The 54389-nt window shown below is 62.1% G+C and carries 56 protein-coding genes; 27 read left to right on the top strand and 29 right to left on the bottom strand.

The window, feature by feature from the left end; genetic code table 11:
- Positions 1-293: 293 nt before the first annotated feature.
- The 3 genes from ACSQ89_RS41490 to xseA form a co-directional block, all read right to left on the bottom strand.
- Complete coding sequence (locus ACSQ89_RS41490; RefSeq protein WP_436297974.1) at positions 294-1571, bottom strand: hypothetical protein; 1278 nt, start codon at positions 1569-1571, stop codon at positions 294-296.
- A 515-nt stretch (positions 1572-2086) separates the two neighbouring features.
- Positions 2087-2302 (bottom strand): exodeoxyribonuclease VII small subunit, encoded by a 216-nt coding sequence (gene xseB, locus ACSQ89_RS41485; protein ID WP_436297973.1) that lies wholly within the window; start codon positions 2300-2302, stop codon positions 2087-2089.
- A gap of 11 nt (positions 2303-2313) precedes the next feature.
- On the bottom strand, positions 2314-4098 hold the full coding sequence (gene xseA / locus ACSQ89_RS41480; RefSeq protein WP_436297972.1) for an exodeoxyribonuclease VII large subunit: 1785 nt from the start codon (positions 4096-4098) through the stop codon (positions 2314-2316).
- Positions 4099-4279: 181 nt separating this feature from the next.
- Here xseA and ACSQ89_RS41475 point away from each other — a divergent pair, with 181 nt between their 5' ends.
- A complete protein-coding gene (locus tag ACSQ89_RS41475) occupies positions 4280-4528 on the top strand; it encodes a hypothetical protein (protein ID WP_436297971.1) in 249 nt (82 codons plus the stop codon).
- Positions 4529-4595: 67 nt separating this feature from the next.
- On the opposite strand, the gene ACSQ89_RS41470 is transcribed toward ACSQ89_RS41475, so the two are convergent.
- From ACSQ89_RS41470 to ACSQ89_RS41445, 6 genes are all read right to left on the bottom strand, one after another.
- Positions 4596-6521: a hypothetical protein gene (locus ACSQ89_RS41470; RefSeq protein ID WP_436297970.1), complete on the bottom strand. Its 1926-nt coding sequence runs from the start codon at positions 6519-6521 to the stop codon at positions 4596-4598.
- Positions 6522-6636: 115 nt separating this feature from the next.
- A complete protein-coding gene (locus ACSQ89_RS41465; protein WP_436297969.1) occupies positions 6637-7242 on the bottom strand; it encodes a response regulator transcription factor in 606 nt (201 codons plus the stop codon).
- Between the two features lie 96 nt (positions 7243-7338).
- On the bottom strand, positions 7339-8583 hold the full coding sequence (locus tag ACSQ89_RS41460; RefSeq protein ID WP_436297968.1) for a DNA methyltransferase: 1245 nt from the start codon (positions 8581-8583) through the stop codon (positions 7339-7341).
- Positions 8584-8706: 123 nt separating this feature from the next.
- Positions 8707-11592 (bottom strand): DNA methyltransferase, encoded by a 2886-nt coding sequence (locus ACSQ89_RS41455; protein WP_436297967.1) that lies wholly within the window; start codon positions 11590-11592, stop codon positions 8707-8709.
- Between the two features lie 340 nt (positions 11593-11932).
- Entirely contained in the window at positions 11933-12088 is a 156-nt protein-coding gene (locus ACSQ89_RS41450; RefSeq protein ID WP_436297965.1) for a hypothetical protein, read from the bottom strand.
- A 289-nt stretch (positions 12089-12377) separates the two neighbouring features.
- On the bottom strand, positions 12378-13835 hold the full coding sequence (locus ACSQ89_RS41445) for a DUF4942 domain-containing protein (RefSeq protein WP_436297964.1): 1458 nt from the start codon (positions 13833-13835) through the stop codon (positions 12378-12380).
- Positions 13836-14171: 336 nt separating this feature from the next.
- On the opposite strand from ACSQ89_RS41445, the gene ACSQ89_RS41440 reads away from it, so the two are divergent.
- Together ACSQ89_RS41440 and ACSQ89_RS41435 are read left to right on the top strand one after the other, a co-directional pair.
- Positions 14172-14498 (top strand): XRE family transcriptional regulator, encoded by a 327-nt coding sequence (locus ACSQ89_RS41440; protein ID WP_436297963.1) that lies wholly within the window; start codon positions 14172-14174, stop codon positions 14496-14498.
- Positions 14491-15792 carry a type II toxin-antitoxin system HipA family toxin gene (locus ACSQ89_RS41435; RefSeq protein ID WP_436297962.1) on the top strand — a complete coding sequence of 434 codons (1302 nt, stop codon included), beginning with the start codon at positions 14491-14493 and terminating at the stop codon, positions 15790-15792. Before ACSQ89_RS41440 ends, ACSQ89_RS41435 begins: the two co-directional genes overlap by 8 nt.
- Before the next feature lie 26 nt (positions 15793-15818).
- On the opposite strand, the gene ACSQ89_RS41430 is transcribed toward ACSQ89_RS41435, so the two are convergent.
- The 4 genes from ACSQ89_RS41430 to ACSQ89_RS41415 are packed head-to-tail and all read right to left on the bottom strand — an operon-like array spanning position 15819 to position 18532.
- The gene (locus ACSQ89_RS41430) at positions 15819-16616 is read right to left on the bottom strand and encodes a hypothetical protein (RefSeq protein ID WP_436297961.1); all 798 of its coding nucleotides are present in this window, start codon (positions 16614-16616) and stop codon (positions 15819-15821) included.
- Positions 16617-16673: 57 nt separating this feature from the next.
- Positions 16674-17744: a hypothetical protein gene (locus tag ACSQ89_RS41425; protein WP_436297960.1), complete on the bottom strand. Its 1071-nt coding sequence runs from the start codon at positions 17742-17744 to the stop codon at positions 16674-16676.
- Entirely contained in the window at positions 17731-18120 is a 390-nt protein-coding gene (locus ACSQ89_RS41420) for a hypothetical protein (RefSeq protein ID WP_436297959.1), read from the bottom strand. The genes ACSQ89_RS41425 and ACSQ89_RS41420 overlap by 14 nt, the downstream gene beginning before the upstream one ends.
- Entirely contained in the window at positions 18113-18532 is a 420-nt protein-coding gene (locus tag ACSQ89_RS41415) for a VVA0879 family protein (RefSeq protein WP_436297958.1), read from the bottom strand. The genes ACSQ89_RS41420 and ACSQ89_RS41415 overlap by 8 nt, the downstream gene beginning before the upstream one ends.
- Positions 18533-18605: 73 nt before the next feature.
- Here ACSQ89_RS41415 and ACSQ89_RS41410 point away from each other — a divergent pair, with 73 nt between their 5' ends.
- Together ACSQ89_RS41410 and ACSQ89_RS41405 are read left to right on the top strand one after the other, a co-directional pair.
- Positions 18606-19109: an H-NS family nucleoid-associated regulatory protein gene (locus ACSQ89_RS41410; protein ID WP_436297957.1), complete on the top strand. Its 504-nt coding sequence runs from the start codon at positions 18606-18608 to the stop codon at positions 19107-19109.
- 19 nt (positions 19110-19128) lie between these two features.
- Entirely contained in the window at positions 19129-19710 is a 582-nt protein-coding gene (locus ACSQ89_RS41405) for an HNH endonuclease (protein ID WP_436297956.1), read from the top strand.
- 56 nt (positions 19711-19766) lie between these two features.
- On the opposite strand, the gene ACSQ89_RS41400 is transcribed toward ACSQ89_RS41405, so the two are convergent.
- Both ACSQ89_RS41400 and ACSQ89_RS41395 read right to left on the bottom strand, forming a co-directional pair.
- Positions 19767-20033 (bottom strand): hypothetical protein, encoded by a 267-nt coding sequence (locus tag ACSQ89_RS41400; RefSeq protein ID WP_436297955.1) that lies wholly within the window; start codon positions 20031-20033, stop codon positions 19767-19769.
- Between the two features lie 2 nt (positions 20034-20035).
- On the bottom strand, positions 20036-21076 hold the full coding sequence (locus tag ACSQ89_RS41395) for a phosphoadenosine phosphosulfate reductase domain-containing protein (RefSeq protein WP_436297954.1): 1041 nt from the start codon (positions 21074-21076) through the stop codon (positions 20036-20038).
- Positions 21077-21297: 221 nt separating this feature from the next.
- On the opposite strand from ACSQ89_RS41395, the gene ACSQ89_RS41390 reads away from it, so the two are divergent.
- From ACSQ89_RS41390 to ACSQ89_RS41380, 3 genes are all read left to right on the top strand, one after another.
- A complete protein-coding gene (locus ACSQ89_RS41390) occupies positions 21298-22311 on the top strand; it encodes a hypothetical protein (RefSeq protein WP_436297953.1) in 1014 nt (337 codons plus the stop codon).
- A 285-nt stretch (positions 22312-22596) separates the two neighbouring features.
- Positions 22597-23181, top strand: coding sequence for a DUF4760 domain-containing protein (locus ACSQ89_RS41385; RefSeq protein WP_436297952.1), 585 nt, complete (start codon positions 22597-22599; stop codon positions 23179-23181).
- Between the two features lie 189 nt (positions 23182-23370).
- Entirely contained in the window at positions 23371-24039 is a 669-nt protein-coding gene (locus ACSQ89_RS41380) for a hypothetical protein (RefSeq protein WP_436297951.1), read from the top strand.
- A 187-nt stretch (positions 24040-24226) separates the two neighbouring features.
- Here ACSQ89_RS41380 and ACSQ89_RS41375 read toward each other — a convergent pair whose 3' ends face one another.
- From ACSQ89_RS41375 to ACSQ89_RS41360, 4 genes are all read right to left on the bottom strand, one after another.
- Positions 24227-24541 (bottom strand): hypothetical protein, encoded by a 315-nt coding sequence (locus tag ACSQ89_RS41375; RefSeq protein ID WP_436297950.1) that lies wholly within the window; start codon positions 24539-24541, stop codon positions 24227-24229.
- A gap of 118 nt (positions 24542-24659) precedes the next feature.
- On the bottom strand, positions 24660-24875 hold the full coding sequence (locus ACSQ89_RS41370; protein WP_436297949.1) for a hypothetical protein: 216 nt from the start codon (positions 24873-24875) through the stop codon (positions 24660-24662).
- A 25-nt stretch (positions 24876-24900) separates the two neighbouring features.
- Positions 24901-25221 carry a hypothetical protein gene (locus ACSQ89_RS41365; protein ID WP_436297948.1) on the bottom strand — a complete coding sequence of 107 codons (321 nt, stop codon included), beginning with the start codon at positions 25219-25221 and terminating at the stop codon, positions 24901-24903.
- A 205-nt stretch (positions 25222-25426) separates the two neighbouring features.
- Complete coding sequence (locus tag ACSQ89_RS41360) at positions 25427-25636, bottom strand: hypothetical protein (RefSeq protein ID WP_436297947.1); 210 nt, start codon at positions 25634-25636, stop codon at positions 25427-25429.
- A 418-nt stretch (positions 25637-26054) separates the two neighbouring features.
- Here ACSQ89_RS41360 and ACSQ89_RS41355 point away from each other — a divergent pair, with 418 nt between their 5' ends.
- From ACSQ89_RS41355 to ACSQ89_RS41345, 3 genes are all read left to right on the top strand, one after another.
- Complete coding sequence (locus ACSQ89_RS41355) at positions 26055-26354, top strand: hypothetical protein (protein ID WP_436297946.1); 300 nt, start codon at positions 26055-26057, stop codon at positions 26352-26354.
- 108 nt (positions 26355-26462) lie between these two features.
- Positions 26463-26783, top strand: coding sequence for a type II toxin-antitoxin system RelE/ParE family toxin (locus ACSQ89_RS41350; protein WP_436297945.1), 321 nt, complete (start codon positions 26463-26465; stop codon positions 26781-26783).
- Positions 26776-27303, top strand: coding sequence for a helix-turn-helix domain-containing protein (locus tag ACSQ89_RS41345; RefSeq protein WP_436297944.1), 528 nt, complete (start codon positions 26776-26778; stop codon positions 27301-27303). The genes ACSQ89_RS41350 and ACSQ89_RS41345 overlap by 8 nt, the downstream gene beginning before the upstream one ends.
- Before the next feature lie 53 nt (positions 27304-27356).
- On the opposite strand, the gene ACSQ89_RS41340 is transcribed toward ACSQ89_RS41345, so the two are convergent.
- Both ACSQ89_RS41340 and ACSQ89_RS41335 read right to left on the bottom strand, forming a co-directional pair.
- Positions 27357-27548: a hypothetical protein gene (locus tag ACSQ89_RS41340; protein WP_436297943.1), complete on the bottom strand. Its 192-nt coding sequence runs from the start codon at positions 27546-27548 to the stop codon at positions 27357-27359.
- A gap of 87 nt (positions 27549-27635) precedes the next feature.
- Complete coding sequence (locus ACSQ89_RS41335) at positions 27636-28430, bottom strand: hypothetical protein (RefSeq protein WP_436297942.1); 795 nt, start codon at positions 28428-28430, stop codon at positions 27636-27638.
- Between the two features lie 119 nt (positions 28431-28549).
- Between ACSQ89_RS41335 and ACSQ89_RS41330 the strand changes: the two genes are divergently transcribed.
- From ACSQ89_RS41330 to ACSQ89_RS41315, 4 genes are all read left to right on the top strand, one after another.
- Positions 28550-28939, top strand: coding sequence for a hypothetical protein (locus ACSQ89_RS41330; RefSeq protein WP_436297941.1), 390 nt, complete (start codon positions 28550-28552; stop codon positions 28937-28939).
- Complete coding sequence (locus ACSQ89_RS41325; RefSeq protein ID WP_436297940.1) at positions 28936-29700, top strand: PIN domain-containing protein; 765 nt, start codon at positions 28936-28938, stop codon at positions 29698-29700. The genes ACSQ89_RS41330 and ACSQ89_RS41325 overlap by 4 nt, the downstream gene beginning before the upstream one ends.
- A gap of 373 nt (positions 29701-30073) precedes the next feature.
- Positions 30074-30403 carry a DUF1780 domain-containing protein gene (locus ACSQ89_RS41320; protein WP_436297939.1) on the top strand — a complete coding sequence of 110 codons (330 nt, stop codon included), beginning with the start codon at positions 30074-30076 and terminating at the stop codon, positions 30401-30403.
- Positions 30400-30702 (top strand): DUF1780 domain-containing protein, encoded by a 303-nt coding sequence (locus ACSQ89_RS41315; protein WP_436297938.1) that lies wholly within the window; start codon positions 30400-30402, stop codon positions 30700-30702. The genes ACSQ89_RS41320 and ACSQ89_RS41315 overlap by 4 nt, the downstream gene beginning before the upstream one ends.
- A 192-nt stretch (positions 30703-30894) precedes the next feature.
- Here the strand turns inward: ACSQ89_RS41315 and ACSQ89_RS41310 are convergent, their stop codons facing one another.
- Positions 30895-31203, bottom strand: coding sequence for a hypothetical protein (locus ACSQ89_RS41310; RefSeq protein ID WP_436297937.1), 309 nt, complete (start codon positions 31201-31203; stop codon positions 30895-30897).
- Between the two features lie 104 nt (positions 31204-31307).
- Between ACSQ89_RS41310 and ACSQ89_RS41305 the strand changes: the two genes are divergently transcribed.
- The 3 genes from ACSQ89_RS41305 (at position 31308) to ACSQ89_RS41295 (ending at position 33644) form a co-directional block, all read left to right on the top strand.
- Positions 31308-31508, top strand: a complete 201-nt coding sequence (locus tag ACSQ89_RS41305) for a hypothetical protein (protein WP_436297936.1) — start codon at positions 31308-31310, stop codon at positions 31506-31508.
- Positions 31509-31782: 274 nt separating this feature from the next.
- Positions 31783-32655 (top strand): restriction endonuclease, encoded by an 873-nt coding sequence (locus tag ACSQ89_RS41300; protein ID WP_436297935.1) that lies wholly within the window; start codon positions 31783-31785, stop codon positions 32653-32655.
- 356 nt (positions 32656-33011) lie between these two features.
- Positions 33012-33644 carry a hypothetical protein gene (locus ACSQ89_RS41295; RefSeq protein WP_436297934.1) on the top strand — a complete coding sequence of 211 codons (633 nt, stop codon included), beginning with the start codon at positions 33012-33014 and terminating at the stop codon, positions 33642-33644.
- 302 nt (positions 33645-33946) lie between these two features.
- On the opposite strand, the gene ACSQ89_RS41290 is transcribed toward ACSQ89_RS41295, so the two are convergent.
- The 4 genes from ACSQ89_RS41290 to ACSQ89_RS41275 form a co-directional block, all read right to left on the bottom strand.
- Positions 33947-34309 carry a hypothetical protein gene (locus ACSQ89_RS41290; RefSeq protein ID WP_436297933.1) on the bottom strand — a complete coding sequence of 121 codons (363 nt, stop codon included), beginning with the start codon at positions 34307-34309 and terminating at the stop codon, positions 33947-33949.
- Positions 34310-34430: 121 nt separating this feature from the next.
- Entirely contained in the window at positions 34431-35807 is a 1377-nt protein-coding gene (locus ACSQ89_RS41285; RefSeq protein WP_436297932.1) for an AAA family ATPase, read from the bottom strand.
- A 79-nt stretch (positions 35808-35886) separates the two neighbouring features.
- A complete protein-coding gene (locus ACSQ89_RS41280) occupies positions 35887-37728 on the bottom strand; it encodes a sigma factor-like helix-turn-helix DNA-binding protein (RefSeq protein ID WP_436297931.1) in 1842 nt (613 codons plus the stop codon).
- A gap of 92 nt (positions 37729-37820) precedes the next feature.
- Positions 37821-38912 carry a DNA-binding protein gene (locus ACSQ89_RS41275; protein WP_436297930.1) on the bottom strand — a complete coding sequence of 364 codons (1092 nt, stop codon included), beginning with the start codon at positions 38910-38912 and terminating at the stop codon, positions 37821-37823.
- Between the two features lie 320 nt (positions 38913-39232).
- Here ACSQ89_RS41275 and ACSQ89_RS41270 point away from each other — a divergent pair, with 320 nt between their 5' ends.
- Positions 39233-40291, top strand: a complete 1059-nt coding sequence (locus ACSQ89_RS41270) for a site-specific integrase (RefSeq protein WP_436298232.1) — start codon at positions 39233-39235, stop codon at positions 40289-40291.
- A gap of 105 nt (positions 40292-40396) precedes the next feature.
- Here ACSQ89_RS41270 and ACSQ89_RS41265 read toward each other — a convergent pair whose 3' ends face one another.
- Positions 40397-40723: a hypothetical protein gene (locus ACSQ89_RS41265; protein ID WP_436297929.1), complete on the bottom strand. Its 327-nt coding sequence runs from the start codon at positions 40721-40723 to the stop codon at positions 40397-40399.
- A gap of 76 nt (positions 40724-40799) precedes the next feature.
- Here ACSQ89_RS41265 and ACSQ89_RS41260 point away from each other — a divergent pair, with 76 nt between their 5' ends.
- The 5 genes from ACSQ89_RS41260 to ACSQ89_RS41240 all read left to right on the top strand — a co-directional run bounded on the left by ACSQ89_RS41260 (position 40800) and on the right by ACSQ89_RS41240 (position 46906).
- On the top strand, positions 40800-41405 hold the full coding sequence (locus ACSQ89_RS41260; RefSeq protein WP_436297928.1) for a hypothetical protein: 606 nt from the start codon (positions 40800-40802) through the stop codon (positions 41403-41405).
- A gap of 319 nt (positions 41406-41724) precedes the next feature.
- Entirely contained in the window at positions 41725-42075 is a 351-nt protein-coding gene (locus ACSQ89_RS41255; protein ID WP_436297927.1) for a hypothetical protein, read from the top strand.
- Positions 42076-42735: 660 nt separating this feature from the next.
- Positions 42736-44151, top strand: coding sequence for a hypothetical protein (locus ACSQ89_RS41250; RefSeq protein WP_436297926.1), 1416 nt, complete (start codon positions 42736-42738; stop codon positions 44149-44151).
- A 37-nt stretch (positions 44152-44188) separates the two neighbouring features.
- Positions 44189-45469: a hypothetical protein gene (locus ACSQ89_RS41245; RefSeq protein ID WP_436297925.1), complete on the top strand. Its 1281-nt coding sequence runs from the start codon at positions 44189-44191 to the stop codon at positions 45467-45469.
- 156 nt (positions 45470-45625) lie between these two features.
- Positions 45626-46906 carry a hypothetical protein gene (locus ACSQ89_RS41240; protein WP_436297924.1) on the top strand — a complete coding sequence of 427 codons (1281 nt, stop codon included), beginning with the start codon at positions 45626-45628 and terminating at the stop codon, positions 46904-46906.
- A 253-nt stretch (positions 46907-47159) separates the two neighbouring features.
- Here ACSQ89_RS41240 and ACSQ89_RS41235 read toward each other — a convergent pair whose 3' ends face one another.
- A complete protein-coding gene (locus ACSQ89_RS41235; RefSeq protein ID WP_436297923.1) occupies positions 47160-47594 on the bottom strand; it encodes a hypothetical protein in 435 nt (144 codons plus the stop codon).
- Between the two features lie 303 nt (positions 47595-47897).
- Between ACSQ89_RS41235 and ACSQ89_RS41230 the strand changes: the two genes are divergently transcribed.
- On the top strand, positions 47898-48857 hold the full coding sequence (locus tag ACSQ89_RS41230) for a hypothetical protein (RefSeq protein WP_436297922.1): 960 nt from the start codon (positions 47898-47900) through the stop codon (positions 48855-48857).
- A 39-nt stretch (positions 48858-48896) separates the two neighbouring features.
- Here ACSQ89_RS41230 and ACSQ89_RS41225 read toward each other — a convergent pair whose 3' ends face one another.
- Complete coding sequence (locus ACSQ89_RS41225; RefSeq protein ID WP_436297921.1) at positions 48897-49529, bottom strand: hypothetical protein; 633 nt, start codon at positions 49527-49529, stop codon at positions 48897-48899.
- Between the two features lie 139 nt (positions 49530-49668).
- On the opposite strand from ACSQ89_RS41225, the gene ACSQ89_RS41220 reads away from it, so the two are divergent.
- The gene (locus ACSQ89_RS41220) at positions 49669-52794 is read left to right on the top strand and encodes a hypothetical protein (RefSeq protein ID WP_436297920.1); all 3126 of its coding nucleotides are present in this window, start codon (positions 49669-49671) and stop codon (positions 52792-52794) included.
- Positions 52791-53564, top strand: coding sequence for a hypothetical protein (locus ACSQ89_RS41215; protein ID WP_436297919.1), 774 nt, complete (start codon positions 52791-52793; stop codon positions 53562-53564). The genes ACSQ89_RS41220 and ACSQ89_RS41215 overlap by 4 nt, the downstream gene beginning before the upstream one ends.
- The last annotated feature ends 825 nt before the right edge of the window (positions 53565-54389 follow it).

Below are 54389 nucleotides of genomic sequence, written 5' to 3'. Positions count from 1 at the left end.
GGGGAGAAACGCGCTTTCGAGCTGCTGGGTGACGTGCCCTGTCGATGCGAGCGATGGCGAGATCGAGGGCGCGGTGGCGCGCTTCGCAGAGATGGCGGATGAGTGTGTGGGGACACCTACGCCATGCGATTGACGCCCCCGAGGGGGTGATAGGCCACAGGAGAGCCCGTCTGGTTAGATGCCGCAGTTGGGCGTCTGTTGGGCGGCGAGGGTGTGGCCGTGCTTCATGCCTCGATAGGGGCCCGCTGAACGTCCGAATTCGCGGGCTCCGTCCATGTGCTTCCACCCGCCGGCTACACCAGGTTGTCCAACGCTTCCTCTGCAGCTTCTAGCTCTTCGTCCCTATAGCTAGCGGAAACATACAGCAATTCGACAGCGCGTAGTTGATGGCTTCGTGCTCGCAAGGCCTGTTGCAAGCCCACCCAGGCGTCAGAGGCGGCCCGATGTTCGTCGGTCTCCATATCGAATTGGCCGGGTGATACGCACTTCGCCGCTACCTCTGTCTCAATTTCTTCCCGCGGTCTTTCACCGGCCCTGAGCGAAATGCTCGGACTGCTCAGCCAGCTCACGGAGATATACAGGCCCGGTCGACCGGCTGCTCTCAAATCTTCGGAGCGCCCGTAAACGCAAGCCAGAAGGTGGGCTGGACTTTCGTAGAACAGGACCTCGGGCGTGTCGTGTTCCGTGTCGACCACCTCACTCATGGTCACTTGGACAAACGCATGCGCGTTGAATCGTGCGACGAGGCTGTTCCAGGAGCCTGCGTGCAGCAGCTTGGCCAAGGTCTCTTGGCACCAGGAAAGCTTTGGCGGTTCTGGCATCTTGTGGGCCAGTTCTGATTGCAGCAGCTTTGCCAAGTTTTGAGGGGTGGGCCACATGGGTTGCAGGTTCTGCTCTGTAGGATCCGGGTTTGCTTCCCAGTCGAACTCAAGGTCTGTTTGCTCTTCGCGGCCCTTGCGCTCGGGCCATTTGTCCCGGTTGCCGTGAGTGAACGAAATCGGTTTAAGCCACTCTCCGGCACGGGGGGTGCCGACTGGGATTACATGAATCTTCGACCACGACCAATCGAAGTCGTTGTAGGGCTCGACCGTCCAGGCTGGCAACTCCATCAGCCGGCGCACGAGCGTGCGCTCGTCCGAGATCTTGATCGGGGCCAGCAAGGTCTGCATTCGCTTGAGTAGGTCCGCCCGCGGTTGCACGAACTCGAGGGGCGCGATGCGCGCGTAGAGCTCGCCTTCGCAATAAATCTCCAGGGGTTGCGTGTCCGTCTCCAGGTCGTCCAGCTCATGGCCTTCTTCTTGCGCGTGGGACATCACTCCGGCTACAGCTTCAGCCCGCGACCTGGCCACAGACACAATTTCTCCGGTCTGTGCGGTTTCTCGCTCCCACCAGATGACATGCCAGTCCGCCGGGTCGTCAAAGATCTCCAGGAGGTTGTCAGACCATAGATGGCCGGTCAAATCCAGGGCCTCATCGGCGGTCAACGGAATGCCCTCGCGGGCGACGGCCGCAGCCAAATCTTCCACGAAGGCGATGAGCCTTGCGTTCAGGGGAATGTATGCAAATGACATTTGGATTGCTCCAGGCAGAGGCGTTCGCATGCGTGGAAGGGGTGCGCGTTACCTCACCGGCGAACAGTCTTGCTTGGAACCAATGCCAATGGACTGAGCAGCTCCATTTTCACCATCGCGGAAGTTCCGCGGCGCACGGCTGGCATGGAGTGCCATGCTGACAATGATAGCTGGCGCCTTGCAAATTTCAATTCATGTCGGATGCCAGAGGCATCTCGCTGGCGATGCGCTTCACCCATTGCGCGAAGGCCTCCACCGTCATAGTGTTCTTCGAAATGTTGCAATTGCGGCAGCAGGTGACAAGGTTACCGGCTGCGTAGCCTTAGTCGTTCTGCGGCCGGTCGATGCCGTTCCGTAGGAACGGGCCCAGTGCAGTCTTTTTGAGCGCGGCCAGCTGCTCGCGCGTGAGGTCCCAAGCGTGGCAGGGAGCGTCAGTGGCGTCGCTGAACGTCAGGCTTTGGCGAATTCGGCGATTGGCCGTACTGCCCGCCCCGCTGCCGGGGCGGTCCCACGCTTCAACCTGCCGTGCCCGCGCCGTCGACCCCGGCGCCGTCCAAGGCCTTCTTCAGAGCTTCCTCCACTGCATCGATTCGCTTCTTGCACACCTGGTAGGCCGCTACGGACTCCGTGACGATCTTGAGCAGATCGTCGATGTTGGGCTCTTGCTGTTCGCGAAGGGTCTCAGCGTGCTGCTGGAGCACGCCGTAGGCTTCGCGGAAGGTCTGTTCCATGGCTCTTTCCTTCATCTCGGCTTGCCGGTATGTGCACTCATGGTGCCGTCCCGGAACTGGATCTCGATCACCTGGTCAGGCTCGGCCTGATGCAGGCTGGTGATGGGTTTGCCTTCGGCGTCGCGCACGATCGCGAAGCCGCGGTTGAGTGTCTTGTCCGGGCCCTGGCCTGCGATCTCGCGCATCAGTGCGTCAGAGTTTGCGCGGGCTCGGCCCAGAGACGCCGTGGCTCGCTCGCCCAGAGCGGAGATCTGAGCGTCGGCCTGGTGCCGGGCTGCTCGTGCCCCGGCGCTTGCCCGGTCGAGCACCGTGTTGATCGACACGTCGGCGGTGCCGCGCGCCCGGCCAATGAGGGCGCCAGCTTGAGTTCGGATGTCGGCCATGTGCTGCGGCACCAGCCGGCGCGCCGTCGCCACCTGGCCGGAGGCTTCGCGCTGGATCTCGCTCACGAGCGCAAGCCCGTCGCGTGCTGCCCGGTGAACGTCCTGGAGCGCCGCCACGCCGATGCTGTTCATTGCGTCGCGGCTGCCCTGGCGCGCATGGGCTATCTGGGCGCGCGCGTCCGTCGCGACCTGGCCGTGGGCCTGCTCCACGGAGACGCGCATCTCGCGCGCCGCGCGGCCGGCCATCGCCATGATCGCTTCTGATGCGGTTTTCGCCTCCTGCGCTCGGCGCACTATCAGCTTCTCGATCGCACCGATCACCTTGCTGGGGGTATCGAACTTGGCGAATGCGACCTCGTCCAGGATCGTGCTGTCCCGCTCGTGGCCAATGCCTGTCAGGACCGGCAGGCGTTGGTCGCAGACGACCCGGGCCAAGTCGTAGTCGTTGAGCCATGCCAGGTCATTGACCGCGCCGCCGCCGCGGATGATGACGATGGCATCGGGCATGTCGTCAGCGGCCGCGCGTTCGTCGAGTGCCTCGGTGAGAGCTGTGATGATCTCGCGCGCTGCGCCTTCGCCCTGAAATCGGCTGTGAGCGTAGGTGAAGCGGCACAGCCGGAGAAGCGCAAGGCGATCGGACTCCTTGCGGAAGTCGCCCAGGCCTGCGGCCTCGTGGGGCGCCACGACCAGCACGGAGGTGAAGTCCCAGGGCGGTGGCACGCGCTTGTTCTGCTCGAAGACGCCCTCGCGCTGCAGGCGCGCCCGAATCTCCTTCTTCCTGGCTTCCAGATCGCCCAATGTGAATGCCGGATCGATCGCGTCGATCTCCAGGCTGAATCCGAACTGCGCCTTGAAGCCTGGCTTCGCGCGAACGAGCAGCTTGATGCCGGCGCCAATCGTCGCCCCTGTGGCCCGCTCGAACTCGGGCAGTATCTTGGCGGCGGTGTTCGCCCAGATCATGGCGTGCGCTTTCGCGAGCACCTGGCCGGCGCGGTCGCGTTCCGACAGTTCGAGGTAGACGTGCCCGCTATTCAGCCTCACGTTCATCACCTCAACCGTGGTCCAGACGCCGGCCTTGAAGGCCTGCATGATCGCGGCCGCGACGCCGCCGAGCAGACGGGACAGGGGGATGCCCTTCGCTGGCGCGGTGAGTTCGCCGCCGGCAACGCCGGCTGCAAGATCACGGGAGCCGAACAGGTCTGGCGCAGGGGTGCCTATAGCAGGCGCGGCCCGGGCGGGTACTGGTGCTGAGCTGGATGTGCCAGGCACGAGGTTCCACTTCGCAAACAGCGCCAGGTCCGCGTCGGGGCGGACCCACCAACGCCTGCTGTCCGGGTCATAGCGAGCGCCCAGCGCCTTCGCGGCGTCCTTTTCCTTGAACGGAACTGTGAGGTAGTGGCGGCGCTCTTCCATCATTGGATTCTGGTTCATTCCGCAGCAGGAGTCGGACGCGGGGTCCAATTTGCTGGCATCTTTTCGCAACGCTCGCCTTGCGCGAATCGAAGCAGGGTCGGTAGGATGGTCCGAGTTTGCAGGTCCTTCCTACTTCTTGCGCTGCGCTTCCTTTGTGCCATCCGCGCGACTTCTATCCTCTATGAACCTTTCTGAGTTTCGCCCTGTGCGCTCGACCTCTGCCAGCGCCGCCCTGATCCTGGCCCTTGCCTTTGCTCCGCTGCTCGCCGCCGCTCAGGCGACGAAGCCTTCACCCGAACCCGAGGCGGACCTTCGGCGATTCGTCAGATCGATCGAGAAGACCTTCAGCACGCCGCCGAGGGAAAAAGCCGAACGGCCCGTAAGGGGCAAGTTCCGTATCGTCGTCGAGGGCGCATCCGGGATCGGCTGAGCGCTTCAGCAAGGCGGCGGGTCCTCGGCTGCTCGCTTCAACCCGACCGATGGCATGGCGCCCCGCTCTAGGAAGTATCCTTTGGGATCGCCCACGGCCGGACCGCCGTCGTGTAAGGCGTCGGCGAGTAAAGGTACGGAAGCGCCTTCATCGCTGCACCAAGTGCCCCCGGCTCGACGCCCTTGTCCCCTTGGAAGTGCTTATAGATCTCGCGATTCGCTGCCGAGCCGCCGACTGAATGCAGGAACCCCACGAGCTCGAGCTCAACAGGGCGCCAATCGAAATAGTCCTGCGCTGGCGCTGTCCTGAGCGACAGGAGGTTGTGGCCCGATCGGCAGACGTTTCCAGCGCCATCAAGCGCCTCGATCAGCACCGTGGTCGGGACCAGGCCTTCAGAGCCGAGCCGCGCTTGAGCGGCGTTCGCCTCCGCCATTGCGAGGGGCGCCGAATGGATCGCCTCGACAACGTGGTTGATGTGGAGAGGGCGCGGCCACGTGACGTTGAGCAGCTGCTCAACGAGCGCAGGCAAGGGGCTTGCCCCGTCTACCACGCCCATGCCGCGCTGGTCCAACCAACGGACCGCCGGCCATTCGTTCAGGATCTCGACACACGTCTCCTCAGTGATTTGCCACTGCGGGTGCTTGGCGAACTGGGCCGCAACCTCGCTCACCTCGAACGCGCCGCGCGCGAGGGTCAGCTCTCTGGCGCGAACGCAGACTTCAAGCACATGAACCGGAGTTACCCCGTGCGTTCCTTTCGTCCAGAAGAAGAGGCTGGAGGTCGCCGCCCCTGGCCCAGTGCCTGCTGCCACGGTGACGGTTATCAGGCGACCGCCCTTCCAGCCAAGGACATTGGTCAGGAACTTGCTGACACCAATCACATGTGCGCCTCCTAGGAGTGGGCCCAGACGAGATTGCAGGCGCCTGGCGCCCGTGAACTCGGTCGACGCAAGCTCGTGGGCCAAGATTTCGAGGACCGGCGAGTGGAGGGATCTGGTGATGAACGGGTCGGTCATCGGCAGCAGCTTTCGCCGCAGGCGGAACGACCGAGCCTGTGTTTCCGCGGTGCCTGCCCAGAACGCCGAGTCAAACGACTCGCGAATGGGCGCGACGCCGAACGCCCAGAACAGGCTTTCCTCCGTCCACGGTTCGGAGTTCGCCGTGCCGGCGAGCATGGTGCTCAGCACCTCCCGAACCTCCTCTGGCACCTGCGCCGACTCCAGGGCCTCAAGGCGGCCACGGAGCATCTTCGCCAGCTTTGCAGCGCCATGGACACTGCTGGCCTCGAGCTTGCGAAGGACGTCGTCAGCATGCCCTGGCTCGCGATGGTTCAGCGGCGCCACCTTGTGGATCTCGAAAAGCAGCCAGCCCAGTCGGTAGTCGTTGCCGAGGATCGGCCGTCCCGAGCCGGTCATCAGCTTCAGGTTCGGGATCTGACGTTTGCGTCGCTGGGCGGCGCTCGCCGGGGGGGTCAGGTCTAGGTCGGGAGTCGGCTTTCGCACAGGGGGCTTGCGTGGCTTGGGACCACCGACGGCCGTCGGCGCCGCTCCGTGGTGGCCGATGTCTTCCCAGTCGGATTCTGTGAACTGGGCCCTGAACTCCGGCAGCCGGGTCCCGGGGTCCGGGCGCAGGCCCTTGATCAGGCGGTTGACGCTGTCGCCGATCCAGTCGGAGGCCTCCAGGACAGTGAAGCGCGTGTTGCCCAGGGAAACCTTGAGGCCTGCTGGAGAACGCTCGTCCCAGATCTTCTGGGAGGTCGCCAGGTTCAAATGGGCGCGCGAGAGGGTTCTGGGAATCTTGCGGGTGGCCAACATCCTGGCCAATAGGGTGGAGATCGCCGCCTCACTGTGCTTGAGTTCATCTTGCGTCAAGCCCTCAACGAAGGTCTCGTCCGCGAACTTTTCCAGGGTCGCTGGCGGGCGGTTCGTCCGAAAGGTCATCCTCCACGGCAGACCGTAGGCGATCGCAGGCGGCAATGGGAGGAGGGCGAGCATGCCGCGGAGGATACTAATTTTTTCGCCCACGGCGAAAAAGTCTGCTCCGGCCCCCAGCAGGCGGATGTCCCGCCTGCGTCTTCCCTCAACCCGGCTAGACCGTTCCCCGGCCCGGTCAGGCGAGGAGACCCTGCCCGCGGGCGATGTGCAGTGCGCGCGATCGATTGTTGACGCCCAACTTTCGATACAGCCGCCACAAGTGCACTTTGACGGTCGTCTCTACGAGGCCAAGAGCGGTGGCCATTTCATTGTTCGTCAGACCGCGATCGATCATGGCAATCAGCTGCTTTTGGCGCTTCGAGAGTTTGAAGACGCCCGAAGGAGAGTCCGCGTCGGGAGTCTCGTCCAGTTCGTTCCCGGCCTGCAGCAGCCCCTGAAGTGCAGCCGCGTACTCACCTCGGCCACTCGCCTTCTCGACGTAGATGTCGGCCCCCGAAGCTACGCATACTTCCTCCATCTCACTGGAGGAAAGGGTCGAGAAAACGGCGATCTGCGCGTTCGGGAACAACGTCCGGACCTTCGCGACTCCAGCGTCGGAGTCGTTGTCCGGGAGGTTGATATCCATCGACACGAGCGCCGGCGGGCCGTGGTCGTTCACGGCTTGGTAGACGGCTCCAATGCAGTCGAGTTCGACGATGTTCGAGTCAGGGCGAAGGCGTCTGACAGCCATCACGATAGCGTCACGCATCATGGGGTGGTCGTCGACCACATAGACAGTCATGCTCACCCGGGCGAGTCTGCCCGAGGTTCTGGGTGCGATTCCGCGCCCTGCACGAAATCATGCGCCCCTTCGCCAAAAGTTTCGCGGAAGGCGCGATCAGTTGCGCGAAGTGTCGCCGGGATTCCAGCCCTCCAGGTCAAAGGAGGCGCGGAACCCCGGGCGGCCGCTCAGGCGGATACCGCCGCCGGCCACGTACTCGGCCATCTTCTCCAAGGCGATCCATGGGTACCCCGCCTCCTCGCAGGCGAGTGCTGTCGACAGCCATCCGCCGAACGGGTCGAGCACCAGGCCGCCGGGCGGCGTGAGGAACTCCACCAAGAGGCGTGCCAGCTTCACTGGCATGAGAGCGCCGTGTACAGGAAGCCCGAGGTCCTTGGCCGCCTTGCGTGTCTTCTCCACCTCCTTGCTCACGTGCGAGATGGAGATCAGATTCTTCGGGATTTTCCCGGCAGTCAGGTTGCCAAAGGAGCCTGGTCGAAGCTTGTAGGCTCCGTCGCCGTAGGCCGCGGTCCGGACCTCGCCCCCGGCTGCCAGCAACTGAGCGTGCCGCTTGGAGTGGGGCTGGAGCACGCGCCGGTTGTCTGCGACGCAGCGCACTGGATCGTTGCAGAAGATGAGAACCGGCTCGTACCCGACGTTCAACTGCTGGCGCTTGATCGACGCCCAGTAGGTCGGCCCGGGTGGCTTGGCAGGGTTGTTCCAGATCGCGCGCTCATGCAGATGCAGGCCCAGCCGATCGTGCAGCGCCAGGGTGAGGCGCTCGACATACATCGAGCGAGCGGGAGATTTGGACAGGAAAATGTCGTTGCTCACGTTCAGCGCGATGCAGCCGCCGACAATCAGGTTCTTCAGAAGCGGCTCCAGCGAGTGGCAGATGAAATCGACGTACTCCGCCTCCGACGGATTTCCGTAAGCCCGCGCCTGCCGAAGCGGGTACGGCGGCGAAGTAATGACCGCGGAGATCTGGTCCGTGAGCTTGCCTGCGAGTGTCTCCGTGCGGGTCCAGATGGCCACGCCGAGATCGGTGCTGAATGCGACCAGGGCCACGCCTTCAGGCGCCGGGGTGAGGTCGCATTCTTCTTGCGCCTTGGGTGTCAGGCGCCAGTTGCCGCGCTGGCCCGGCACCCGTTCGAGCAGCCCGAGCTTGCGTAGCGTTTGCTGGTGCCAGCGTACTTTCCGGTGTTCCAGGTTGTGGGGCTGACGCGCACGACCCACCGGCTTGCGCTCACCGCCGACCAAGTCGAGTGCCTCGTAGAGCGCCGCGTTGGAAATGCCTTCGTCGTTGATCTGGACGTTGCGATAGGCCGCTAGGAGCGGCTCGAAAAGGTCGGCCTGTTGCATATGAAATTAAGTTCGCAGCGTGCTTCTGTTGCAGAACAAGATCTCACATGCGAACGAAATCCGTCAAGGTGGCAGGAGTGGTTGTTCGCAGCATCGCGGGGGTGCGATTGCGTGCGCGACAGACTAGATGCCCAGGCAGTCCTTGGTGATTAGCTTCGCGCTGTTCCTGTAGGAGCTCGGAACACCTGGGCCTGTTACCGTCGCGCCTGCTGCGATGCCTGCTGAAACAGCCGAGTTCAGGTCCAGCAGTTGCCGAAGCAGGTCTTTTCGCACAGAAAAACCGTAGGCAGCCAACACGGCGCCATCGAGTGCGGCTTGGGCATCCTTAAGCGGGCTCTTACCGGGCAATTCGATTGTCCGGTAGAGCGCCCTTAGCCCACCGTCGGCGACCTTGATCGACTGTGCTCGGAGCTGTCTAAGAGCGACACCTGCAGCTGCCACGGATTCAATCTGGGCCTTCGTCGGCGCTTGCGGCCACGGATAGGTATGAAATACGGACTCCGGCGTATACCGAAGTCGCTCGGTAAGTTTCGAACTCTTTGCAATGAACCACTGCAAGTGTGGCGTCGCTTGGAGAATGCCAAAGCTGTAATCATCGGCGAGCGCAAATACCTGCAATGCATCACCGGGCCGCACCGTTGAACTGATGAAGGCAAACAGTGGCCTCTTGGTCACACGAGAGCAGGCAAGGTATCTAGGTAACCCCGCAATGGTCGCAAGCAGTTCGGCCCGCCCCCGCCAGTGCAGCCACCACTGCAGGATTGACGTGGAGCGCTCGGACTTTGCTTCTGCCTCTGCTTTCTTCATTGCCGGCAGCACGCGAGCCTTCAAGTGAGTGAAAGGCTTTGCGAACGACTGCGCGCGAAGGACGTCACTTGCCCCGAAGTCGATGATCCAACGGGGCGCTTTTCCAACGCCTGAGAGGATGTCGTCTCCTACCATGTATGGATGCGTCACCGTGGAGCTCCTCGGCTCCGCCTTCACCATTGCGGCCCGCTCATCCGGCGTCAGCAGAAATCCCGCGTGACCTGGCGTGATGCCCTGACAAACGACGATGGACTCATTGACGGACAGCGCTTGAGCGCCAGTCACGTCAACTTTGTCGGACAGGGACGAACTGATGAAGCTGACCTCGCGCATGTCGAGCTCGTACTGCTTCGACGTAGGTCCAGCTCTATCTCGCCGCTTCGGCCCTCCGGTAGTCGCGGCAGCCTTGAACCAGAGCCGCCGTACATCGGGCAACAACTTGTCGTCTTGCGTCTTGACCCAATTGGCGATCGAAACATGCACGTTGGCCTCGCCTGACCATGGCTGGTTGTCCACTGCATCAACGATGGTTCCTGTGGAGGCGATGTGATCCAGCCCACCGATCCGGGACGCGTTGCTGCGCACGTTCTGCGTACCGACCAATCCAGCCCGGCCTGCCGTGGGGTCAGCTGCAGTGCAGGGATTCAGTTCGTCATGCGCACGGCGGAACCAGTAGACGCAGAAGTCGGCCATGCCAGGTACCTCGGGGTAGGCGGCGCGCACCTTGTTCACGTAGTCGGCGCCGTACACAGGCTTGAGCAGCTTGGCACCGAGGAAGGGCGGATTGCCCACGATGACGTCGGCCTTGAGCCAGGTTGCGCGCGTGCCGTCCGCGTTGACAAGCGCGTCTCCAGCGCGGAAGTTGTCGTCCAGGTTATCCAGCGGCAGCGCATTCTCGTTGATGTGCAGTTCGTCGATGCTGAGCTTGTGAGCTAGCATCATGGTCACCTTCGCGATGTCCACGGCGAACGGGTTGATGTCCATGCCGTAGAAGTTGCGTGCACTAACGAATCCGAAGGGACGTTGCATCGGGTCAACGCTCCTGTACTCGGTGGCCATGCGTTCGTAGATCCGCGCTTCCAGCCGCTTGAGCTCCCGGTAGGAGACATACAGGAAGTTGCCGCTGCCGCACGCGGGGTCGAGCACTTTGAAGGTCTCGATGCGTGCGAGCAATTCCTTCAGGCGACCGAGTGTGCCGGCGGATTCGATCTGCTCGGTCCAAGGGGCGACGATCGTCGGTCCCACCACCTTCATGATGTCTACCGGGCTGGTGTAATGTGCTCCGGTTGCGTGCCGCGCCTCTTCCCCGAGGGAGTGTTCAAAGATGGTGCCGAAGATCTCAGGCCGCACTTTGGACCAGTCGAACTGCGAGGCGTCCTTCAGCAGCGTGCGCTGGTCCGCGTCCAATTCGACACGAGCAGGTTCGGCAAATAGGCCGCCGTTGAAGTAGGCCACGCCCTTGAAGCGGCCGCCCTTAACACCGCCCTTGGTGTTCATCGCTTCGAATAAACCGCCGAGCAAGTCGTAGGTATCTTGCTTGCTCTTGCACTCGTCCAGCACGTTGGTGACGAAGTACTTTTCCAGCAGGCCAATGTCCTCAGCGAACAGCGCCATCAGCATCTGCAGGATAAACCTCTGCGCCAGCGGTTGCTCTACGCGGCGCTCGATCATTAAGTTGAAACATTCCGCCAGCTTGTCTGCGGCCTGCCGCGTGACCGTTTCCTGATGGTTCCCGAATACCGGAGCTACGTCGCCCGGGAACAGGAAGTTCAACGGCCCATATTTGCCTGGGAGCTCAGCAAGGCTGATCTTGTCAACAGGGGTGTCCAGCTGCGTATCGAAGTCGTAGACCCAGAACTCGTCGAAGTTGCACAAGATCGCATAGCGCGGGCGGCTCGGTACGAGACGGGTCCAATACGTGAAGGCCTGGCTGTAGTGCTTCGTCAGGTCAGCGCCGCGCTTCTTCATCTCGATGACAACGGTGGGCTTCCAGACGAGGTCGGCGAATGAGGTGCCGCCGTTGTCGTTCTTGACGCGCTTTTCGCAGGTTGCGCCGGCCTCTTTCCAGCCTTCGTGCCCGAAACCCTTGAAGAGTCTGTCCAGGAAGATTTGAGCCTCCCCCTTCTCGTCGCCCGCAATGTGAGTTCCAACCCAGGTCACGAATTCAGCCAGCCTCGCGGCCTTTTCAGCAGTAGTCGCCATGTTTCCTCGTTTGTTGAGCTTCTTGCATGGGGCCCCGCAATTTGGCCCACCGGATGGTACCTGCAATGTGGGCGATGGCGGGATGCCCGCCGCTATCCGGCGCGGCGCGCGACAAAGGACTTCTTCGAATCCGGCTGCGTCGCCCGACAATGTTCCGATGGATATCATGAACGCGCGTTCTTCGCTCTTTGTCGCCTCCAAGCCCGCATCTGCCCGAGCTTTCGCAGTGCATGCGCACGGCACAATCCCGGCAGTCACATGCCGTGATCGACCGCAGCTGGCGCAGCATGTCCTTCACGGTCGGCTCGATCAGGATGTGCACTCAGTCGTCGCCTATGCGTCAGCCTTGGCGCAGCAGGATCTCGTAGGCGAATCCGCTGTCCGTGGCGTAGCCGTCGCCGGAGTCGAACACTTGCACCTGGTGCGCGTGGGCGTCGCACCAGGTGCGCAGCGTGGCCGGTGGCTCCGTGCAGTAGCGGACCTTGCAATCACTCATGAAGCATCCGGAAGGATCTGGAAGTGGCGCCCACCAAGGTGTCGCAGCCGCAGTGGAGGAGGTTCATCCCAGACACAGGTGCCGTCATCGCCAAGGCGAGCACCCTGTTGCGCCCAGAGTGTGACGGCGCGCCACATCGGAGACCGTGGACCAGGTTGCGCGCCGGGATCGCCTTTAAAGTTGAGGACGACGGGCCCACAGGTCGGGTGCATCTCGAAGAACCAGTTTCTACCCGTGGAGTCGGTGATCCTGTGGTCCGGCCCCCCCAGCGTGACATGAGCGGCGCCGATCACGTCCGCGTCGCGGCGTAGATCGCCACGCTCACCCCGGTACCGGCGAACTCGTTCGCGAACACGCCAGACCATTCGCCTTCCCAGCCTTCGAGCAGATCCTTGCCGCGCAGTGTCGCGGGCAGGACAGCCACGAGCCGGCCGCCAGCCTGGATCAGCGTCGAGGCCTCGCGCAGGTGCGCCAGCGCTCGGCCTTCCGAGTACGGAGGGTTCATAAGACCACGCGCGAATCGGGTGGTGCTGGCGCGCTGAGCAGCCGCCCAGGCGATGAAGTCCGCCTGATGCGCCTGGTAGCCGCGTGCGCGCAGAACTTCGCACCGCATACCCGAGATCTCCACGCAGGTGGTGCGCTCTGGCGGCAGCAGGCAGGCGAGCCCGCCCAGGCCCGCGCTCGGCTCGAGGAAGGTGTCGTCCGGGCCGGCGTCGAGCATCTCGAACGCCGCCTCGGCCACCGAGCTCGGCGTCGGATAGAACTGGTGCGAGACCGCATCGGGCAGGCATCCGGAGATGAGCACCGTGTTCAGCACCTCGCGCGGGTTGAAGTCGAACGTGAAAAGGTGCTTCGTCGGCACCCCGCCGATCGCTTCCAGCACGCGCTCAGCTTCCTGGCGCGCGTGCTTGCCCTCGTCCATTCCGTAGGGAAGGTAGATGGTCCAGGTGCCGCCTCCGGGCACCGCGTCGACCTTGCAGCCCTCCAGTAGGCGAAGCACCGCGAATGGCAGGGGGCGCTCCATGAGCTTGAATGTCTTCGACTTCGACTTCGGTCGGGCCCGGAACTTGGCCGGGATCGCCATGGGGTACAGGCTCGCGAGCACGCCGTTCAGACGGTACGACATCTCGGGATTAATCTCGAGGTGGGCGGTGCCCACGCCGCGATAGATGCGGATGCGCAGCGCGCCGCCGTCGATGTCGTGCCACTCGCCCCAGGCGCGGCTCTCGGCGATACGCTTGATGACATAGCCGGTCTCGTAGTGCTTCAGGCCTGGGCGTCCCATGAACGTGGCGATTACAGAGCGCAGGTCGTTGATGAGGCCGGCGCGGCTGTGGCTGGTGTACCCGTGGCTGTCGAGCACGTCGGCAAGGATCATTCGCTTCGAGAAGCCTTGGGGCTGGTTCGTTACGTGATCGCCAGAGAGCCCGCGGAAGATGCCGTCCACCCGCTCGCTGAAAAATTTGCGCCTTGAGGCGAGCAGATTCGCGATGGTGGGCCGAACCGCCTCTTCGGTGAAGGCTACGGTCTTGCGTTCGGCGATCGCCTTGTTCCATTCATCGCGGCGTGCCTGGGGCATGCAGTCGAGCACGTCCGTCAAGGCAAGCGCCTTCGCCCAGTAGGTTGCGTCCAGCACTGCAATCGCCGCTTCCACGTTAGCGAGCGATTCGATCGAAAAGCGACGACCGCGCTCCTCGCTTGCTTCGAGAAAGTAGCTCATTGCCGCTCTGAACTCGTCGCCGCGCAAGGCTTCGCCGAACTGCTCGATGCTGCGGCGACGGGCCTGGTGCTGGCCGAGCAGCCCGTCGAGCAGGTCGCTGCTGACGGGCGCGAAGAAGGTTGCGCTCTCGTCGACCAGCTCGGTTGCAGCGCGTTCGACAGCTTGTAATTCTTGGGCGTTTCGGTTCATTGAGAACCAAGATACGGATCGGAGCGCGATCGCGATAGGTTGAGTTCGCATTGAACGCTGCAGGCGTGCTCCTCGCTGCCGCTCCGATGACGGCTGGCAGTGGTTCCACCGACAATTGAAATCCATGTGAAACTATTACTGAACAGAAGCGCAGTTGTGTGAAATAATACGTTCATGCCAAGACGATCCGACGCCGTCGACAGCCTTCCTTCAGCCGTGGCCAGCGCGCTGACGCGCCTGGGCGGGGATCTCGCGACCGCACGCAAGCGGCGCAAGCAGTCGCTGCGCAGCTGGGCGACGCGGCTGAATGTCTCGGTGCCCACTCTCGTGAAGCTGGAGAAGGGCGATCCAACCGTGTCCGCCGGCGTCTATGCGACGGCGCTCTGGATGATTCAACGTCAGGACGCGCTTGCAGGTTTGGCCGATCCGCGCGAGGACCTGGCGGCGCTGGAAAACGAAGTACGGACGGCCTCACGCCGGGGAGCAAAAATCGATGTCTGAACCATACGTTCCCCAGGACCAACTGTCGCTCTGGATGCTCACGGACCCCGAGCATCCAGTCTTGGTGGGCGAGATTTCGCTGGCGCTGAGCGGGCAGGGCGTGAGTTTGAGGTATGGGGCGCACTGGCTCGCGAACGGCTTCGCTCTCAGCGAAGATCTGCCGCTCGTTGATCAGCTCTATGTACCGAAGGAAAAGAAGGAGGTCGTCGGTGCCGTTGAAGATGCGCGGCCGGACCGGTGGGGCGAGCGCGTCATTCGAAAGTTTGAGCGTTCCCCCCGGCTCTCGCTGCTCGAGTACTTGCTGTTTGCTGGCGGCGATCGCTACGGCGCGCTCAGTGTGAGCCAGGAGGCCAGCCAGTACCAGCCGTGGCTGTCCTCACCCGTACCTTCCCTCGGTGACCTGCCTGCGATGCAGGACGTGATTCGCAAAATCATCGCCAACGAACCCGTCGGAGAAGTCGAGCAGCGACTTCTCCGCCCGGGCGTGTCACTCGGTGGCGCGCGCCCCAAGTCCCTCATTGAAATCGATGGCGAGCCATGGCTCGTCAAGTTTGGGGAAGGCGAGGACGAGAACACGCCGCTCATCGAGCACGCCACGATGACGCTGGCGGCCAGGTGCGGCATCGAAGTGGCGGCGACCAGGGCGCTACCGGTGCGTGGTAAGCATGCGGTAGCGGTGCGCCGCTTCGATCGCGCCCCCGGCTGTCGCATTCACGCGATCTCTGCGCACGTCGCCTTGCGCGCCGTGGGCGAGGAATACGGCTACCCGCAGCTCGCCCAGCAGCTACGCCGCATGGCCCCGCCGAAGGATATCGTGCATATGCAGGGACAGCTGTTCCGACGCATGGTGTTCAACATCCTCATGGACAACACGGACGACCATGAGAAAAACCATGCTCTGCTGCGTCAGGCAGACGGCGGCTGGGCGCTGTCGCCGGCCTTCGACGTCGTCCCCAGCATGAGCGGGCTGGGCTATCAGGCCATCTCGGTGGGCCGCAACGGGGCGGATGCGACGATTGAAAACGCCCTGTCCAGTGTCTCCGCGTTCGGGCTGAAGCTCGCCGACGCCAAGGCCATCGTGAAGGAAATCTCCAACGTGGTCGATGATTGGCATCGGCACTTCCAGGCCTGCGCAGTGAGCGCTGCAGACCTGGAAATATTGGCGCAGTACTTGGACAACGACCGGCTCGGCGCGCAGCGCAGGGAATACGCCTCGGGGGGCCGTGCAGTCCGATCAGCGCTGAAAGATCAGGAACCAGAGAACGATCCGCCCCCTGACGTACCACGCGGGTAGGTTGCCAATCGGTCAGACCGCCATCGTCAGAGATTCCAGGTGAAGGCGTGATTCCCGGGATGGCGGACCGGCTTGAGCCACAGGTCCTCCTTCAAGCGGCGGATGTACGCAGCACCGCCTTCATGTGGCTGACGTCGCGGCGCGCCTAGGGCAGCCAGACGCTCCAGCGCGTAGCGCTCCCCAGTCTCCGAGTTACGCACCTTCGAGAGCAACCGATCCGCCAGGCTGGCGCCGTTGGGTGCGAGCCAGAGCGTGCGAGCGCTCGAAAGGCCGCGATACGCCGCGTTCGTCGCCTTGTAGATCGTGCCCACGTGGCCTCGTTTCACGAGGGCACCCGTCTCGTTCCGGCGCTCGATCGGATCCGAGTAGGCCACCACGCCGCGCACTTCCGGCAAGGCCTCACGCAGTAGCTTCTTCATTCGAGCAAGGCTCCAGCTCTCCGCATTCGAGGCCAAGTCCTCAGCCAGGACGAAGCGCCCGAGCTCGACACCTTGCGCAGCGTCGAGATCCTGGAAGTAAGCCGGGATGACCTTCTGGTTCATCGGCACGCTGAAGACACCGACTCCGGCGAGCCTGGCCTTCTGGAATGGCTCCTTGACGAACACTCCGGCGCGAAAGCGCGCTGCGGGGTAGCTGCCCGAATAGTGGTGGGTCTCGACGAAGGCCTTTGCATCGCGCTCTTCGATCGGCTCAACGCCGGCGCGCTTGGGGTCGAAGATCTCGCCCGCGGGGCGATAGCTGGCGCGGCGGTGGCTCCAGCGTTGGCATTGAAGATCGAGCTGCTGAGGATGTGGGGTGCGATGAACCAATGAACCGTTTGTCATCCGACCAAGATACAGATCGGACCAAGAATGCGTAAGGTCGGAGCGAGGAAAAAGGGCCTAGAAGTTGCCGATGCGCATCTTGTTGATCGTGTTGGTGCTTGGCTTCACGTAGACCACATCTCCACCGTAGATGGACCTGCGATAGAAGTAGTTTCCGCTGCTGAAAGCGATGAACCAGCCGTCGCATTTGTTCTTGTCGCCCTTGATCTCCAGCGTTCCGACGTTTGAATGATGCGCAAGATTTGTGAAGGCGTGCCACTGCTGAAAGTCGTCGTGTTTGAGGAGCTGCCGCTCAGCTTCAAACGCGAGATTGCTGAATAGCACTGCGAATCGAAGTCGAATCGGATGGGGACCGAAGTCAAACGCCGAATCGGTGTAGCTGATCGTCTGCCAAAGCGCGCGGCTCGCTCGACGGGTGAATCCGTCCAGCGGGTTGATGTGCTTCACTTCGATGCCAAATGGTTCGGGCGCAAACCCCTCATTCACCAGATGCGGCTTCGGGACCGCCAAGTAGTCGATGCGAACACCGACGCCTTCGGCCAGGTGCCGACCAGGAACTTCGGGGTGGAGATCGAATTCGCCAGAGAGGTGTTGTACGAGCCAGACGCGCAGCTGCTCCTCTGACTCGAAGCGGTCGATCTGCTTCGCAAGGATTTGACGCCGTCTTGCTCGAGCTGCCCCGATACGACCAGCGAAGATGTCGAGAGCCTCCGATTCCTCCACCCCGGCACTCGAACTCGCAAGCAATTCATCGAATGAGTCGCCGAGGCACTGCCGGCGGTCTTGCACCACCTCGGACGGCAGAGCTTCTCCCGCCGTGCGATCCATGAGACGTTCGGACAGCAATGCGCTGTACTCACTGGACACGGCCCCATAGCGGCGCTCGATCGCCTGATCGAACTCCTCCGGCTCCTGGGCAGGTCGAGGCGCTCGTTTCCCGATCGCACCACCAATCTGGCGGCCGCACCGCATGCACTGTTGAACGAGATGGCAAGAGCCGTTCGAGAACGTTCGCTTCCTCAGCTCGGTTTCGTGTCGATCGTCGGGGCACCGCATGCTCTCCACAACGTGTTTAAGACGTTCGAGTCGCTCCTCGACGGAGCCGCCTTCCGGTTCAATCAAAGGCATAGGAGATCCCGCTTCCAATCATGCGGCGCTCGATGGCGCTCAACGAGTGCCGAAATCCGACCAAGACGTTCTTCCCGACAGAGCTGCGGAGGCAAGCGCCTGACGCTGTCCGCAGCCATTCGTCTGCCGTCCCATGGGAGAAGTCCAGTCCCAATCGATCAGCGACGTCGAACCCCTTCGTGAGGCCGTGCTGGAAGGCCAACAGGACGCTCATCGCGAGCTGGTGCCGCCCGAATGGTACATAGAACACGCCATACCGTCGCTCGTAGACGAACGGCTGATGCAGATCCGCCTTCGCGAGGGGGACGGGCAGCGACATGTGCGCGTCGCACATGCTCCACCATTGCTCGTCCGTGAAGGGGTGGGTATCAAGCATCGGCGAATGCGAACATGCGGGTGATCTGCCCGCCATCTCCGATGACCTGGACCGGGTTCAGTCCAATCAGGCCCCCACCGGCATAGTTGCAGGGCCCGCCGGCCTTTTTGAAGGTGTTCGAGTCGTCGGCGCCGGTGTAGCGGCCGACGCAGGAGAACGCTGCCTGGGACTGGTTGGCGCCGGCGTTCTTCCAGTCCTCGACAGCTGCGACGTGCCCGCAGCTCGGACACATGAAGCGCCACTTCAAGGGATCGGCGCCGAATAGCTGAACGGCGCGGGCGCGCCACTGAGAGGCCGTGAGAGGCTGCGGAGTGGCGCTGGAAGGTGCTGCCGTAGGTATCGATTGACTCACGTTTGGACCTTGATTTGAAGTGTTGAAGTCAGTATGAAGAACCGCGTTCAAGCGCGTCAAGGTAGCGCTTCCAGGGACGCATGCGAACACGTTTAAGCTACCGCTTTCCGATTGAACGACATAGAGGTATCCCATGGCACAGACCTACGCCCAGATTCAGAGGAAGATCTCAGCTCTTCAGAAGGAAGCCGAAGCGCTCCGCAAACAGGAGGTCGCGGGTGTCGTTTCGCGAATCCAAATCGCGATTGAGCACTATGGTTTAACTGCCGAGCAGCTAGGCCTTGGCAGGTCTACGACTGCTGCCAGGTCGCTCCCCAAGACACCCAAGACAAAGGCTGGGAAGAGCAGCAGCGCCGCGAAGTACAGTGACGGCAATGGAGGAACCTGGTCCGGCATAGGAAAGCGCCCGTACTGGTTGCGCGACGCGCTCGCTGCCGGAAAGTCGCTGGATGACTTCCGAACTGGCAATGTGGCGGTGGCGACGCCGAAGCAGAAGGGCAAGGCGTTGATGCGCCGTCCTTCTACGGTGCTCTATCGGGATCAGAACGGGAACTCATGGACGGGCCGCGGACCGCAGCCGCGCTGGCTGAAAGAAGCGGTTGCGAATGGCAAGGCGCTTGAGGAACTGAAGGCCTAAGCCGGTCGGAAGGTCCAATGTGGCCCTGCCCACGCTGACACCTGACGATCTCGCAAGGATGTTCCGTGAGCTGGAGGAGCGCGCCGCCGCGCGGCCGAAGCGGATCACAGATGTCATGCTCATGGACTATCAGGGGCAGTACCTGCCGTCAGCCTTGTGGAAGGAAATCAAGGAGCGAGTCCTCGAGCGTGATCAGCGGATCTGCCAATCCTGCGGTGGCCGCGGCAGCGTGGTGCACCACCGCAGCTACGAGCGCGACGTGCTGGAAGGGCGCAATGACGCCATGCTGGCGACCGTTTGCAGTGGCTGCCACAACATCATCCACTTCACAGACGATGGGAAGCCGCGACCGGAAGAGGAATGGGATGCGATCCTTCTTGCGGGCCAGCATCAGACGGACATCCCACCGATCGGAAAGATTGATCTGCGCAAGCCGGTGCTCCCTAGGCCACCAAACTACGAGCGCATGACGGCGCGGCAGCTTGGGTTGTTTCGGCTTGCGCATCTGCAGGCGTTCAGGGACAAGATCGAGGCCAATCGATTACGCGCAGAGAAAAAGGCCTTGAAGGCTGGTGCTCATGGGCACAACGATTCCGCGTGATCTGGGCCTGTATAGACCTCCGGGCATAGCTGAGAGGCCAGGGCGTGGACGAGACCTTACCGCAGAAGGCGCGCAATGTGCCCTGCGTAGACCGCCACGACCTTCCAGTACAAGGCCATCGGACCCTTGCAGCGACGCCATGATTGCTCTGCCTTGACCTGCGCGCTGGCGCGGATGTCGAGAAGCAGCGCACGCAGCTGCTTGCGCGTGTCTTCCGGCAGCGCCTGGATCTCGCGCGCGGCGGGCAGCTCGATCAACGGGTTGCGGACAGACGGTCGCAACGAGCGCGGTACGTTCGAATGTTCGGTGCGGGTGGTGGTCATGTTCATGTGGGTCCACAGCTCTCGCCGAACGCGCCAGCCGGCAGCTTCCAGTTCTCGACGACGATGGGTGCATCGAAGGTAGTGGCCATCGCGCGCTCCACCCAGATACCGGTGGCCGCCGCGTAGGGTGTCCCGAGACCGGCAAGCGCGCCGACCGAGAGCTTACGATGGATCGTGACGCCGAAGTCTTGCTCGTAGGTGGCGATCCTCGCGAAGCCCGTGGGCGCGATCGCGCGATTTGTGGCCCACTGGTTCTTGGAGCCAAAAATGCAGTACTGGCAACTCACCCTGCCGTATCCAATTTCGTACGCAGGGTGTGCCTGCAAGCGGTGGCGTTCAATGATGGCCCACACCTGCTGCTCGGACCATCCGTGCACCGCGCGCCAGTGATCGATGTGCCGTGCGCTCTTGCCGTTGCGACTGTCCGTGCGGTGCCGCTCGAATGTTGCATAGCGTGCTCGCGAACTCGATTCCTCGGCACGCTCGCCAGTCACTACAAGCGTGCGCTGATCGCGGAACTTGGGATGGTTGCGGAGGTACGAAGCCCCCACGTCGATCTTCGCGCTGCTTGAACACCATCTCGTGGCCAAGGATGCGCTCTGTTGCGGAAACTTTCGCCGCGTGCCGAGCGGCCCGTTGACGCCGCCAACCTCGATGCGTTGCCCTTCCTTGTAGAAGACCACCGGCGCGGTTCGCGTTTCGTCGCGGGTCATCTCCCGTTCGATACCGCCTTCGCGCCAGGAGGTCACGAACTCTGTTCCAAGATGACGCGCAACGGCTTGGCCATAGGCGAGGGTGACGGGCCAGTCCATCAGGCCTTCGCCGGCCTCGGGGTCCCCATCGACGTTGTGGTGATGGAGCTCGATCTTGCTCGCAGGAACACCCAGCTCGAGGAGGTGTAGCACGGTGGCCAGGCTATCCTTCCCAGTCGAAAAGAAGCACACGATGCGCTGATAGCTCGACAGGTCCGGGATGCCGTCGTCGTTGATGTACGAGAGGTCGTCCGTGGCGGAGGTGATGGGTTCGATGGCCAGCGAGTTCATGCAGATCAGAATACGGACTGCACCGGGAATCGCGATAGGTTGAGCGGCAAAGAAATGAATACCGTGCAAAGGTTCTGACGCAGATGAAACCACCAGCCGATCTTGGGTACGAAATGGCGAGTAGGGAGGTTAGATCTGCATCCGTGGGGCATGCTCTCTGTTCAGGGCGGCCGCCAGCCAGTACGCTGCGGCCGCAAGTGTTCAAAGGACAGGGGTCGAGCATGAAGCTTCAGATGGGGCGGTCTTCCGGTGGCGAGCAGCCGGCGGGGAGACCTACGCGGCGATTTCGGGTGGTGCGTGACTTCCTCGAAGTGCCGCCGGCGGAGGTCGGCGCTTGCCTGCGCGCCTTCCAGGACTGGATCGAGCGTGGGCAGGACGTTCGCGCCGCAGCGCGGCGCGAAGGGGTAGATCCGCTCGGCCTTGAGCTAACGGAGTTCACTTGGCTCGCTCGCGCCGAGCCCTCGGCTCAGCGTCCTGCGGTCCCATACCCCGCGATTGCTGACATCCGAGATCTGGGTCTGCGGCCCAGTGCAATGCACAAGCTGCGGGAGCTTAATCTGTACGCGCTGGAAGACTTCACCCAGGTGAGCGAGGACGAACTGCTCGCTGTCCCCGACGTCGGGCGGTCGACAGTCGTCCAGATCCGCAGTTACCTGCATAGGATCGGCCTGGACTTCCGCGAGAGCAACCGTCCCGGGCGACGGGCGCTGCAGAGAGCAAAGATCGCCAGGCTGCTGCCGGCCCACGAACGCAACGTTTCGGACGAGTCCTCAGTTTCGGAGCTGGGCCTGAAACCCGCTACTGTGAGTCGGTGCCTGGAGAAGGGCATCACCACCATTGGCAGTCTTCGCAACATGCCGCTGCGGGACATCTGGATCTGTTTCGGCGAAAAGTCTGTCCTGGAGCTGGTCGAAACGCTGCAGAGCGTGGGGCTCGAGCTGGCCTCCAGGCCGAATCAGTTGGAGAAGTGGCGCTACAAGGCAATACGCACAGAGAAGCTGCAACCTCCTGCAGAGGATGCGCCGACCGCGGAACTCGCGCCTTGGTTGGGCGCGGCTAGCGAGTCGCTCCAACGTGCCGGGATACACACGGTGGGTGAAGTCCGGGCGCTGGCGGCTGCGGGCGGGCGGGAGATCCGAGGGATGGGGCCGCACGCCTGGCAACGTGTGTTCGACCACTTCGGCGTGAGGACACCGAGCATTCGCAAGGATCCTTCACCTCTCCCGCGCCGTTGAAGAGGGCCTGGAATCCGAAATTGATGTCCGCTGCGGGGCAACAGCAGGCCCCCCGCCAGAGTCGGCTTCTGGTAATGCCAGGTTGTGCAGCGTCGGCAAGGTGTGTATGTTGCGGATGTCCCAGCCGGGGCAGTCAGTCAGCCAGACCGTCAACAGCCTGCTTTTGCCGTCCGCTGTCCGCTGGTTGTCTCGCTGCGTTGAGCCGCACGAGCCTAAGTTTCCGCACGCGTCGCGATGAGAGACACGAAATGCTCGCAGGCGCTACCGGTGTCAGGAGCCATCGTCATGTGTGAAGCCGTTGCCTGCTCGATCGTCGGCCAGTGGAAGCCACTGCTCGAGATTCTCTACTTCGCTTCTGGAGTGCTCTTACTTGGAGGCGTCTTACTCGCATGGAAGGGTTATCGCTCAACTCGCCAGTTGGCGATGTACCGCAACACGATCGACAAGTTCGCGACGTATCGAAATGAGCGGGACGCAAAGCAGATCGCTCGTGTTCGTGAGCTTATTGAGAATGGCGCATTCGCTGGGACCGAGTTTGTTCCAGGCGCGATAGCGGACATAGATCGAGAGTGCGTCCGATTCGTCCTAAACGAATGGGAGGAGATTGCTCTTTGCGTCAAGTACAAGATCTACAGCGAGCAGGTTCTTTTTGAGCACTATGGGCGACTCGGACTCGACCTCTGGAAGGAGTTGCGGCCATACATGCGCCACGAGCAAAAGACGCAATCATCCAAGTGGTCCGAATTTGATCGACTTGCTGTGAAATGGATGATTCGCACTTCAGACGTGCGTCAAGAGCCGGCCCTTGGACGACTCCGGGAACTCACAAAGGAACTCGACCGAGTGCTAGCCGAGCTAGCGAGACCGTAGAACTTTCGTGGTGACCTTGACTCTTTGCCGATCGAATCCGTCGGAAGTTCGGCTCATGTCGGACGTGAGCGCGTTCTGACGACCATCGAGTTTGTCGTCCTGGCGGTACAGTGACACCGCGGGCGTAGTCGCAAAGTTGGGTTGGCCTGCCGGCGGGTACCATGCGGGCCACTCCCTTGGAACCTAAAGTTGGCATCCCTCAAGACCCAGGCGCTACTGCGTCGCGTTGCCTCCAACTCGGCGCCGGAGCAGGCCTTCTGGAAGGCTGTGGTTTTGCATGCTCACGAGGCCAGGCCGAACTGGGGCCTGGATCTGAACGCCGGGAGGGCTCCCCTCGCCGTGGACTCCTTTGTCTACCTGATCGACACAAGCAACTTCTGGATTGCTGCTGCAGCGATCCCGCCGGAGCAGCTCGTCTCAATGAGGAATGAGGAAGGCGAGACCGGGGCTGCAGAATGCCGCGCTGCCGCCGCCGACGCGATGAAAAGAGCGAGCTCGAAGGCTCGGACCGATGAACGCGCGATGTCCTCCCCTGAAGCGCTGCACGCGCTCGCGGCGGGCATCAGGGCGATCGCGAGCTCGCCGGCCTTCGGCGCCGCCGCCGACCAGTCGCCTGTGCTCGACAACTCCCATTGGATCCTGCTCCTCTACCACCTGGCAGACGGCGAACTGATCGCCGGGCTTGGCTACGTGAATGATCTGTACCCGGGCATGCTGGACCGCGCTTCGCTGCGCGGATTCATCGAATCGATGGTCGAGATGGACCTTGCGTCCGAAGCTTCGATCGTCAGCGCAGCGGTGCGCGCTCACGGAGGCGTGATGCTCGCCCCCGAGCTTTCGGATGCCGGTTCAAGCTGAACAGACCGACGCGGCGGTGTTCCTATGCGTCAGCAAGACTATCGAACAGCTCGCGATGCTCGATCAGAATCTTGTCCATCTTTGCGCGGATCTTGGCGGGCGAAGGCGTTTTCCTCCGCGGTAGTGGTTGAAGCGCACGAGGCCGGAACGCAACTTTCCGGCGGGCGCGCTGCTTCATGGATGGTCGCTATCCCAAGTACGACGCCAGGCAAGCGCCGGCCGCAACGCCCAGAGCATTGCCGAGCAAGATGCCAAGGGGATAGCAGGCGCCCTGCGCCAAGCCTGTGATCCTGCGAATGAGCGCGGCCACTGGGCGCCCGCTCAGCGCGAGTCCTATACATACCGCAACAGTAAATCCAGCTGCTGCGTGGTAGTTGCTCGACACAGAATTGACCATGACCAAGGCGGCAATGCCGTAATTGATCCATGACATGCCGACGGCCATGGAAACGACCAGGGGGTCTGCGCCGTAGTGCTGTTCTTCGAAGTCGCTTGTGGGCATGGATGGATCTTCAGGCCAGTGGGTTGCGTTTCGGCTGGAGGGCCGCTTTCAGATATGCAGGCATTGTGCTGAACCGCGCCTGGTTCGCGCTAGGTCAGATTGAGAAAGCGACCAGCTGTCAATCGTCCGTGGCTCTGAGCTTCGCGAGTGCGGCTTGGCGCTGTTCGTCGGTACCGCCAAACACGATGTCCTCGAACGTGCCGTCGCTCTTGAAAACTCGATGAGCCATGACGACGTCGTCCAGCTCGCCGGCCTTCGCAGCGGCGAGGAGCTTCTCGAGGTGCTCAACCACCGCCTCTTGACCCCACACGAGTGTTTTGCGTTCGGAAGTCATGGGGCGGTTCCTCGTGGTGGATTTATCAGGCCTCAGCATCGTGCAGATCAGCGTGCCGGTCGCGAAAGCGGACGCGAAGTAGGACCGTTGACCACCACAGCAGAGCAGCGTTCGTGCACAGCCCGATGCAGACGACGAGGGCAGCACGATCGGCGAACCCTTCACCGAAGTCGAGGAGAAGAAGGGCGAGCGACCAGGGCAGGGCGCATAGGATCGCGACAGACAGCAGGATGTTCTGTTCGGTGGGGTGCAGCGTGGCCACCACCAGGGCGAGGGCGAACGCCGAGCACGCACTAGGCAGCCACCAAGCGTGGCGGTACCAGAGAGGGGTGCGAGTGGTGCTCATGAGCAGGAATTGTGAGAGGGCCGGGCATGAAACCGCCGCGCAAAATCACACGTTGACCCGGAAAACCGCGATCTGTCGCGCGCCGCCCACAGGGAGTGCGGCAGCGCGATGCACCTGGGACCAGAGGGTGACGGGTGCCGTGAAGCAGGAACATGCACGATGCGTGCTCACGACTACCGCGAATCGATTGGATGGAGCGCGTGGCCTACGCCCTGACGATTTCCACCGGGCCGATGCCGGAGTAGACGGTTTCGCCAGTCTTCACCGTGGTGACGGTCCAGCGCTCGCCAGGTGTGATCTTGTAGTCGCCCGGCTCGAACGGGAGATCGCTTTCTTCATGGACGCCGGGGCCAAGCCAGGATGGCATGCGCAGAATGGAGGCTGAGCTGGCGAAGAGGTCGTGGTTCTTGGGCATGCCTGGATCCTACTGGGCTGGTCGTCTTTCTCAGCGGTGACAATCATGGGCACACAGTGAAACCCCGATGCCGTTCGACCAATACCTGCTTCTCTCGCTTCCCGATCACCAATTGGCGTCACTGGAGACGGCACGACACGGTGGCTCGCCAAGCAGCTACGCCCGCTGCCTCAACAGCATTGGTCGATGGGCGGTTCACGGCACGGACCAGTCTCCTCTCCTGGTTTGGCGCGTTGAGGATGCCGAGGGGGCGCGCGCGGCCGCAGCGCGCGCGTCGGAAGCTCGCGGGCGATCGGTCGAGGTTCTGTCGCGAGGTGACTCGAGATGGGTGGAGGGGCGGCAGATTCAGCAATACACAGACGCAAGCGAACCGGCACTTCTTGGATACGCCGCCCATAGCACCGCAAGGGCTCGCCACTTGCGCAACGAGGCCGACAAGCTCGAAGCGTTCTGCCTGGTTGTCCGCGCGGCATCGACTGCGGTGGACCAGGAGGCCTTCGCAGAAGTGAGCCGTGCCGCGGGGAAGGCGTTGCGTGCGAAGTTCGGCGGCGGATCGATCACGTCGGCGTTTGCCTGGTTGGCCGGCCGCGCAGGGCGGGAAGCGCTCGATAACGTGCTGGCTGGCGAGGTCGAGCTGGCGGGCCCGCTTTCACTTCAGCAGGTGGCCGAGGCCGCTGAGCTTGCCAAGAAGGCTGAACTACTCCGCGAGGCGACCTAAGGCGCGGGCCACCCGCTTTCGTAGGACCCTGTTTGACGTGCAGCAGGGCTGCGCCTTTGGCGCAGCGATCTGGCATCCGGTACTCCTGTGGCGTAGAATTGTAGTCGAATGCTCACGGTAGTTGAAACGCTCCACTTTCAGACCCTTTGGGACGCCTATTGGACGGAAGAAGAGCGTGGTGAATTTGCGGCCTACATTGCAGCCAACCCCACGGCAGGCGATGTGGTTCGCGGCTCAGGTGGCGTGCGCAAGGTACGTTGGACCCGCGCCGGATCTGGAAAGAGCGGGGGCGTGCGAGTGATCTATTACACCCGCACCAAGGCCGGCGAGGTCGTCCTGATGTTTATCTATGCGAAGAGCAAGCTCGATACGCTCAGTGGCGCAACATTGAAAGGACTTCGCGATGCAGCGGAAAAAGCCAATGACTGATGCCGAACTTGAGGCATGGGAAGCCAGTCGAGACCTGGAGGCAGAACTGCTCTTGTCGGCGCGGCAGATGGCCGCCGGAAAGACCCGCAAGGTTTACACACCCGTCGTCGCTGCACGTCAGAAAACCGGCATGTCGCAGGAAGGCTTTGCGACCCTCCTTGGGGTGTCCGTACGCACGCTTCAGCAGTGGGAACAGGGGCGTCGCGAACCGACCGGCGCAGCCAAGACATTGTTGACGATTGCCGCGCGCATGCCCGAGGCGTTCAGGGTTATCGACCCCGCGTACACGCCGCCTAAGTCAACTGGCGTTGTGCGTGAGGCCGAGTCAGCCGTGGAAGTCATGAAGAGTGCCATCGCAGCTGCCAACCATGCCTTCGAATCGGTGCAGCGAGCTGTAAAGCAAGCTTCCGATATCGCCGAAGCAAACTTCAGTGCTGTTTCGGAAACTGCTGCGAACGCCGCAAAGCGAAGCTCGCGGACCGCTGCAGGTACCCGAAGCCGGCAGCACGGACGGGCTTAGATCTTGCGGGTCTCGAGCAAGGCGTTACAGGCTGACAAGTGCAGGGTCGTGGCCTACCCGCACTTGGGTGCGCAGACGAGGTGGTTCTTGCCGAGGAAGCGTTTCGAAGTCATCTCCGTGCGGAAAGCGAACTTGCCGCACTTGAAGCACGACATCATGGATTCGGCGCGCGGCGTTGTGATGATGGTGCCTGGCGCCTTCTTGACGTAGCGCAGGCCATCCTGCGTGAGTTGGGTGTTGGACATACGGCATTTTACCCGGAAGCAATTCAGCCGAGGCGATGGTGGCGGCGCGAGCTGCCCGCACGACAGCGCTAGACTAGGGATCCGACGCTATGCAGCGTGGCTAGCAGTGATACCGCGAGGCGTGAGCATCAGCACCATTCCCGTGAGGAACAGCGCCACCAAGCGCCAGAGCAGCAAAGTTGAGCTGTCGAGATCGAAGCCCAACACGCGAACAGCGAAGAACGTAAGAGAAATGGTCCCGTCAACCATTGCGAGTACGAAAGTCGGCCGTTCACCGCAGAGCACCAACAGAAGACAGGGAAGCGAGCAGATCGCCAATGCGACCAGCGGGAAAGGCATCACATTCGTGCTCGCGACTTCTGTCAAAGCGCGGGCAATCCCGGCGAATACGCTCAAAGAAACGGCCGCCCAAATCACGAAGGTGGACTCACGATCGGAGACCTGATTCGAGTCACGGCCAAAAGTCGGAATCGCCAAAGCGAGGGGAGGCAACAATGCGCTGCCGGCACCCAAGAGGAGAACGCGTATGCACCGGGCCCACGAAAAACGAGCTTCCGCGCGGAAGAGATTGGGTTCGGTCATGTCTGCGAGTGGAGGAAGTTGATGTTTCGCCTGTGCGGCCAGCTCAAATCGGATATCGGCACAACCGAGCCGAACCTTTAGCTCGTGCTCGATCGCGCGTGAACAGTCTAGCAATGCAAGTGCGAGTCGCGCTAGGTGGTGGTCGGTTCGGGCTGGACAAGCCGCATCGGGCAGGGTGAGGGCATCGTGACCGACGAAGCGCAACTCGAACAGCAGTTGCAGGACCGAAACGCGCCGCGCCGGCTTGTCATGGACTTCGCCTTTCTGGAACCCGACTGCCCAATGTCTGGCCGATGGCATCTTGTTTTCGACTGAATGACGGTGCAGAGATGCAAGACTGGGCGCCGGCGCGATTTCTTGAGCTCGCCAAGCCCTTCCGTCTTATGCTAGCGGCTCCAACAAACAAATGAGGAGCGGAGATGACAACAGAAAACTTCCATGCGAGTGTTCAGTACGGCGATTTCAAAGGCACGGCGCAGGCCGACGGCCACAATCGAGTAGATTTTCGAGTGCACCTCACGCAATTGGGGTTGATCAAAGACGGCGAGTTTCTTGTGGGAATCGAAGCTTGGTCTGGTGAGGTCACGAAGCAACCCAGCGACAAGGCCTTCCAAGTCACCGCGCTTTTGGCCAAGCCCGGCGACCACGACAGCGTCAAGGCCGCGGTCGACACCGGCAAGCCTTTGCCAGTGCGTCGCGTCAAGCTCGAGATGCCTCCTGACGTCTTCTTTGGCCTGTTCAAGCGCTTCAGCATCTCGCTGTCGTCCCACGGCATGATTGACGGCAAAGAAATCACCTACGACGAATGACCGGCGGCAGCGCGATGGCGAGCCAGGTCCACGTGCTGGTTGACCTCGAAAATGTGCAGCCACCGGCAGCACTTCTGGATGAGCTAGCACCCGGTTTCGCGGATGCCTGGATCTTCCATGGTCCCCATCAGCAGAAGCTAAGTCAGACCTTCAAGACGATGATCGGTGATCGGGCCACGCTGGTGCCTATCACTCGAACGGGCAACAACGCGCTCGACTTTCATTTGTCGTTCTATCTCGGATATGTTGCGGCCAAGCACCCCGACGCTCGGCTTGTCGTGATCGCCAACGACAAAGGCTACGAGCCAATGATCGAGCACGCGGTGTCGCTTGGTTTTGAGGTTCGCCGCGAAGGCTATGACGCCACGAAAAAGTCCGCGCCCAAGAAGGCTGTAGCGACCAAAAAGGCGGCTGTGAAGAAGGCGGCGGTGCCGGCAAAGAAGTCCGCCGCAAAGAAGGCAGCAACGCCGAAGAAGAAGCCCGAGAAGCCCGCGGCAGCCTCGATCGTTGCGCCATCAAGGAAGCCAGTTCCGCCGAAGGACGGCAGCGCGTCGCCAAAGCTGCAACGGATCGCCAAAGCGTTCAGGAAAATGGGGGCAGAGCGGCCTCAGAAGAAGGCCTCGTTTCTTCGCCACCTTGAGGCCATGTTGGGGAACGGTGCGTCCGCAGCAACACTCGCGCAAGCCGTTGCGTATCTGACGAAGGGCGGCATCGTTCAGATCGATGGCGACAAAGTGACGTACCTACCCAGCAAGAAGTAAATCAAGAACGAGGAAATCCCGCAGCCTTGCGCAGGGCGCGTAGCTCTAGGCGCGCAGACTCGCGGATTTCTTCCCGGTCCAGTTCGACTGCGGTGTCGTCGACCCAGGTTTCCCAGATGCTTTCGCCAGGCCTGCCGGGTGCTGAACCCTTCGACTGCGTAGTCGAGCCAGCTGGCGTACCCGGGGTCCGGGGAGCAATGGAACAGTAAACCGACTTAAGGACCTGGCGGTTACCATCTGGAGCGCACCGAGCTTTCGGTGGAGGACACGCTTCGGATCAACCACAGCGCCTCTTCGATAGTGGCGTTCATGCCGTCAGACTGGCTGAATAGCATTTCAAGTCGAGCGTGTTGCGCGTAGGATCGATCTCACCATGACTGATCGCGAGTACCTGGAAAAGCGGAGGGTTCATGTTGCGGATACGAGGACGTTCCTCGGCAATAAGATGAAGCCAGAGCGGGAACGCACGGTTTGTCGCGCATTCCTCCGTGCGATCGGCGTTTCGTTCATTGATAGCGAACTTCACGCCCCGACTGTCGAACCCGTAGACGTCGAGTTTCGTGACGCCCGGTTTCAGGTACGGGACTTACTCCGAGATCGTAAGCGGGGCGACGACTGGAAGGACCGCGAAACGCGATACGCCGAGGCACAGTCCCCCGCAGACTCGTCGAACCGTATTCGCCATCGGTCCCGACGAGCTTGAAGGATCTTGTACCCGAGGTCGCTACGGCTCTCGCTGACAAGGCGGCAAAGTACGGTGCCAACTGCAAGGACCTCGACGCGTTGGTGTATGTCGACTTGCCCGACGCCTTTCTCGTGGCCAACTCTCCTATCGCGGACACCGCAGAGTTGCAACGTCAAGGTTGGCGGTCTGTCTCGTTGCTCTTCGGGCCATACGGCGTGGTTCTTTTCTCCAACAACCGTGCCCCGGACTTTTTTTGTGCTGCAGCAGGACGGGTACTCACGCAGTGGGAAAACATAGATACGCTGTTTGAGGTTTGAGGTTTGAGGTCGACGAGGATCTCGACAAGACGATGCACGAGATGCTGAGCGAAATCCACCAAACGGCCGACCTACGCCACTGCCACGTCGAATCTGCGTGGAGCTTGACGCAGGGTATGGAAAGGTGACGGTGGAAATGAAAATCTCTTTAAACTCAAAAAGTTAAGTACGATCCTGCAAAATTTTCAGGAATCACGGCCGACCCTGGAGTAAGCCGTACAGAGAAAAGAGAACGCCCGTCAAACTGTATTCGGCCGCGAGAAGGGTACGGAGCCGTGGCCAGCCTGACGAGAAGGCTCGAACGCGACTGTAGAGCAGGTTCGTCCAGGCCATTTGAGCGATGAGTATCGGGATACAGAAGACGCCAATCGCGGTGAACTGAAAGGTGATGCTGAAGTAGGCGAGGGCGGCAAAGCCCAAGACTCCAAACACGATGGGTCCGCCCTCGTGCACGAGCGGATCGTCGCCAGACCGAAACAGATTCGGGAATGTACGCCTCATGCCCGCCCGCTCATTGAAGAAGAGGATTGCATGGTAGGTGAGATCGGTCGCAACGCCTACCGTATTGACGGTGGCCCCACTCGGGTGGCGAGAGACAATGCCTCATGAGTTTTAAGACCACTCTGTTTCGGGCGCTGGAAGCCGCCGACACCAGCTTTTGCAACGGCCAACGGGTCGTAAGCAAGCTGCTCGATGCGAGCCCGGAAGCGCTGCTCAAGCCTTACGTGGATCTCGCCGACGAGACGACGCTCGAGATCCAGGACATAGTGATCCTGGTCGACGACGAGGGCCGCGCGTACGGCTAGGAAACGGAAGGTAACACCGAGGCGCTCGTCTGGACCTTCCGGGTGGTCCGTCCACTGTCGGCTGCCGACGTGCCCACGATCGAGCTTCCGACGCTCAAGGTCGGGGAGGTCGTCGGACGCCTTAGGCGGATCGAACGTGACGGTAGGCGGGAAGAGGCCTAAAAGGGGCGCGCTGAGTGGCAAATGTCACGCCACCGTTGGGTAGACGACACCTCGCAATGCGCGCCACTGCGATGATGCAAGCCGCGCCGCCAGGGCGCGCGAAAGGACTCATGTGGGACGAAAGAGGTCAGGCGGCGCCGAGGACGTGGTCGATGTGCTCGCGATGCTGCCCTGGTGGGTTGGCGCCGTGCTGGCTGTCGTTACCTACTGGCTCCTGCACAGGTACGCGGTCGCGCCAATTGGCGCGGATCCGCGAGCGATGGCCAGCGCGGCCGTGATGAAGGGGTTGGCCACCGCTGGCCAGTACTTGGTCCCGGGCCTCTGCCTGGCCGGCGCGGCGCTTTCGGCTCTGCGGCGATGGCAACGGAAGGGCCTGGCCGACCAGGTGGCGGCCGGCACCGGCGCCGATGTTCTCGAGGCGATGACCTGGCGCGAGTTCGAGATGCTGGTGGGCGAGGCGTTCCGTCTCAAGGGATACCGAATTGAGGAGTCGGGTGGCCGCGGGGCCGACGGCGGCATTGACCTGGTGCTGCGCAAGAGCGGCAAGAAGTTCCTGGTGCAATGCAAACAGTGGCGCTCCTACAAGGTCGGCGTCGGGGTCATTCGAGAGCACTTCGGCGTGATGACCGCGGAGAGGGCCGACGGCGGCTTCGTGGTCACATCAGGACGGTTCACCGCTGAGGCGAGGGTGTTCGCCAAAGGGTTCCATATTGAGCTCATCGAAGGTGAGGCGCTCTTTCAGATGATCAGGCAGGCGCGCGTCGCCGCCGGCCGCCCTGACGCGCAACCCAGGCGCGATCCAGCTCCGATTCGGTCGCCTGAGCTGAGCCCAGTGGCCGCACTGGATAACGGCACGTCCGATGCAGGTCCAAGCTGCCCAAAGTGCGCGTCGGAGATGGTTCGCCGGACGGCGAAGCGCGGGACGAATGCAGGAGTTTCATTTTGGGGCTGCTCGAACTACCCGCGGTGTCGCGGCACCGCTTGAGCGGGGGCCGACCTAGTTCCATCAACGCAGAGTCGGGAAGGCGTGCGCCCAAAACACCGATCGATTCTGTGCGGGGGGGCGGAGCAGGACGGGGCATGCCTAGACAATGGGCTTCTAGATCCGCGGCGCGTGCCTTCTGCTCCTTTTCTTGAGGGAAGGCGCGGAGGGGCCCGATTTCAGGGCATTCAGTCGCCCAGCGCGTGGCAAATGTCACGCGGCCAGACGATGGGGGTATTCCGCACGGCAAGTCCACTGCGATGATGAGGCGAGCCGCGCATCTTCCTGGGCGGCATGCGGTACTCGATCCACCTTGCAACCGCGAAGTAGGAGATTCTTCAACCAGGAGACGGATCGAAATGGACGAACAACGCATCAAGGACGCGCCCCCCGTCGAAATCCAGCACCATGGCGTGATGGCTTTGCGCTGTGCAGGATGCGGCGCAAACCTGGAAGTGGATCCGGAGGTCGATCACTTCACGTGCGGCTATTGCCGGACGCCGCAAGAAGTTGTTCGGCGCGGCGGCATCGTCCTACTCAAGAAGCTGGGCGACGCGATCTCGCGAGTCCAGCGCGGCACCGATAAAACGGCGGCCGAATTGGCCATCCCGCGCTTGGAACGCGAGATTCTCGAACTTGAGTCGAAGCGCGTGCGGGACCTGGCCGCGCCTGTTCGCGTGCGCGATCGAACGAGGCTTTCGAATGCTGTCATCGCGATGGTCTCGGGATTCGCGATTTTCTTTTTTGTGATGATCGCCATGGCTTCAGCGGGGCGCCATGACGGCCTGCTTATTTACTTGGTGTGGGTGCTTTGGATCGGCTGCTTCTTCGGGAGCATCGTCGGATACATCTGCCTGCGCAGCCTGAGGCACGGCGACAAAGCTAAAGCGAAAGCTCAACGCGACAAGGCGATCAACGCAGAGTGCGAACGCGAGATCGCAAAGATCCGCGATCGGCTGGCACAGGCCCGCGCCGTGGCCGACGCACACTGACCGCGCCCGACTCACTAATCCGGCGATGGAACGCCAGGAATCGCGCGTGACGAGGCATCGAAACCCAATCCGAGGAGGCCGCGCTCACTTGGACGATTTCCTTGCGCGCGTGGCCGCCCTCGCAGCTTGGCTCTCTCTGAGCTGCGCAATCACTCGATCAGCCTGATCCTGCTGGCGCTGCAGTTGCGAGGCTAGATCGGTCACCCGCTGCTCCGCGCCGGCGGCGCGCTCTCGCGCAGGGTTGTTCAAGCTCGAGCTGCGCCCGATAGGCGCCGATCGTGCCGCGCCTGATCGCCGCTGAGTCACTTTCCTTCAGTTTCGTCGTTGCCGGTCTTCGGGACAACGCGCAACTCCGGTGTCTTGCGCTCGGGCGGAATTTTGGGTCGGGGTCGCGTGGACAACGCGAAGGTGATAGGCCCGCTCCGCGGCGGCAGCGGCTCCAGCTCCGGGAAATCATTGGCGTCAAGCACGGGCTTCCCGCACGCTTCGACCATGCTCTGCACTTCTGCCAAGATCGCGGCTGCATCCTCTCCACTGACCGTGACGAGCGGGAAATGGGTGTGCAGCGAGCCGTCGTCGTTGTAGAAGACCTTGTGCAACCCCATTGGCGGGTCGTCTTCACCATACAAGTTGACGACGACCAGGCGGTATTCCCAAGTCCTCACGGCGGGTCCTTTTGGTGATGGGTCCGACATCATCGCGGATCGCGCGGGAGACGTCCAACGAGCCAGGTCACCTCTGTGGTGCGCTCGCGCTGCATCCAGCTTTTGGCAAGACCAGGCGGGGCTACCGATCGTCCGGGAAGGGGCGCGGCCTGCCGTATGACGGGCGTTCAAAGGAAGGGTCGATGCCGCGGTTTGAAGCCGCCGCGGTGACCCTTTTCGGTTCAGGACCCGGCTCATGCTCAAGCGCAAGTCGAACACCCTTCGATTCGGCGACAAGGCGCACATAACCGCGGATCAAGTTCTCCGTGAAGTGGATCCAGCCACGCCGATTGCTCGACAGGATGGCACCATGGCGGGCGCTCTTTAAGTTGGTCAGCCGCACCTGAAAGTCGTCGAAGTTCAGCGGAGGCCGCCTAAGGTCGGACATCACCCGTTGGTAGGACTCGTTGTAGATGCGGCGGTTGTTGCGCTCAAGTTCGAAGTGATCGGCGACGGCCCATAGCACCTCCTGATAGCTGTCCTGGTCCTTCTTGGTCGCCACGTCGTACGCATTTCGCAAACGCGACTCGACGCTGCCCAGTGCCTCGCGCACGGCCTCCATGTAGTCTTCTGGCCTCAGATCCTGCACGACGCCTTGGTGTCGAAAAGCTGCCCAGAACAACTTCTGGGCTATCAGGTGAACGTAATGGGGAAAACCATCGCTGACCTGAGCAATGCGCAGCCTTGAATCGTCGTCGATCGTCAGGCCGAGGGCGTGACAGGCACTATCGATGATGGCCCACCTGCCGGAGTACGTCAGCGGCGGTGACGGCAGGTTCACCTCCTCAAGGTATCGGTGGGCACTGCCATGGCCCTGCAGCAGGTCATCGAGGCTCTTGCCGATGCCGCAGATGATCAGGGAGACACGCACACCGCGGTCACTCAACTGCTTGATCAGTTCGGCAAACAGCCGTCGATCTTCGACAGACGGCAGGTTCTCAAACTCGTCGATGACGATGACCTTTCGGTCTGATGTCGGCTGACGGTCGACAGCCTCCTTGATCGCCGCTGTGGCCGCGTTCAGATCCATGCCACCCAGGTCGCGCTGGGTCTCCTTCTGGCTGTAGCTGCCTTCCAAGGCGATCCCTCCAGCCGCAGCCTTCACACCCCCGCCAATTGTGCGGTCGATGGCGACGTACGAAGAGCGTTGGTCCAACTGCGACGCAATGTCGCGCACGATGGCGGAGAACGACGTCTTCTGTCCGCACGCGGTGTATACGGGTTCGCCCTGAGACGGATGGTGCTTGTACGCCGCCGATTTCGCCAAGGAGGTTTTGCCGGCGCCTCGGTCGCCGTAGATGAAGATGTGGCGACCAGGTGAGGTCAATGCTTCTTCGATCCGGTTTAGCTGCTTACCTCGATCGAACAAGTGCTCGAAGCTTTCGATGGGGGACGACGGACGCACGTGCTCCGCGAGTACCCGCTCAAACTCGGTTTGCGAAAAATGGAGAAGGGCCATCGAGCGAGTCTACGATGCGGCCCGCCGAACGCCACCCATCTCGCAACTCTTCGCTGGCGTGGGGGAGGGGGGAGGCCGCTCACTCGGACGATATCCGGGGAGTCGATCTTGGCTCGGCTGCTTCGTCAAGCTTTTGGTCAGTCGGGCGATCGGATCCGCTTAAGCCAACGCGTTCTCTCGCCCGTCTGCCTCTGGCTTGCGTCAACCCGTTCGCAGGGACTGGAACGCCTCTGATGGAATAGATCGACTTTTCAAGCTTCGCCAGGGCCGGTGACATCGCGAGAGTGGCGCTCACGGCGACGTTTGAGAACCCGAGCGCTTCGATCAGGTGGGAAGCGATCTCTGCCCGCGTTGCCGCGCCGCCATGCCGCTCAATAACCTTCACGGCCCCAAGTTCGGTAGCGGACAAGACGGACTCTGCGTCGATTGGCGCCTTCGCAACGTACTTGTTGTGCGCATTGGCATTCAACCATTCCCAACCGCCGAAGAGCTCGGAGAGGACGTGCAGCGGCGGCACCGCCATCGCGTTCCCGCCCTCGCGATAGAACCAACGATCGTCTGTCATGAGGGCGGCGGCAACCGTATCCAGTTCTGCGCTTCCTCCGGCCACGCTCATGAGCTTGCGCATGCGCGTCGCGGCCGCACTGGTCTCGCTGTCTGCAAGCGTGAACCATCCTGACTCCGCGTCCAGCACGCGGTAGCCAGGTGCGCCTTCGAACAAAGTCCGAAGCGTATCCAGATCCTGCGCAATCCCTTGATTCAGTGCGAGGTAGCCCGCGATCCTGAGGAAATTGGAGCATCCTACGAATGTGCAATCCTTCCGGGCGAACGAAAGCGCGGCTGTCATCCACGTGCTCGGCGCTGCAATCGACTCGATCATCGGCACCAGCTTGTAGCCTTCGTTCGTTCTCGCCTTCAGTTCCGCGTGTTGAACCGTGCTGGCGACACCGACTGCTTCGGCAAAGTGCATGGCAGCGCCAAGGCCGGGGCCCTCTCCGAGCAGGCGTCGCAGCTGCGCGCTGGCTTCTTCCATTGACAACGGCATGATGCGGCCCGCGGCAGCCAGAACGCGCTCTAGCGCAGGCATCTTGACCGACTGTGCAGTGATCGACGAAAGGATTGCATCGCAGATCTGGCGGACTCTTTCGCGAGTGAGCGAGTGGGCATCACCGACCTCCTGCAGCGTCTGCCCGTTCCCATTGCCATACCTGGCCAAGAAGATGTTGATCCACCGGGTCTTCGCCTCTTCGGAGCCAGGCCTGCGCTTATCTGCACGCTCGATTGCATGAAGAGCGACGTCTGCGAGCTCGACGGCCCAAGTCGCCCGGTGGGCTGCTATGAGCCTTTCGCAGAGACCATGTGCCAGGCTGGTCAGGCGCGAGGTACCGAGTTGCGGATCGAGCCAGCTCGGAAGGGGCCTGCCTTCAATGTGGGGAAACCGCAAGTCATCGCTTTGCAGCTCTGCAACCCAGGTGGCAGAGAGGCACGAACGGACTTGGTCGAGGAACTCCTGACCGACCGGTACATCAGCATGACCTTGCGAAGCGGGGGAGGTGGATGATTGCGTGGGTACAGAGATCCAATACAAGGCCTCGATCTTCGCTAGCACCCCAAGGGTATCGGCGACGGAAAGGGCCAGCCCGTCCTTTAGGTCCCGGAGCGTCATGGCGGGAAAGCTTGCGACTGCATCCGCCGTCTCGACGAGTCGGGCAAGTCGCAGCCGCTCGGAATCCGGTAGGGCGCGCCGCCAGTCCTCAGGCAAGCGCACCTGAATTGGGGTGCGCCAGAGTTCGTCGAAGGTTGGACGCCGGCGCTTTACGACGATCGCGCGAATTTCCGATGCGAGAGCGGGCCCAGGCAGGTCCGATCGGTCCCATGCCCAAAGCTCGCGTGCTTTGACGACGCCGACCTGCGTCTCCATCGCCCGACCCACGAAAGGACGCATGAAGCTCGGGAGGACGCGCGCGTGTCGTGCCTTTGCGGCGCCGCCGGAAGGAGCCGCTGCGAGGGCGCTCACTTGGACGATTTCCTGAAACGAACCGGTTGTGGGGCTTCCTCGCCCTTTCCGCGGGCCTCAAGCTGGCGCAGCGCGGCCGCCGTCGCCGCATGGCTCTCACGGAGCTGCGCGATCTCGCGCTTGGATTGTTCCAGCTGGTGCTGTAGCTGCGATGCGAGATCGGTGGCCCGCAGTTCGGCGCCGGCGGCCCGCTCTCGAAGAGTCGCAAGTTCGACCTGGACCTCCTGGTGCTGGCGCGACCAGACGGCAGCTGCATCGCGGTGAGCTGTCTTCTCTTCCTGCAAGGCTTGCTTTGCCGATGCCAGGGCGCTGCGAGAAGCTTCTGCGTCGACAGCGCGCGCCTTCTGCTCTTTTTCGAGATCGGCTTTCGCCTGGCGCGTGGCCATGCGCTCGCGGTCGACCTCTGAGTGGAGGCGCCGCTCATGTGCAAGGTAGCGCTCCGCCGCTTCGTCCGCGGCGCGCTGCTTGGCACCGAGCTCCATCTCAGCCTTCTCGCGTAGCGCTTCCTTGCTGGCAACCGCTTCGTCGAGCGCTTTGCGCAGGCGGCGTTCCTCCGCTTGCGAATTGCTGAGCATGCGAGCGGACTCCTGCAGTTGCGATTGCATTTGCGCCTGCATTGCGTCGAACTGCAGTTTGGATGCGGCGAGGGCTTCCTCGACCTTCACGCGGGCCTGTTCGAAGAAGGTCTCGCGCTGCTGCAGCTCCGTTTCTCTTTGAACGAGCGCGTTTCGCTCCAGCTCAAGCTCGCGCCTGGTCGCCTCGGTCTTCTGGATTTGGACTTGATCAGCCTCGCGCCGGGAAAGGTCCCACAGCTGCTCAGCAAGCTGGAGAACGTTGAGAGGCAGCTTCGAGACCTCTTCACCAGGTGGCGGCGTGACAAGTGCGCGGCCGTCGAGACGCTTGCCGAGCGTGCCGAACCAGCGCTCCAGCATCGGGGCGACGGTATTGGGCGACCCGGTACCTAACTTGTGACGCACGCGGTCAATGGTCGGCCTCAGGCCTTCCTGTAGCAGCGCGTCGGCTGCTTCCCAGACCTGGCGCTCCTGGATGCCGCGCACGCGAGGCGCGAACTCAACTTGATCACTCATGGGGACTCACTCCATCCGGGGGCCGTTGGGCACAAGGAATACCACCGCGGACGCGAATTCGGGGAACATCGGCGCCCTCCTCATTTTTACTATCGATAATGGAAGCTTATCGATAGTAATATATTGTACACATATGATATAGTACGTCAACATAAGACATCATACGTTAGTCTAATTCAGATCGGACTGATTTCAAGCTGTTGCTGCACAACGCCAAAGGCTTAAAAATGCTCGAGCTCCCAATGAACGACGTGTCCTCCAAAGCCCTGCAGCCGCTTCAGCGAAATCACGCGCTGCTCGATCCTGGCCAGCTCTCCGACATGGCCGAGGAAGCCGCGAGCGATCTGCTACGCGAAGGCGAGTCGGAAAACACACGGAACTCATACCGCGCGGCGATGCGCTACTGGGCCGCCTGGTTCGGCGCGCGCTACGGCCAGCAGATGCAGCTGCCCGTGGCCGTGCCGGTGGTGATCCAGTTCATCGTCGACCACGCCGAGCGATCCACACGATCGGGCCTGACGACGCAGCTGCCCAAGGAGATCGAGGACGCCCTGGTGGAGAACGGCTACCGCGGCAAGGCCGGCGCACTGGCGCTGAACACCTTGCTGCACCGCATCTCGGTGCTGTCCAAGGCGCACCAGATCGCCAAGGAGCCCAATCCCTGCGCCGACGCGGTCGTGCGCGAGTTGCTCGCCAAGACTCGTCGTGCCTACGCGAAGCGCGGCGGTGAGGCCCTGCCCCACAAACAGCGCGCGCTCACCAAGGAGCCTCTCCAGGCAGTGCTGGACACCTGCGACGATTCCCTGAAGGGTCGGCGCGACCGCGCCCTGCTCCTGTTTGCGTGGTCCTCGGGCGGCCGCCGGCGCTCGGAGGTCGCTGGCGCCAGCTTCGAGAACCTGCGGCGCGCCGACGGCGGCGCTTTCATCTACCAGCTCTCCCACTCGAAGTCGAACCAGGCCGGCAAACAGCGGCCGGAGGATTCCAAGCCGATCGTGGGCATGGCCGCGGAAGCCATGGATGACTGGCTCAAGGCCAGCGGCATCAGCTCGGGCCCCCTCTTCCGACGCATTCGCAAGGGTGGGCAGATGGGCGAAGGCCTGAGCGATCAGTCGGTGCGGCTCATCGTGAAGGAGCGCTGCGCGCTCGCCGGCGTGGAGGGCGAGTTCTCAGCGCACTCGCTGCGATCGGGCTTCGTGACCGAGGCGGGCCGCCAGAACGCGCCCCTGGGCGAGACGATGGCCATGACGGGCCATCACAGCGTCGCAACCGTCATGGGGTACTTCCGGGCTGAGACCGCGCTCGTGAGCAAGGCGGCCGGCCTGATGGACGCAGGCGCTCCTACCGCTGCCCAGAAGGGGTCGACGTCGGGCTCTTTGTAACCCTCCGCCGCGGCGTCAGGAATCGCATTAGATTTGCTGCACAGCAAATATGCCAGTTTGCGCTAAGACTCCGGAAAGACTTGAAGAACGTGTTCGCAGTCCTTGTCATGACGTCGTGCCTTGACGAGGGAAGGACGTTGCGCCGCTGCGGTACCGAATCAAGAGTTCCTCGAGGAAGGCGATGACGGCGGGTTCATCCGCGAGGAACCCTTCACGTTCAGCGAGTTCTTCTTCCGTGTAGTCCATGCCTTCACCAAACTCGCCGCGCTCCCACTCGCAAATCATCTGCCATTGGACGTCGTCAAACTCGGACACACCGTAGTTCGAGAGCAACCATTCATATTGCCCGGGCTCGCCGTCGAAGCCGCCGGATCCGAAAATGCGGTCGATCTCGGTGACGACGAGGCCGATCAGCTCCGCTCGTTTGTCCATGTTCTTTCCATCGCATCCGCTTCCATGGCGGCGAAGCCTATCAGGTCGCAGCGGAACTTGGGTACTCTCCAGCACCATGAAAATTGTCGATCTGTTCATTGCCGCACGTAGCGAAGTTCTACAGCTACTCAACGAAACTGAGGACGCCAGCAGTTCAGTTCTCGGATGGGATCGCACCAGGCCGAACAGCAGCACGCGACATCGCATCGACGTAGTGCTGGCGAGGCACATTGAGGCGGCCCGCCGCTTCGGGATCCACGTCGTCACCCGGCACCTTCCGTGCGGACTCGCTGGACACACCGACTACCTCATCGAGTCCGCGGGAGGCGAAGTCGCCGTGTATGGTGACGATGCCTTCGAGTGGGTCCACGCTCAGCTGTATCAAGGACCGCGGGTGTCGAAATGCCCCTGTACGCCGAGCGCGGGAACAGGAAACCATACGGTTATCGATGAGTTTGTCATTCGAAAAGCCGGAGCAACGCGGCGGCATAGGCTGTTCGTGGACGCCCTACAGCACATTCAAGAGGCCGTCGACCGTTCCGTCGACCGCGTGCCGCGATCGGCCATTCGTGAATCCCTCCTTCGCGCCGTGATCGAGCTCAACGAGGGCATCCTGCCCCAAGGCATCGATGAGTACATCGCCGCCAGCGACGTTGGAACACTGCCAGGAGCAGCCGGATGAAGATCGCCGAGATCCATCCCGGCGGCAGGTATCGCCGCACATCGGGAAAGGACCAAGGTCTGCGAGTAGTCGAGACGATCTACCCCACGTATGGGGCCGTCACCCGCGTCGCTTGGTCGGCGCCGGGTCGAAGACCAGGAAGTGGGACGAGTACGGTCGAGGTTTTTGCGAAGTGGGCCGAGTTCCGTGACGACGCGGGCGATGGCTGCGAGGAAAACTCACCGACGAGTCAGTGATCCGGCGCCTCACTCGCCAACACGCGGAGCGACAGGCCCCGGTAGGGATATTCGGCTGTCACTTTTCCTGAGCCGCAATCGCTATGAGAAGCATCCTGTCTGCTGGAGTTGTTTGCCTCGCTGTCGATCCCAAGATCGAAGCCTTCGTGCGCGCGCAGAGCGAGAACCCCTTCCCGGGGCCAACGCGCGGCACCGCCGTGCTCAATGAGGTAGGGCAGCTCTACCGGACCATCTTGTCCGACGGTCCCATCGAGGCCAGCGAGCTGGCGGACTTTCTACTTTCCCTGGGGCTGATTGATCGAGTTGGTTTCGACCAGGGAACCCTACAAGTCATCGATAGCCTGACGGGCCAGCCCCTCGCGACCAGGTGGAGCGGGGTTTTCCAGTCGGGCGAATTCCCACATCCCATTCCAGATGTCCCCCGCTTGACTTGACTGGGCCATTCAAGGTAGCGACGGAAGCGGCGCTGCCGCCCCCGGTGGCGCTCGCGCAAGGCACGATTTGGATCGCATGGGAGATGGAGGCGCGGAGGCGCGAGACGCGGAAATCGCCCGTCGGAGCGCGAGTTCGCGCTGCCCGACGGTCCGCTCCGGCGCGACCCAGCCTGCTGCTGCTCCGTCTGCCCCAGCGCCAGATCCCGGGCCTCCACTTCGGCGGCAATGGGACTGCTGTTCCTCAGAAAGTGAAAATAGTAGAGTGTCGGCAACACCTTCCATTGCGACACATCGAATGTCCTTAGACCCGAGCGAAAACGAGCGCTTGTCCAGACAGGCTGAGGTCCTCCGTCGCGTCGAGGATCTGGTGGCGATCGACGCAGATGGGGCCGCGCTTGATGACGCCTCGCCAGGATCGCAATGGCGGCGCAGACGAGGGAGCAGCCTGGAGAAAAGGCTGGCATGGGCCGAGAAGTGCGCGCAACCCGCTCCTGCGGGGCAGCTGCCGTCGCCACAAGCTGCAATTCGACCTGCGCCAGTTGAGTCGCTGGCCACGCGGCTTCGCGCTATCTTTTGAAGTCCATCATTCCAATCATCAGGACCCCGCATTGACCAAGCGCACTCCACCCATCCCCCCCCATCATCGTTGCCAGGCCAAAAATGTCTGCCGGGGCCTCCCGAGCGCTGCTCGATGTCTTTGATGCCGTCGACGAGGGCCGGTTTGACGATGCAGCAAGGCTGGCCTCCGACGCGTTGGACAAATCGCCACTGGAGCGCACGCTCCTCAGCGCGATGGTCGCGTACGTCGATAGCAAGGCGGTGCTGGCGAACCGGTTCACGGCTGCCGTCGGTCGGCTGCTGCGCAAGGCAACGGATCGCGGCTTCCATGAATTTGCATACAACGCAGCCAACAAGGTGATGGAGTCGGCTCGGAAGGTTTCCGACTACGAGGTCGCGGCCCGGTACTACCAGATCGCGATGGCATTCGGCGACGAGCCGCGCACCCAAGCTGCTGCTCACGTGAATTTCTGCCCCATCGTTCGAGACGGGTTGATCACCGGCGAGAAGGATTGGCCAGGTGCTGTGGAAATCTATGAGAAGGCCGCCAAGATGGGCTTGATCAAGGGAATGGCCAACGCCGGGAACGTTTGTCTATGGCTCACCAGCGCGGGACGGGAGGCCGAGTACGGAGATCGGGCTGCCCGTTGGTTTGTGACTGCGATCGATCACTTCGAAGAGCGGCGCCCGCGCGTCGACATGGAGTCGGACGCCGAGCTTGAGGAGGTGATCACGAATTGCCGTCTGAATCTCGCCGGCATGGATATCGACCGGACCTACAGTGGCGCAAGCCTGGACCGAGGCATTTCGGTGGTGCAGGAACTTGCTCGACTGGGGCATCCGATCGGCAAGGACTACCTGCGCGTGGGCCTCCGCAACCGCCTGGAGGCGATCGCTGAGAACCCGGGTGATTCTCCGGGCGCGAACTGGCGAATCGTCCTGACTGCCCTCGGTTGGACAATCGATGAAGAGATCAGGGTCGAGCGCTATGAGGCGCCCTTTGCGCGTCGGGCGCGCGGCCGCACTCGCCGTGTGGATCGCCTCCTCGTCGAACTCGAAAGCAAATCCAAGTTCCCCTTGCTTGTTGTCCACGATCCGTGCATCCCGCAAGACGGTGGCATCGAGATGCTGCGCTCTATTGCGGAGCAGGCCCAGCGGAATCATCCTGATGGATTTTTCTTGCTCTGTCGGAAGGCCTACTTCATCGAGAACGAGGGCAGCATCTACACCATGATCTTCGCGCAACTCCCAGGCCGCGAGCTGTACCTGGCTTCTCTATGGGATGGAGCCACGCCCGACGAACTGGTTCAGCAGTACAAGGACGGCGTTCAATTCGGTGATCCAGCGTTTGGCGAGAAGAACTGCATGATTTCTATCGCAGTGAACGCGTTAGATGAGGGGCTGATCATTGCGCAGGATGCGAGCCGGTACATGCGGTATGTCGAGGTCGGGTCTGGTTTGCGCATGCCTTTCGTGAGGGAAGAGAACCTGCTCGACCTGGGGATCGTCCTGGCATAAACGCCTGGCCAAGGCGCAAGGCCGCAATGAGGCAGCTATGAGTGCGAAGATCCACGACGCTGAGACCCAGTTCCTAACCATAGCGGTTGCAAAGGATATTGGCCTCGATCAGAAAGGCCTTGTTGCTCAGTTCGATGCTCTCAATGCAACCAGAGCCGAGTTGGGTCTGCAGCCAATACTGATCTACTCAGTGGTCGCACCCGCATTCAGCAGATACGTCCGAATGCTTGTCGATGCTCGGCGGCCTATCCCCATCTCTCAGTTCCTCGAGAACGCGTGGTCCAAAGAGGTTAATCTGGGCATGCCGATGTCCGTGCAAGCGAAGGCGTCGTTGCTTGCCAACGACCTGGGCTTCGTGAGTTGGATCGAGTCCCTAGGCATTGCGGTCGTTCCAGCCGCATCAATCAACTGCGCTAACGCTTTTGAACGAGCTTCACAGAAGCTGCAAGCTTCGATTCAGTGGAACTCCCATCGCTACACCGCTAAGCCGGTTGCTCTCGACGCGGCAAACGCCTCGCTCCTCGACCATGATGCGTTCTCTGCCTTCGTTGGCGGAGCTCGAAAGTCCATGTATCAGTACAACTACAAGTCGTGGGACGCTCGCGAGAAGAGTTTTTCCACCAGAGCGTCGATCGCCAACGACTGGAATGCAGCTGCGATCGTGGAGCATCCAAGGACCAAGCTCGACCCTGAACTGAAGGTCCGACGCTACGAGCGACGGAATTCCGTTCCCGGCATCAACGATGTGTTGTCCTTGTGGCCCAAAGGGCGAACCGTGGTGCTGAAAGACCTCAACATCAGGGCGCAGGATTTCGACTTGTGGATCCAAGGGAGATGTCACCTCCATCCAGAAAGTTTCGCGAGACTGGTGGAGATGCTTGACCTCGAGTTCAGCGACGCCGCCTATGTTGACGATGACGTGTGGGAGATGGGAGGTGGCTATCTGCTCGTCGCCACCTCACATGCGCGTACCGTCTCCGCGTATGACGTTCTTTCCCATGGAGGAAATCTTCGGTTTGCGTTTGAAGTTGTCGGAACTTCAGGCGAGCGGCTTGCATCGCGGGTTTTGCTGTTCGCCCCGTGGAGAGGACCCACGACGATCGTGCTTTTCGCGAGGGGGACGCCAGTGGAGAAACTGCTCGATGAGAGAGGGCGTTTCGATCTTCAGGAACCTGACCGCGCGCCGCCCGAAGTTTGGGCGTCAATACGAAAGATCGTCGATCGCCAACTCGATTTCGATATTCCAGGAAGAGTTGGATCTGAGTTCGAGTCGGCACATGCCGAATGGCTGGAGAGCCATACGCAGAAAGTCTGGTAGACCGGTGGTGAATCATTTGAGAATGCAGGGAAAGCCGAGCCTGGCCGCGGCGTGCCAGACACGCCGTCGGCGCCCCTGGCCGGTAGCCGTTCGGCTCGACATCTGCGTTGAAAGTGCCCACGATGCTGGGTGGGCGAGCCTTGGTTGGAGGACGTGATGGCGAAGATATACGACGCAGAAACCCAGTTCCTGACTGTAGCTTTCACGAAGGAGATAGGCGTCAATTCAGATGACCGCGTCATTAGCTTCGATCCGCGCGAGACTGGCAGGGATGAGCTCGGGCTGAGTCCTCTACTTGTTTACAACGTCATAGCGCCCGCGTTCAAGCGGTGCTTCCGGATGGTCGTAGACGCCCGTGCGCCTCTCGCCATCAGCCACTTCCTCGCGGCCGCATGGCAATCGGAAGTTCAGCTCGGGATGCCGATGACTCTCGAGGCGAAGCAGCAGATCCTGCGTGCCGATCTTGGGTTTGTTGCTTGGATCAGGGCTCAAGGCGTCAGCGTGATCCCACCGTCATCGATCAAGAGCATCAACGCTTTCGAACGCGCCTCGCAAGACCTGCGCTTCGCCGTTCATTGGCGGCAAAGCAGCTATAGGCCGAGGCCTCTGTCCTTCGAAAATGCGAACGAGGCACTTCTCGACCACGACCGGTTCTGCGCGCCTATCCATCACCAGACGTCCATGGGACGCCACAACTTCGACATGTGGGATTCGCGGGAAAAGCGCTTTGTCAAAGGCGCACCAATTCCTGATGATTGGAGCGCCACGCCGCTCGTAGAGCACCCAAGAGCGCGTCCAGACCCATCGCTGAAGGTTGACGTTGACGACGATCCGGCTCACGTCGACGGCATCAAACACGTCCTGGCGATGTGGCCAAACGGGCGAGGTGCTGCACTAAAGGAACTCGGGATCAAAGCTGCCGACTTCGACTTTTGGGTCCAAGAGCGCTCCCACCTCTACAGCGACGACTTCACGCGCCTCAGGGTAATGTTGAACCTTGAGTACCACGATCATTTCGGCGAGTGGATGATGGGCGGAGGGTACCTCCTCATTGCGAAGCATCCGAAGGACATCGTCCCGGCATACGAAGCTCTCTCCTATGGTGGAGATCTCGAGTTCTCGTTCGAGATCGTTGGCCCACATGGAGAACAGTTACCAGCAAGGTTCCTTGTCTTCTCCGCCTGGTCGGGCCTTTCCACGATCATCCTGTTCGAACGCGGAGGCGCAGCTGAGGCTGTTCTCGACAGTGGAAAACTCATCAATCTTGAAGCTCCACGAAAAGCATCGCCTGACGTCTGGAAGGACGTGGCACATGTCGTTGAACATCAACAGTCCTTCGCATCGCCAGAAAAGATTGGCGCAGCGTTCTACAAAATGCACGTCGCCTGGTTCGAGCAGAACACGACCTCCGGCTTCATCGCTCTGTCTGGCAGTTGAGCGTCTCGGATGACCAGTGTGGCCGACCGGGATGGAGGTGCGGGTGGCCTGCGTCGGCGCGAGGGACGGGCGACGCTCGGCACCGGTCTGAGACGAGATCGCGCGCTTCACCCGGCCCAGGACTTGGTACGTGCAATTCCACTCGGCGATCTCCAGGCGCGTGGAGACGGGCGACATCCGCTACGGCGTTCTCCAGGAAGCAAAGTCGATGCTCAAACGTTGCGAACGATGCCCTGCACAATTTGTGTTTCGTCTACGCGACGCGCGTGATGGTGACGTTGATCTCGCCGTGATTGTTCCAGTACGCAAACCAGGCATCGTTGGCGAAGAGGTGCAGCACTTCATCGAAGCTGCTGCCCTGTCCTTCATAGGTCCACTGAATGTGCTTTCCAACCGGGAAGCAGTGCTCGTTGTTGCGTCCGACGGCGCCGATCAACTGGAACCACCGTCCTGACTTGCAACGCAAGGCCCATTGAACCGCGGACTGCGCGAAGGTGGGCTTGTCGCGGCCATCAGCATCAGAGTCGAGCTTCCAGTCCTGCCAGTGGCTCTTATCCGCGGTGATCATGTACTTCGCGCCGCGCTTGAGGACCACGCCGGTCGAGACATACCGAGAGGCGCTCGGCACCCACACGCTCGTGGTTTGTCCGATGGCTAGCGGCGCGGCGTGATGCTTATGCGCGCTCATTGGTCGGAAGCGTTGAAGTGGCAGGTCAGACCCATGGAACCCTCCGGTCGGTGGTGCGCGAATTCTCGGCGTCGTCAGTACCCTAGGGACCATGGAGAACGTGGATTGACGAGATGACCACCTGGGCTTCTTAGGTCCAGCTGCGCCGGTGACCCATGCTCACTATGCCTCCGAAAGGCTTCCCCCGCCAGAAACATTCGTCAGAAAAATTGCAGGCGGTGATTCAATTCCGGCATGGATTTGAATGACTTTCCCCTACTCCGCACTGGCGCACGTCGGCCCGCCAGACTGGACGCGGCCCTGATGACGATTGCTGAAGCGGTGGCCACTGGCGAGATCCGCAACGTCACCCTCCAGGAGGCCAAAGCGACGCTCTCCGGCGCGGTGCAGGAAGCCTGGCGTCGGTACATCAACGATAGACATTTCTCAGGGGAAGTGTGGCGCGACGGCAGCATGACTGAAGCGCTCCTGGATCTGTACTACATGGTGAGCGTCTACGGGCTACACGACGTCCACGCCGCAGCGAAGCGCGTTGCAGCTACAGGGGTCGAGGGGCCCGCGGTCGAAGCAATGCGCGCCCTCCTCCAGGAATTGCTTCCTCTGGCCAAGGCGGTGAGTGGGCTGAAGGACAAAGTGATCAAGGGGCGTGAACCTACGGCGCCGCAGCCGCCATCGAACCCCGACCAGCTACGCATGACCTGCGGCTGCTGCACTCGCGCGATCGCGGTCTTGGGAGGCACGCCTACCGGGACCATGGCTCACCATGGCTACGAACGCCCGGGCCACGGCTGGCAGACGGCGAGTTGTCCCGGTGTGCGGTTCATGCCGCTGGAGACCACGGACGACGGCCCGCGCTTCATGCTCAAGCTCAGAGCGTCACAGCTCGATCGGGCCCAGGCGGCTCTCGAGCGATGTCCTCACCTGACCAAGCTCCCGGTCATGGTCCTTGAGCGCGGCGTCAAGACCATGAAGGAGATCACCCCTGAAATGCCAGCGTGGCGCAAAGCGTACGCCGCACATGTTGGCGGGATCGAAAGCGAGATTCGCGCCTTAGAGCGGGACATTTCGCAGTGGGAGCAGATCATTCGCGATTGGCAACCTTCGACGGAAGCGGCCCGGGCCTTGCTGATCGACCGCGCCAGACGTGCCGCTGGACTCGCCGCGTCGGCCAATGCAGCAGTACCGACCCCACGCGACGAAGGTGCTTCGGAGCCTTTCGAGCCTGGCGATGGCCAGGAAAGCTGCGAACGCATGACCGGGTGAAGCCCTCAGCCGCGAGCGCCAGGCGGTCGGCGCATCGGGTCACGGTGGGGATTTGGCACCTGGATTGCCGATCACGCTGGGCGGCATCACGCCGGTTTGATTTCCTGCGGGCGAGTCCGACTGAGGCACCGGCAGTCCAAAGTACGAGCATGTTGACGATTCGTAGCTGCAAACTCGACCCGATATTATCGAAAGTGCAGCCAGCGCCAGCCCGACCCAGAAGGCTCCGTGCTCCAAGTAGGTCCACTTCAACGCCGGCCAGCCCCTCTTCCACATTGGTCCGATCGGTTCGGTCAGGAACGTCTCGCTGCTACGGTTGGAAGGGCCTATGTACTGAGTGATGCTGCTCACTATCACCCCTCCGGCAAACCCAGCGACGGCAAAGGCAATGACTGCCAGCAGCACGAACCAAGGGCTCATGGGGATCAGCAGCTGATCCTTGCCTGCCTTCAAGTTGGCCACGCCAACGTAGACCGTGGCGAGGGTGAGGTATGCCTGAATGTGGAACTTGGTGTAGTCGTAGAGCCTCTCGAGGCTCTTCTCCCGGGCGGCGGTGTCCGCCGCGCTCTGTGCAGCTGCGCGGGCGAGCTCAGCGCCGTAGTCCGCTTTGCGCTTGTCCTGGACCCAGGTTTCGTCCTGGTCAGGCGGGTTCTTAGGGACCGGATCGCACATCTGATTTCCCCTTCCGTTACCTTAGTCTCCCACGTCATACAGCTTTCTGTCGAGGTCGTGGGACTGGCGCTTCTCCCCTGCGGAGATTATTTTTCGCTGACCTTGCGCGAGGGAGGCTTGAATCCATAAGCTGGTTCGCATGAACGAGCTGGCCACGATCCCCTTTACCAACGACGAAGCGAACGCCAACGATCCCGACATCCGTCTCATCGATCGCTTCCAGACCCTCGAGCCCGGGCACTACTGGCGCCGAAAGGGTGAAGCGACTCGGAACCACTCCGCCGGCGTAGTGCTGCTCCTGCTGGACGTGGTCGTTTTCGACGGCAAGCCCCATACCGTGCACCTGGCCACGCATCCTCTTGCGGGCGGCGACGGGCGGTTCGAGATCCTCGTGAGCGAGTTCCTTGACGAATGGGAGTTCGCGCCTGACGGTGCAGAGGTGCGCGATCGCGAGTTGCGTCAGCTGCAGATGGAAATTGCCGAGGCCAACGCTGAACTCTTGGCGGGGCAGGTGAACCCAGCGCTGATCGCACCGGCAATCCAGAAGGATCTCGATGCATGGACGGCAAAGCGGGAAGAGTCGGGCAAGGATGATGCGGATGCTGCGCGGGCGAACGGCGAGGCGCCGCTCCCACTGGACGAGCCTACTGCCGGCTCGATGCTGATGGTTCAGGGCGGCCGCGTGCGCACGGACCTTGGCTTCATTGCCGAGAACCGTTTGACGCAGGCGGATGTCGCCGCGCTGCGCGTCACAGTCGAAAGAGAAGCGGTCATCGCCGAGTCGAAGGTGCGGTGGCTCACCACCCGCACCGATGCCATTGCGACGAAGGTTCGCGCCATGACGCCGTTCTTTAAGGAGAAGGCCGCAGTCGCGCTTGCACAGACGTCGCACGTCCGAAAGTTCACGAACGAGCTGATGAAGGGCCTCGCCTCGCTCGACCTGTACACAGGCAAGGACGTCGAGGTCGTGACGATCAAGGAGGGCGCGCCGGCTTCAGCCAACGAGCCGCTGACACTCATGCAGCGCAAGCTCTTCATCGAGGAAGAGCTGGCAGTCTGGGCCGACCTCGATACCGACTTCGACTACTCCAAGGTCGATCTGTTCGACCAGCACATCGCGAACTCGTCCGCGCTGCTGCAGCAGATCTGCCCGACACCGCGCTGCGTGGTTGCAGTGGCCATGCGTCGGCAAAGCGTCGACTACGAGAACGTCGATCCGCAGGAGTGGATGCGGCGCAACCGCGAGAACAAGGCCGTGTTCCTGCTGGTGCGCAACGGCGAGAACATCCACCGCGTGTACAGCGGCGAGCCGACTCACGAGATGGTCGCCAGGCTGTTTCCGTCTCGGCAGGAAAACGAAGAGCTCTTCACCGGCGTCGACGGCGAGAAGATCTCTTTCAACAACATCGAGTTCACTCGTCGGATGGCAAAGGCCGATGCCGAAGCCTTGGCCTACAAGCGCATCCTGATCCTCCTGTGCGGCCTCGACCATCGGCTCAAGCTCTTCGGTGAGTGGTACACCGAAGCGCAGGGCCTAGGCTTCATCTCGCTGGGATTTCAGCAACGGTGGATGCGCTTCGTTGGCGACGACGAAGTGGGGACGCTGATCGGTGAATCGCGCCCTTCGTTCCGTGAATGGCTCAAGGCGCGCAACGACTATCTGCAGAGCGGTTCGCGTGTGCTGACGTTCTACCCGAACCTGCTCACCTCCAAGACCGCCCCCTCTTGCATGAAGCTCCACTACGGATCCTCACGGGATTGGGAGGAGTCCATCGCGGATCCGCTCACCGATTCCGAGACGAAGATCGTCTTCAAGGATGGCCAAGACCTCTGCATCGAAGTCGAGGTCAAGCGGAAAACTTGGCGCGAGGTGAAGCGCCCATTGTTCAACGCACGGGTGAACCTCTTGGCCGCTGATTCGAGCTTTGGGTTCCTGTGCCTGGACGCCGTGTCAGCCGACGACCTGGAGTGGTACATCCACAACCGCGCGTCGCGTGTTCAGGGCGTGGCCTTCCTTCGCCTTTTCAAGCGTGCCGTGGCTGCGATCCGCGCCGAGGAGACGACGGAAGCCGCTGCGCGAGCCTGGATGAAGGCCGCGGTGACCGATGCCGGCCTGGCGCAAGCAGACGGCGCCGCTGAACTGGTCGGAGACGCTGTGCGCTCGTGGCGCTGCGCCAACCGCGGCAAGGCCTTGCCGAACCTCGAGGACAAGAAGGCCTTCGACTCGATCCTGAGCCTCGCGCATTCGCTGAAGCGCACCGAGACGGATTTCGTGGACATGGTGGAGGCGTATGTTGTTGAGCACAAATTGCGGCCTCTCCGAGCCGTCCTGACGGGAAAGAATCGCATCGCGCTATACGTCGAGGTGCCGCCGGCGGAGCGCAACGTCGACATCATGGAATGGCGCTGGGTCCAGCGGCTCAGCATTTCGATGAAGCCGAAGCTGAACGAGACCTCCCGAAAGCTCGTCTGGCTCACCGACAAGGCCGACGCGAAGGAAGTCGATATCAAGCGCTGGCCGGGGCTGGATGCCTGGATCAACGCCTACCCAGAACCGTTCAAGGCCGACTACCTGCTGTCGGTCGTGAACATGGTCGAGCGCGGCGTTCCGACCATGCGCAGCATGTTCAAGGGCGCAGAGGCCGGCCTCGATACCGACACCTTCAGCGAACTCTTCCGAGAGTTCAAAGGGCGGCTTTGGAACTCGACCTCAAAGACCGTTCCCTCGGTCAAGATTAGCGTGCCGATCGCCGCCTTCGCAACCTACGGCCGCGCGGTCAGTGGCTCGGCGGAACGACCGATTGACGGGATTCGGGTAGTGACCGTTCGGGCGCTCGCTTGCAAGTGGCTCCAGCACTTTGGTGACCTGGGCCAGCGCACGAAGGCTGAGCAGACCTATGTTTCGATCTTCAAATGGAAGGAGCGGGCTCAGCAAACCCTTGCCTCGCCCTTTGATCCGGACCTCGAAGCGGTTGATGGGAAGACTCTTTCCAGCATCATCGCCTTCGATGCCGACTGGTTGCATTGCGATAGCCTCAGCATCGCGCAATCTTTCGTACGCCAGGAGGATGGCAAGACGAAGAGAGTCGATGTCGAGCGCTCGATCGATGAGGTGCTCGAAGCCTGGATGCTGGACATCAAACCGGAAGGCGCGCGCGCCACGAACTATCGTCCGTCCAAGGTCCTTGTGAACCCGTCGGCCTGGGATGGCAAGCGTGCTCACCTGGTCGCCGCCTTGGATCTGAAGAGTAAGGTAGGAGCATGACCGCTACCTCGACACGAACCCTCTTCCCGATCATTCGGGACCGGGCTGGGCCGGTCCAACCGATTCCCGCTGCGATCGCGGCGATCACGGGACAGCCCCTTCCGGCCGTCACTCGTATGCTGCAGCAGTCCATCGGCGACTTGAAGGCCCTGGCCGGGCTTCCTGGCGACGTCGCGCCCGAAGATTCCTGTCACGCCGCGCTCCACCGGTTTGGCTACGCGCCGCTCCGGCTGTATGCCGACGCGCATCGGCGTCCGGTGATGGGCCAGCTGCTTCGCGCATACGCGCTGTCCCCTGGACGTGCGGAGAGGCTTCTGGCGATCTGTGAATCCGGCGACGCCTTCGCTCTCCTAGGAAGCCAGGCGGCGGCCTGGTCGAGCAGCGCCCCAACGGACCTGGGTGCTCTCGTTCGAACAGGGACTCTCGACATGGATGCTCCCGTGAGGTTCGCGTTCACGGTGATGCCACACCGCGCGGTCCCCCTTGCCTCTCCAGACCATGCGTTCCTCGAATCGGTCGCCGGGCCGGCGTTCGCGCTGGCCGACGCGTACAGCATCGAGGTGCTTCCTGTGGGCTGGCCGTATTGGAACCTCTCTTTCCCTGGCGAAATGACCGATGGAACTCCGGGTTCGGGCGACACCCTGGTTTGCGGCGAGCACGAGCTGCTGAGCGTCATCAATGACCGGGTGCGGCAGGTCGAGCAAGCTGGAGAGATGACCGGCGAGTTGCTTGCGCGCGTGGGACTCGGCCCGGCGCGACCCTCGCCCTGACAACCGCTGCATGGCCGCTCGCCGGCCGGCGCCCTTCCTGCACGGCGTGTCGGCGAGTAACTCTCGTGGTGCAAGGTGGGTGCCTGCGGCGAAGATGCGTTCGATGTCCGCGCCTCGCCCCGTTTGTTTTTTGTTCCTCCTCGCTACCTTATCTGCGCCCTCGTGGTCGCAAGCCGTGAATCGAGCCCAGCTTGAAGCATCCGCCTCGATTCTGTTGCGTGACGTAGCTGCCGAGCTTTGCGGCGGGAGCGCCCGGCCTGCAGATGCTGCCCTGGCTCAACTCTCGCCCACCTCTCGGAGCCGCTTGAACGACGCAGAGCTGGTGATCAAGAGCCTGGGCTACGGGCAGGCATCGATCAACGGGTTCGAGACGCGCTTGCAGGGTCTGCCGGCTGGCCCAGAATGCCGCGCGGCCGTGATCTCCGCGTCATGGCAACACTTCACCGCGTTGGGCCGCCCGAAGGCTGCTTCAGGCAGCGAGAGTGCCGGAGCTCCCGAGATGGTCGACTTGCCTGCAGTAGCCGCGCTGCCGCAGCTGCCCGCGGCCGTGGCGCAGCAAAGGGAGCCGTCCACGCCGACCAGGCCTCGCCGGCAAGTCTCCCATCAACTGCAGAACCTGAGCGTCGCGCCCCTTGTTGGATCCGAGGCGAGCACCCCATCGGAAGTTGCGCCGCCGCCGGCGCCAATTACCGGTGGGAGCGCGCCCCCCAGCGGACCCGTTGCCGCGGAAGGGGCGAGCGCCGGCGGGACTACGTCTGCACCGGCCCCAGCCGATCCCTCTGGCGCCCCGTTGCCGTTCGGTACGAGGCACCTGGGATGGGTAGG

The sequence above is a fragment of the Variovorax sp. LjRoot175 genome (assembly GCF_964253805.1).
GTDB lineage: Bacteria > Pseudomonadota > Gammaproteobacteria > Burkholderiales > Burkholderiaceae_C > Variovorax.
This window is presented reverse-complemented; position numbering and strand designations above follow the sequence as displayed.

What these genes read in the sequence shown, in the direction of transcription:
- ACSQ89_RS41455 (WP_436297967.1), bottom strand. Translation starts at nt 11,592, where the DNA reads ATGGCGACTACTGCTGAAAAGGCCGCGAGGCTGGCTGAATTCGTGACC.
- ACSQ89_RS41440 (WP_436297963.1), top strand. Translation starts at nt 14,172, where the DNA reads ATGCCAAGACGATCCGACGCCGTCGACAGCCTTCCTTCAGCCGTGGCC.
- ACSQ89_RS41275 (WP_436297930.1), bottom strand. Translation starts at nt 38,912, where the DNA reads ATGAGTGATCAAGTTGAGTTCGCGCCTCGCGTGCGCGGCATCCAGGAG.
- xseA (WP_436297972.1), bottom strand. Translation starts at nt 4,098, where the DNA reads ATGGAAGAGCGCCGCCACTACCTCACAGTTCCGTTCAAGGAAAAGGAC.
- ACSQ89_RS41320 (WP_436297939.1), top strand. Translation starts at nt 30,074, where the DNA reads ATGACTGATCGCGAGTACCTGGAAAAGCGGAGGGTTCATGTTGCGGAT.
- ACSQ89_RS41245 (WP_436297925.1), top strand. Translation starts at nt 44,189, where the DNA reads ATGAGTGCGAAGATCCACGACGCTGAGACCCAGTTCCTAACCATAGCG.
- ACSQ89_RS41250 (WP_436297926.1), top strand. Translation starts at nt 42,736, where the DNA reads ATGTCTGCCGGGGCCTCCCGAGCGCTGCTCGATGTCTTTGATGCCGTC.
- ACSQ89_RS41270 (WP_436298232.1), top strand. Translation starts at nt 39,233, where the DNA reads ATGGCCGAGGAAGCCGCGAGCGATCTGCTACGCGAAGGCGAGTCGGAA.
- ACSQ89_RS41400 (WP_436297955.1), bottom strand. Translation starts at nt 20,033, where the DNA reads ATGACCACCACCCGCACCGAACATTCGAACGTACCGCGCTCGTTGCGA.
- ACSQ89_RS41265 (WP_436297929.1), bottom strand. Translation starts at nt 40,723, where the DNA reads ATGGACAAACGAGCGGAGCTGATCGGCCTCGTCGTCACCGAGATCGAC.
- ACSQ89_RS41330 (WP_436297941.1), top strand. Translation starts at nt 28,550, where the DNA reads ATGACAACAGAAAACTTCCATGCGAGTGTTCAGTACGGCGATTTCAAA.
- ACSQ89_RS41350 (WP_436297945.1), top strand. Translation starts at nt 26,463, where the DNA reads ATGCTCACGGTAGTTGAAACGCTCCACTTTCAGACCCTTTGGGACGCC.
- ACSQ89_RS41470 (WP_436297970.1), bottom strand. Translation starts at nt 6,521, where the DNA reads ATGCTCGCCCTCCTCCCATTGCCGCCTGCGATCGCCTACGGTCTGCCG.
- ACSQ89_RS41340 (WP_436297943.1), bottom strand. Translation starts at nt 27,548, where the DNA reads ATGTCCAACACCCAACTCACGCAGGATGGCCTGCGCTACGTCAAGAAG.
- ACSQ89_RS41230 (WP_436297922.1), top strand. Translation starts at nt 47,898, where the DNA reads ATGACGATTGCTGAAGCGGTGGCCACTGGCGAGATCCGCAACGTCACC.
- ACSQ89_RS41280 (WP_436297931.1), bottom strand. Translation starts at nt 37,728, where the DNA reads ATGGAGACGCAGGTCGGCGTCGTCAAAGCACGCGAGCTTTGGGCATGG.
- ACSQ89_RS41425 (WP_436297960.1), bottom strand. Translation starts at nt 17,744, where the DNA reads ATGCCTTTGATTGAACCGGAAGGCGGCTCCGTCGAGGAGCGACTCGAA.
- ACSQ89_RS41260 (WP_436297928.1), top strand. Translation starts at nt 40,800, where the DNA reads ATGAAAATTGTCGATCTGTTCATTGCCGCACGTAGCGAAGTTCTACAG.
- ACSQ89_RS41490 (WP_436297974.1), bottom strand. Translation starts at nt 1,571, where the DNA reads ATGTCATTTGCATACATTCCCCTGAACGCAAGGCTCATCGCCTTCGTG.
- ACSQ89_RS41225 (WP_436297921.1), bottom strand. Translation starts at nt 49,529, where the DNA reads ATGTGCGATCCGGTCCCTAAGAACCCGCCTGACCAGGACGAAACCTGG.
- ACSQ89_RS41310 (WP_436297937.1), bottom strand. Translation starts at nt 31,203, where the DNA reads ATGAGGCGTACATTCCCGAATCTGTTTCGGTCTGGCGACGATCCGCTC.
- ACSQ89_RS41460 (WP_436297968.1), bottom strand. Translation starts at nt 8,583, where the DNA reads ATGCAACAGGCCGACCTTTTCGAGCCGCTCCTAGCGGCCTATCGCAAC.
- ACSQ89_RS41285 (WP_436297932.1), bottom strand. Translation starts at nt 35,807, where the DNA reads ATGGCCCTTCTCCATTTTTCGCAAACCGAGTTTGAGCGGGTACTCGCG.
- ACSQ89_RS41325 (WP_436297940.1), top strand. Translation starts at nt 28,936, where the DNA reads ATGACCGGCGGCAGCGCGATGGCGAGCCAGGTCCACGTGCTGGTTGAC.
- ACSQ89_RS41365 (WP_436297948.1), bottom strand. Translation starts at nt 25,221, where the DNA reads ATGAGCACCACTCGCACCCCTCTCTGGTACCGCCACGCTTGGTGGCTG.
- ACSQ89_RS41435 (WP_436297962.1), top strand. Translation starts at nt 14,491, where the DNA reads ATGTCTGAACCATACGTTCCCCAGGACCAACTGTCGCTCTGGATGCTC.
- ACSQ89_RS41345 (WP_436297944.1), top strand. Translation starts at nt 26,776, where the DNA reads ATGACTGATGCCGAACTTGAGGCATGGGAAGCCAGTCGAGACCTGGAG.
- ACSQ89_RS41335 (WP_436297942.1), bottom strand. Translation starts at nt 28,430, where the DNA reads ATGCCATCGGCCAGACATTGGGCAGTCGGGTTCCAGAAAGGCGAAGTC.
- ACSQ89_RS41305 (WP_436297936.1), top strand. Translation starts at nt 31,308, where the DNA reads ATGAGTTTTAAGACCACTCTGTTTCGGGCGCTGGAAGCCGCCGACACC.
- ACSQ89_RS41420 (WP_436297959.1), bottom strand. Translation starts at nt 18,120, where the DNA reads ATGCTTGATACCCACCCCTTCACGGACGAGCAATGGTGGAGCATGTGC.
- ACSQ89_RS41215 (WP_436297919.1), top strand. Translation starts at nt 52,791, where the DNA reads ATGACCGCTACCTCGACACGAACCCTCTTCCCGATCATTCGGGACCGG.
- ACSQ89_RS41360 (WP_436297947.1), bottom strand. Translation starts at nt 25,636, where the DNA reads ATGCCCAAGAACCACGACCTCTTCGCCAGCTCAGCCTCCATTCTGCGC.
- ACSQ89_RS41235 (WP_436297923.1), bottom strand. Translation starts at nt 47,594, where the DNA reads ATGAGCGCGCATAAGCATCACGCCGCGCCGCTAGCCATCGGACAAACC.
- ACSQ89_RS41240 (WP_436297924.1), top strand. Translation starts at nt 45,626, where the DNA reads ATGGCGAAGATATACGACGCAGAAACCCAGTTCCTGACTGTAGCTTTC.
- ACSQ89_RS41395 (WP_436297954.1), bottom strand. Translation starts at nt 21,076, where the DNA reads ATGAACTCGCTGGCCATCGAACCCATCACCTCCGCCACGGACGACCTC.
- ACSQ89_RS41465 (WP_436297969.1), bottom strand. Translation starts at nt 7,242, where the DNA reads ATGACTGTCTATGTGGTCGACGACCACCCCATGATGCGTGACGCTATC.
- ACSQ89_RS41430 (WP_436297961.1), bottom strand. Translation starts at nt 16,616, where the DNA reads ATGACAAACGGTTCATTGGTTCATCGCACCCCACATCCTCAGCAGCTC.
- ACSQ89_RS41390 (WP_436297953.1), top strand. Translation starts at nt 21,298, where the DNA reads ATGAAGCTTCAGATGGGGCGGTCTTCCGGTGGCGAGCAGCCGGCGGGG.
- ACSQ89_RS41255 (WP_436297927.1), top strand. Translation starts at nt 41,725, where the DNA reads ATGAGAAGCATCCTGTCTGCTGGAGTTGTTTGCCTCGCTGTCGATCCC.
- ACSQ89_RS41450 (WP_436297965.1), bottom strand. Translation starts at nt 12,088, where the DNA reads ATGAGTGATTGCAAGGTCCGCTACTGCACGGAGCCACCGGCCACGCTG.
- ACSQ89_RS41410 (WP_436297957.1), top strand. Translation starts at nt 18,606, where the DNA reads ATGGCACAGACCTACGCCCAGATTCAGAGGAAGATCTCAGCTCTTCAG.
- ACSQ89_RS41385 (WP_436297952.1), top strand. Translation starts at nt 22,597, where the DNA reads ATGTGTGAAGCCGTTGCCTGCTCGATCGTCGGCCAGTGGAAGCCACTG.
- ACSQ89_RS41375 (WP_436297950.1), bottom strand. Translation starts at nt 24,541, where the DNA reads ATGCCCACAAGCGACTTCGAAGAACAGCACTACGGCGCAGACCCCCTG.
- ACSQ89_RS41295 (WP_436297934.1), top strand. Translation starts at nt 33,012, where the DNA reads ATGGACGAACAACGCATCAAGGACGCGCCCCCCGTCGAAATCCAGCAC.
- ACSQ89_RS41220 (WP_436297920.1), top strand. Translation starts at nt 49,669, where the DNA reads ATGAACGAGCTGGCCACGATCCCCTTTACCAACGACGAAGCGAACGCC.
- ACSQ89_RS41475 (WP_436297971.1), top strand. Translation starts at nt 4,280, where the DNA reads ATGAACCTTTCTGAGTTTCGCCCTGTGCGCTCGACCTCTGCCAGCGCC.
- xseB (WP_436297973.1), bottom strand. Translation starts at nt 2,302, where the DNA reads ATGGAACAGACCTTCCGCGAAGCCTACGGCGTGCTCCAGCAGCACGCT.
- ACSQ89_RS41370 (WP_436297949.1), bottom strand. Translation starts at nt 24,875, where the DNA reads ATGACTTCCGAACGCAAAACACTCGTGTGGGGTCAAGAGGCGGTGGTT.